35 protein-coding genes and 1 tRNA gene (1 of these 36 only partly in view) are annotated in these 42,410 nt (G+C 43.5%); 26 read left to right on the top strand and 10 right to left on the bottom strand.

The features are described 5' to 3' along the window. Positions 1–668: 668 nt before the first annotated feature. The 3 genes from H7J92_RS02350 to H7J92_RS02340 are packed head-to-tail and all read left to right on the top strand — an operon-like array spanning position 669 to position 4,530. Positions 669–2,144, top strand: a complete 1,476-nt coding sequence (locus H7J92_RS02350; protein WP_078817436.1) for an aldehyde dehydrogenase family protein — start codon at positions 669–671, stop codon at positions 2,142–2,144. 24 nt (positions 2,145–2,168) lie between these two features. Continuing rightward, positions 2,169–3,311, top strand: coding sequence for a saccharopine dehydrogenase family protein (locus H7J92_RS02345; RefSeq protein WP_009766312.1), 1,143 nt, complete (start codon positions 2,169–2,171; stop codon positions 3,309–3,311). A 25-nt stretch (positions 3,312–3,336) separates the two neighbouring features. After that, the gene (locus tag H7J92_RS02340) at positions 3,337–4,530 is read left to right on the top strand and encodes an acyl-CoA dehydrogenase family protein (protein WP_040758566.1); all 1,194 of its coding nucleotides are present in this window, start codon (positions 3,337–3,339) and stop codon (positions 4,528–4,530) included. Between the two features lie 247 nt (positions 4,531–4,777). Here the strand turns inward: H7J92_RS02340 and H7J92_RS02335 are convergent, their stop codons facing one another. After that, the gene (locus tag H7J92_RS02335) at positions 4,778–5,659 is read right to left on the bottom strand and encodes an SDR family oxidoreductase (RefSeq protein ID WP_221835200.1); all 882 of its coding nucleotides are present in this window, start codon (positions 5,657–5,659) and stop codon (positions 4,778–4,780) included. 156 nt (positions 5,660–5,815) lie between these two features. Between H7J92_RS02335 and H7J92_RS02330 the strand changes: the two genes are divergently transcribed. Further along, on the top strand, positions 5,816–7,000 hold the full coding sequence (locus H7J92_RS02330; RefSeq protein ID WP_221835199.1) for an aminotransferase class I/II-fold pyridoxal phosphate-dependent enzyme: 1,185 nt from the start codon (positions 5,816–5,818) through the stop codon (positions 6,998–7,000). 275 nt (positions 7,001–7,275) lie between these two features. On the opposite strand, the gene H7J92_RS02325 is transcribed toward H7J92_RS02330, so the two are convergent. The 3 genes from H7J92_RS02325 to H7J92_RS02315 all read right to left on the bottom strand — a co-directional run bounded on the left by H7J92_RS02325 (position 7,276) and on the right by H7J92_RS02315 (position 9,728). Further along, the gene (locus tag H7J92_RS02325; RefSeq protein WP_078817433.1) at positions 7,276–8,001 is read right to left on the bottom strand and encodes a dihydropteridine reductase; all 726 of its coding nucleotides are present in this window, start codon (positions 7,999–8,001) and stop codon (positions 7,276–7,278) included. A 1,052-nt stretch (positions 8,002–9,053) separates the two neighbouring features. Continuing rightward, on the bottom strand, positions 9,054–9,533 hold the full coding sequence (locus tag H7J92_RS02320) for a hypothetical protein (protein WP_078817431.1): 480 nt from the start codon (positions 9,531–9,533) through the stop codon (positions 9,054–9,056). Continuing rightward, positions 9,534–9,728, bottom strand: a complete 195-nt coding sequence (locus H7J92_RS02315) for a helix-turn-helix transcriptional regulator (RefSeq protein WP_078817430.1) — start codon at positions 9,726–9,728, stop codon at positions 9,534–9,536. A gap of 384 nt (positions 9,729–10,112) precedes the next feature. Between H7J92_RS02315 and H7J92_RS02310 the strand changes: the two genes are divergently transcribed. The 10 genes from H7J92_RS02310 to H7J92_RS02265 all read left to right on the top strand — a co-directional run bounded on the left by H7J92_RS02310 (position 10,113) and on the right by H7J92_RS02265 (position 24,022). After that, entirely contained in the window at positions 10,113–10,607 is a 495-nt protein-coding gene (locus H7J92_RS02310; protein WP_221835198.1) for an RNA polymerase sigma factor, read from the top strand. Then, positions 10,604–11,149 (top strand): zf-HC2 domain-containing protein, encoded by a 546-nt coding sequence (locus H7J92_RS02305; RefSeq protein WP_221835196.1) that lies wholly within the window; start codon positions 10,604–10,606, stop codon positions 11,147–11,149. Before H7J92_RS02310 ends, H7J92_RS02305 begins: the two co-directional genes overlap by 4 nt. 2 nt (positions 11,150–11,151) lie before the next feature. Further along, on the top strand, positions 11,152–11,838 hold the full coding sequence (locus H7J92_RS02300; protein WP_221835195.1) for a YfjL-like protein: 687 nt from the start codon (positions 11,152–11,154) through the stop codon (positions 11,836–11,838). A gap of 902 nt (positions 11,839–12,740) precedes the next feature. Beyond that, positions 12,741–13,271, top strand: coding sequence for a sigma-70 family RNA polymerase sigma factor (locus H7J92_RS02295; protein WP_078817426.1), 531 nt, complete (start codon positions 12,741–12,743; stop codon positions 13,269–13,271). After that, entirely contained in the window at positions 13,264–13,899 is a 636-nt protein-coding gene (locus tag H7J92_RS02290) for a hypothetical protein (RefSeq protein ID WP_078817425.1), read from the top strand. Before H7J92_RS02295 ends, H7J92_RS02290 begins: the two co-directional genes overlap by 8 nt. 271 nt (positions 13,900–14,170) lie before the next feature. After that, complete coding sequence (locus tag H7J92_RS02285) at positions 14,171–14,740, top strand: TetR/AcrR family transcriptional regulator (protein ID WP_078817424.1); 570 nt, start codon at positions 14,171–14,173, stop codon at positions 14,738–14,740. Positions 14,741–14,816: 76 nt separating this feature from the next. Beyond that, the gene (locus H7J92_RS02280; RefSeq protein ID WP_246602418.1) at positions 14,817–17,027 is read left to right on the top strand and encodes a YhgE/Pip domain-containing protein; all 2,211 of its coding nucleotides are present in this window, start codon (positions 14,817–14,819) and stop codon (positions 17,025–17,027) included. A 460-nt stretch (positions 17,028–17,487) separates the two neighbouring features. Further along, positions 17,488–17,781: a hypothetical protein gene (locus tag H7J92_RS02275; protein ID WP_221835193.1), complete on the top strand. Its 294-nt coding sequence runs from the start codon at positions 17,488–17,490 to the stop codon at positions 17,779–17,781. Positions 17,782–18,259: 478 nt separating this feature from the next. Continuing rightward, complete coding sequence (locus tag H7J92_RS02270; RefSeq protein WP_221835191.1) at positions 18,260–21,262, top strand: DPP IV N-terminal domain-containing protein; 3,003 nt, start codon at positions 18,260–18,262, stop codon at positions 21,260–21,262. A 657-nt stretch (positions 21,263–21,919) separates the two neighbouring features. Next, positions 21,920–24,022 carry a beta-propeller domain-containing protein gene (locus H7J92_RS02265; protein ID WP_221835189.1) on the top strand — a complete coding sequence of 701 codons (2,103 nt, stop codon included), beginning with the start codon at positions 21,920–21,922 and terminating at the stop codon, positions 24,020–24,022. Positions 24,023–24,144: 122 nt separating this feature from the next. Here the strand turns inward: H7J92_RS02265 and H7J92_RS02260 are convergent, their stop codons facing one another. Then, positions 24,145–25,797 (bottom strand): sensor domain-containing protein, encoded by a 1,653-nt coding sequence (locus H7J92_RS02260; RefSeq protein WP_078817420.1) that lies wholly within the window; start codon positions 25,795–25,797, stop codon positions 24,145–24,147. 134 nt (positions 25,798–25,931) lie between these two features. Between H7J92_RS02260 and H7J92_RS02255 the strand changes: the two genes are divergently transcribed. From H7J92_RS02255 to H7J92_RS02245, 3 genes are all read left to right on the top strand, one after another. Then, entirely contained in the window at positions 25,932–26,879 is a 948-nt protein-coding gene (locus H7J92_RS02255; protein ID WP_009766297.1) for a DMT family transporter, read from the top strand. An 81-nt stretch (positions 26,880–26,960) separates the two neighbouring features. Continuing rightward, positions 26,961–28,679 carry an ABC transporter ATP-binding protein gene (locus H7J92_RS02250; RefSeq protein WP_221835188.1) on the top strand — a complete coding sequence of 573 codons (1,719 nt, stop codon included), beginning with the start codon at positions 26,961–26,963 and terminating at the stop codon, positions 28,677–28,679. After that, positions 28,676–30,493 (top strand): ABC transporter ATP-binding protein, encoded by a 1,818-nt coding sequence (locus tag H7J92_RS02245; RefSeq protein WP_078817418.1) that lies wholly within the window; start codon positions 28,676–28,678, stop codon positions 30,491–30,493. The genes H7J92_RS02250 and H7J92_RS02245 overlap by 4 nt, the downstream gene beginning before the upstream one ends. 659 nt (positions 30,494–31,152) lie before the next feature. Here the strand turns inward: H7J92_RS02245 and H7J92_RS02240 are convergent. Together H7J92_RS02240 and H7J92_RS02235 are read right to left on the bottom strand one after the other, a co-directional pair. Further along, positions 31,153–31,611 carry a YusW family protein gene (locus H7J92_RS02240; RefSeq protein ID WP_221835187.1) on the bottom strand — a complete coding sequence of 153 codons (459 nt, stop codon included), beginning with the start codon at positions 31,609–31,611 and terminating at the stop codon, positions 31,153–31,155. A gap of 109 nt (positions 31,612–31,720) precedes the next feature. After that, entirely contained in the window at positions 31,721–32,737 is a 1,017-nt protein-coding gene (locus H7J92_RS02235; protein ID WP_078817416.1) for a DUF2804 domain-containing protein, read from the bottom strand. Between the two features lie 73 nt (positions 32,738–32,810). Between H7J92_RS02235 and H7J92_RS02230 the strand changes: the two genes are divergently transcribed. The 6 genes from H7J92_RS02230 (at position 32,811) to H7J92_RS02205 (ending at position 36,693) form a co-directional block, all read left to right on the top strand. Further along, positions 32,811–32,883, top strand: a tRNA-Ala gene (locus tag H7J92_RS02230). A gap of 329 nt (positions 32,884–33,212) precedes the next feature. Beyond that, entirely contained in the window at positions 33,213–34,037 is an 825-nt protein-coding gene (locus H7J92_RS02225) for a transporter substrate-binding domain-containing protein (protein ID WP_221835186.1), read from the top strand. 1 nt (position 34,038) lies between these two features. Beyond that, on the top strand, positions 34,039–34,704 hold the full coding sequence (locus H7J92_RS02220) for an amino acid ABC transporter permease (protein ID WP_221835185.1): 666 nt from the start codon (positions 34,039–34,041) through the stop codon (positions 34,702–34,704). A 28-nt stretch (positions 34,705–34,732) separates the two neighbouring features. Continuing rightward, entirely contained in the window at positions 34,733–35,461 is a 729-nt protein-coding gene (locus H7J92_RS02215) for an amino acid ABC transporter ATP-binding protein (protein WP_221835184.1), read from the top strand. A gap of 45 nt (positions 35,462–35,506) precedes the next feature. After that, positions 35,507–35,992, top strand: coding sequence for an amidase domain-containing protein (locus H7J92_RS02210; protein ID WP_078817412.1), 486 nt, complete (start codon positions 35,507–35,509; stop codon positions 35,990–35,992). 107 nt (positions 35,993–36,099) lie between these two features. Then, a complete protein-coding gene (locus tag H7J92_RS02205) occupies positions 36,100–36,693 on the top strand; it encodes a nitroreductase family protein (RefSeq protein WP_078817411.1) in 594 nt (197 codons plus the stop codon). Between the two features lie 208 nt (positions 36,694–36,901). On the opposite strand, the gene H7J92_RS02200 is transcribed toward H7J92_RS02205, so the two are convergent. Next, positions 36,902–38,284, bottom strand: a complete 1,383-nt coding sequence (locus H7J92_RS02200) for a dipeptidase (protein WP_221835183.1) — start codon at positions 38,282–38,284, stop codon at positions 36,902–36,904. Positions 38,285–38,525: 241 nt separating this feature from the next. On the opposite strand from H7J92_RS02200, the gene H7J92_RS02195 reads away from it, so the two are divergent. Both H7J92_RS02195 and H7J92_RS02190 read left to right on the top strand, forming a co-directional pair. After that, entirely contained in the window at positions 38,526–39,785 is a 1,260-nt protein-coding gene (locus tag H7J92_RS02195) for a hemolysin family protein (protein WP_246602416.1), read from the top strand. A 111-nt stretch (positions 39,786–39,896) separates the two neighbouring features. Further along, positions 39,897–40,442, top strand: coding sequence for an RNA polymerase sigma factor (locus H7J92_RS02190; protein WP_040758544.1), 546 nt, complete (start codon positions 39,897–39,899; stop codon positions 40,440–40,442). Positions 40,443–40,667: 225 nt separating this feature from the next. Here H7J92_RS02190 and H7J92_RS02185 read toward each other — a convergent pair whose 3' ends face one another. Beyond that, positions 40,668–40,856, bottom strand: a complete 189-nt coding sequence (locus H7J92_RS02185; RefSeq protein WP_009766281.1) for an SE1832 family protein — start codon at positions 40,854–40,856, stop codon at positions 40,668–40,670. A gap of 11 nt (positions 40,857–40,867) precedes the next feature. Next, on the bottom strand, positions 40,868–41,926 hold the full coding sequence (locus H7J92_RS02180; RefSeq protein WP_009766280.1) for a CMP-N-acetylneuraminic acid synthetase: 1,059 nt from the start codon (positions 41,924–41,926) through the stop codon (positions 40,868–40,870). Between the two features lie 109 nt (positions 41,927–42,035). On the opposite strand from H7J92_RS02180, the gene H7J92_RS02175 reads away from it, so the two are divergent. Continuing rightward, positions 42,036–42,410, top strand: partial view of a cation:proton antiporter gene (locus H7J92_RS02175; RefSeq protein ID WP_078817409.1) — the start only. It continues 1,563 nt past the right edge of the window; the window shows 375 of its 1,938 coding nt (coding positions 1–375); its start codon is at positions 42,036–42,038; the stop codon falls past the right edge of the window.

The following is a 42,410-nucleotide window of genomic DNA, read 5'->3' as shown; positions in this document are numbered from 1 at the left end:
TAGCTTGCGTAGGGAATGAGCTCCTTTGCTTCCACTCGCTAAACGAAGTCGCCTTACAAGCGGTAGGCGGAGCGATGAGACAGACAGGCGATCTTCCTGACTGGCTCATGGCATCGGCCGACCCCGCAGTTGCGGCTACGCTGGTGTGGTCAACGTAATCGATGTGGTGTTTAAAGTAGAAATATCTAGTATGCATTTTCTGTCAAAGCTAGCTTGCGTAGGGAATGAGCTCCTTTGCTTCCACTCGCTAAACGAAGGCGCCTTACAAGCGGTAGGCGGAGCAATGAGACAGACAGGTGATCTTCCTGACTGGCTCATTGCGGGAGCCATCCGCCAGCGCCGAAGTGAGTTCAGTGACGTCACTCTATTTCTTGATTCGATGCCCAAGCTACTATCTTATATAGTAATCCAAACTAGCTTTTGCAAAGAAAGATAGCCTATTGGCCGCGCTCACTAAACGAAGCCGCCAGCGCCGAAGTGAGTTCAATGACTACACCCAAGCTATCCCAAGCAAGGATTCGGAACAGAAAACAACATGCCACCCCAGATTATTAAGAGGACAAAAGCTCGGAATACCCTACACATTAAAGGAATAGGATAGTATATTGTCGAACAATTCATATAAGGACAATAACGAAAATCACGCAAATTAGAAAGGAGCAAGACGAATGAAACTGACAAACTATGTGGACGGTGTGTGGCAAAAGGAAGCCGCTAACTACACCGCTGTACTGAACCCAGCAAACGGAGAAGAACTCGCACAAGTCCCGTTATCCTCAGCGCGAGACGTGGAAAAAGCCGTAGCGGCTGCTAAGGAAGCACAAAAGAAATGGGCGCTCGTCCCGGCACCGAAACGTGCAGACTACCTCTATGAAATCGGTCGAATCATGAAAGAGAAAAAAGAACATCTCGCACAAGTGCTGACAAAAGAAATGGGCAAAGTGATCGAGGAAGCGCGTGGCGAAGTCCAAGAAGGAATCGACATGGCCTATTATATGGCAGGCGAGGGACGCAGACTCTTCGGGGAAACAGTCCCGTCCGAACTGCAGGATAAATTCGCCATGAGCGTCCGCGCACCGATCGGTGTAGTCGGATTAATCACGCCTTGGAATTTCCCGATCGCCATCGCCACATGGAAGTCCTTTCCGGCAATCGTCGCCGGCAATGCATTCATTTGGAAGCCTGCAACCGAGACGCCTTTGATGGCATATGAGATGGCATTGATTTTTCAAGAAGTCGGTTTGCCGCATGGTGTAGCGAATATCGTTTTCGGATCCGGAGCTGATGTCGGAACGGCGATGATCGAACATCCTGATGTGCGGGTTATTTCCTTCACGGGTTCAACGGAAACCGGTCGTCATGTCGCGGAACTCGGCGGTCGCCATCTGAAGAAGGTTTCATTGGAAATGGGCGGCAAGAATGCGGTCATTGTCATGGATGATGCGGATCTGGATCTGGCTGTCGAAGGGATTTTATGGAGTGCATTCGGAACAGCAGGCCAGCGCTGTACTGCATGCAGCCGTGTCATCGTACATGAAGACGTCAAAGAAGAACTGCAGCAACGCCTCGCTGAAAGCATGCAGGGGTTGACAATGGGAGATGGACTGGATGAATCGGTGAAGGTCGGCCCAGTCATCAATGTGAAAGCGCTGGAGAAAATCGAGAGTTACATCGAAATCGGCAAGCAGGAAGGTGCAAAATTAGTGGCGGGCGGAAAAGTTTTAAATGAAGGCGAATATGCCAAAGGACATTATTTCGAACCGACGTTATTTTCAGATGTTGCGTGGGATAGCCTTTTGGCACAAGAAGAGATTTTCGGTCCGGTCGTTTCTCTTATCGCAGTCAGTAGCTTGGATGAAGCAATTGAAGTGAATAATAGCGTTGCGTACGGATTATCAAGCTCAATTTTCTCTCAGGACGTCAATAAAGTGTTTCAAGCACAACGAGATCTAGATACGGGAATTGTTTACATTAACGCAGGAACGACAGGCGCGGAGATTCATTTGCCGTTCGGCGGGACGAAAGGGACAGGAAACGGCCATCGTGATTCAGGCGTAGCGGCGCTTGACGTCTTTACGGAGTGGAAGAGTATTTACATCGACTACAGCGGCAAGCTGCAGCGTGCTCAAATCGACACGGAATGAACTACAGAGAGAAGGGATGAGCAGATGAAAGTTGTCGTATTAGGTGCAGGATTGATGGGTAAAGAAGTCGTACGAGATTTAGTAAAGCAGGACGAAGTGAAGAAAGTCTATTTGGCGGACCGGGCAATTCGGCAGGCAGAGGACTTTGCGGAGCAACTGATGTCCGACAAACTCGATATTTTATTACTTGATGCACGTAATGATGTTCAGCTGAGCGATGTCATCGGGCTCGGAGACATTGTGGTCAATGCATTATTTTACACATTCAATGAAAAAGTGGCCCGCTGTGCAGTGGAACGTGACGTGCATGTCGTCGATCTTGGCGGACATATCGGCGGTGCGACGGAGAAGGTGCTGGCCCTTCATGAGCAAGCGGCCGCTAAAGGCGTGACGCTCATTCCAGATCTTGGCGTGGCGCCGGGAATGATTAATATATTAACAGGATACGGCGCTTCGAAACTTGATGAAACGGAAACGATTAAACTTTATGTAGGCGGTGTGCCTGTGAATCCGAAACCGCCGCTGGATTACAATGTCGTATTTTCATTGGAAGGGTTATTCGACCATTATACCGATCCGTCCCGTGTCATCCGGCAAGGCAGTATTAAGGAATTACCTTCTTTATCAGAAGTGGAAGCACTGGAATTCGATCGCTATGGCATGATGGAAGCGTTCCATACGTCTGGCGGTACATCCACTTTACTAGAGTCATTTCCTGCCGTGCAGACGCTCGAATACAAGACAATCCGCTATCCGGGACATGCGGAAAAGGCCAGGTTGCTCGTGGATCTTGGATTACTATCAAGAGAATCCACGATCCAAGTGGACGGCAGACCGCTGCGTGTGCGTGATGTCATGATGGCGCATCTGACCCCGCAATTGCGTCTTGGAGATAAGTCGGACGCCGTACTGTTGCGTGTGCACGTGAGCGGAACGAAGGATGGCCAACCAAAAACAATTACGTTCAATATGATCACAGAAAAAGATTCATCAACAAATGAAACCGCAATGGCTCGTGCGACTGCCAACACAATTTCCGTAGTGGCGCAGATGATCGGAAACGGCATCATCACGAAAAGGGGTGCCCTTCCGCCAGAGCAGATTGTGCCGGGAGCATTATACATTGAAGAAATGAAAAAGCGCGGAGTAGTCATCGAGGAAAACTAGATTCATTGTAAAGGAGGACATGAAGATGGACTTTACATTTACAGATGAACAGAAAATGCTAAGGCAGACAGCGAGGCAGTTCGTGGATGCTGAAATTATGCCGAATATCGCAAAATGGGATGCACAGGGTGGGTTTGATCCGACGATTTGGAAACGTCTTGCCGACCTAGGATTTATGGGTGTTTGTGTTCCCGAAAAATATGGCGGCAGCGGGATGGACTATAATTCCTTGGCGATTTTATGTGAGGAACTGGAACGCGGTGATACGGCTTTTCGTACAGCTGTTTCCGTGCATATCGGTTTAAATTCTATGACACTTATGCAATGGGGAACGGAAGAACAGAAACAAAAATATTTAGTTCCACAGGCGGAAGGTGAGAAAATCGGCGCGTTCGGATTAACGGAACCAGGTGCTGGATCAGATGTGGCGGCGATTCAGACAACTGCGGTTCGTGATGGAGACGACTATGTATTGAATGGACAGAAAACGTGGATTTCGCTCTGTGATTCGGCAGACCATTTCCTCGTTTTTGCCTATACTGATAAGTCTAAAAAACACCATGGCATCAGCGCTTTCATTGTCGAGCGGACAATGCCGGGATTTTCATCGAAAGCAATTAAAGGGAAATACGGAATCCGTGCAGGAAATACGGGCGAACTATTTTTTGAAGATGTTCGAATTCCTGCAATGAATTTGGTAGGTGAAGAAGGAGAAGGTTTCAAGATTGCGATGGCCGCTCTTGATAATGGCCGATTCACTGTAGCAGCAGGGGCTGTCGGCTTATTGAGTGCTTGTCTCGAAGCAAGCATCAAGTACTCGAAGACCCGCGTAACATTCGGCAAGAAAATCGGTGATCATCAACTCGTCCAGCAGATGCTTGCGAAGATGGAGGCCGGCTACCAAATGAGCCGTCTTCTCGTCTATCGTGCAGGCGAATTGAAGAACAAAGGAATCCGAAACACGCGCGAAACATCCCTCGCAAAATGGCAAGCATGTGATTTTGCCAATCAAGCCGCAGATGACGCAGTCCAAATCCACGGTGCGTATGGCTATTCGGATGAATATCCGGTCGCTCGCTATTTGCGGAATTCGAAAGCGCCGGTTATTTATGAAGGCACTCGGGAAATTCATACAATCATGCAGGCGGAATATGTCCTTGGCGAACGCAGCGATAAAAAATTAAATCGCATGTTGCCAAAGTGGCCATTTGAGGGATAATAGCAAAAAGGCTGCCCGGAAAGTCATGGGGAAAAGACTTTCCGGGCAGTCCCTGTTCATGCTATTACTATATTTGTGCAGTCCGCGCTCATAAAACCACTAGATGCGCTCATATTCTACTTCAGTGCGATCATACTAGCATGGATCTCGATCATACAGATACTCCGCTCGCTCATAACAGCCTCAAATGAGCTCATAAAGTACTATTTCATTTCCAGATACCTTGAATGAACTGCACCAAAAGCCATTAAGAACCAACAAAATCTCCACCATCAACATGAATCGTCTGGCCGGTCATATAGCTGGAATCCTGCGATGCCAAAAATACATAGGCGGGCGCATTTTCAGCGGGCTGACCGCGTCGTTTCATAGGCGTGTCCGCTCCGTGTTCCGCCACTTTCTTCGCATCGAACGTCGCCGGGATGAGCGGCGTCCAAATCGGCCCGGGTGCCACGGCGTTGACTCGAATACCTTGCTCTGACAAGCTGAGTGCCAATGAACGCGTAAAGCTTGTAATGGCACCTTTTGTTGCGGAGTAATCGATCAAACCAGGCGATCCATTATAAGCTGTGATTGAAGATGTATTGATGATGCAATCGCCTTTCTCCATATGCCCGACCGCGATTTTTGATAGATAAAACAGACCGAAGAAATTCGTTTCGAATGTCTCTTTCAGCTGATCACTCGAAATGTCTTCAATGGAGTTTTGAGGAAACTGTTTTCCTGCATTGTTGACCAAGACATTCAATTTGCCGAAGTCCTTGATAACTTGCTGAATCAGCTGCTGGCAATTCTCTTCTTTGCTTATGTCAATCTGATATTTCTTCGCCTTACCTCCATAGTGCTCAATCAATTCGACGGTTTTATCCGCATCCTCATCTTCCTGATCGGCTAAGTAGGCAATTGCCACGTCCGCACCTTCTTTTGCGAATGCAACTGCCACGGCACGTCCGATCCCGCTATCCCCGCCAGTGACCAGGGCCGTTTTTCCTTTCAATTTATCGGCACCTTTGAAGTTCGGATCATCATAAATCGGAGCAGGGTGCATCTCTTCTTCTACACCAGGCTGCTCGGATTGGGTCTGTCCAGGTACTTGTTCGTCTATTTTTTCGTATTTATCTTTCGCCATATTGCATCCTCCTCAATAGAATTTCACTACCAGTAGTATTCCCGAATTGTAATCGGACAAACATGCCGTACTGGCAATAAAATTTTTCCAAGCAACAACTCTGCATGGTACAATGAGGAAATCAACTATTCTATAACAGCTAAGGAGTGCGTCTTTATGAATTTTAAAACTTCCAAAAAAATGTCGATTTTCCCGCCTACGATTTTCGGTGAACTGAAGGCAGCGGCGGCAGCGAAGAAAGCGACGGGAGAGAATGTCATCGATCTGAGCCTAGGCAGTCCTGACCTTCCACCGGACGAGCGCGTACGCCGAGCGCTGTCCGAGCAGAGCGCCTTGGTATCGTCGTACGGCTATACACTTGGAGGAACAAAGAGATTCCATGAAGCTGTCGCAAATTACTATAAACGAAGAACGGGAGTCCTTATCGATCCTGAAACAGAAATACTGCAGACAATGGGCTCACAGGAAGGTCTCGTTCATCTGCCGCTTGCATTTTGTGATGAAGGGGACTATGTCTTGACAACGAACCCTGCGTACGTTGCCTATGACGCAGGCATCAAATTAGCGGGGGCCGTGCCCTATTACATGCCGTTACTAGCAGAAAACGACTTCTTGCCTGATTTGAATGAAATCCCGGAAGAAGTCGCGAAAAAAGCAAAACTCCTCATCCTGAACTTACCAGGTAATCCGGTACCCGCAATGCCGAGTGAAGAGTTCTTCAAAGAAGTCGTAGCGTTCGCGAAGAAACATGAAATTATCGTCTTGCATGATGCAGCGTATTCGGAATACTATTTCACGGGTGAACGGCCTGCAAGCTTCCTGACTACACCAGGCGCAAAAGAAGTAGGAATGGAAATCAACTCTCTATCGAAAAGCTTCAGTCTGGCAGGTGCACGGATTGCATATTTCATCGGGAATGCAGAGATGATTAAAGTCCTACGAGAACTGAAGTCGAATCTCGACTATGGTACGTTTGGACCGATCCAAGAAGCCGCGGCCGTCGCACTCGACCACGGCGAAGAAATCACCGATCGTTTGCGCGCGGAATTCTCCAAACGCCATCACACCTTAATGGAAGGCCTTGCGAAACTCGGCTGGGAAACTACTCCATCTGCCGGCGGTATGTTCGTCTGGGCGAAATACCCGTTTGAAATGGATGATAAGCAATTCGTTTTCGAAGCCATCAAACAAGCAGGAGTCGTCATGGTGCCAGGAAGTATTTTTGGCACGGCGGGGGAAGGCTATGTACGAATTGCGCTAGTGCAGAAAGTGGAATTGATTGAGCAGGCAATTGAACAGCTCGCGAAAATGGTGACTGTTGAAAGCGTAAAAGTAGATTAAATACCACGTTACAAACGGAGAACTAGCCTTAGTTATCTCTAGGCATAACTATGAGGATTTATTTATAGAAGACATTATTCATAAACGAAAAACGCCAATCCGACTAGGAAAGGCGTTTTCAAACTTTAATTTATTCACCAGCAGATACGTGTCCTGAAATCCAGTGTCAACCGATAATGCTTCTGCCTAAGAGAAGCAGCAACCTTTCCTAAAATCCTTTATCAAAAGTGTTGCCCGTTAATGGTACATCTATTTAGTACTTACCGAGAATATGTTTATCTCGCTTTAATTGGCAAATCAAATGATAAAAAATCGGGCAGTTGTTGTTCACGCTTGTCGAGCATAATCTGTTCCGGCTTGATGCCTTGTTCACGCAGTACTTCGATGTTCTGCAAGAGGAATTCATCGCTGCCGACTACATAGAAGAGTCCATCCTTGTCGGCGGCAAGATTTTTCACTTCTTCATAGTAGTCTTTACGATTATCGACGAACTGTGATGTGAACTTCTTGTCAGGTGCAGATTCAAAAATAGTAGTGAATAAGAAATCTTTTGATGAATCGATGTTCAAGGAATGCATTAGATTGACGTGTTGAGCACTATTGAAATACTCAAGTACAAGCGGTCTGAAAGTTGCCAGTCCAACACCTGATGACAGCAGGTAAACATTTTTGTCTTCTCTTTTAAGCGGTACATTCGAATGTGTTTTAAATATTGCAACCTCATCACCGACTCCAAGATTTCTTAAAGTCATTTTAAACTCAGAGCACTTTTCTCTGATGCGTGTGGTGATACCGATTGAATTTTCGTTCGGTAAAGTAGAGATTGACATGTGTCGAATCAGGCTGCGGTTTGGTTTATCTCCGGCATTAAAACCTTCCAATGCGAAGTGGGTGTGGGAACCTTCTTCCCATGTAAAGCCTTCCGGGCAGTCGAGCAAGTACGTTTTAACCTCAGGCGTTTCTTCAATGATCCGGTTTATTTTAGTCCAGTATATTTGCATTAGATAGTCTCCTTATTCAATTATATATGTTGTTAACATCCAATATACCATAAGTGATAATGATTCTCAATTAAACGGATTGTTATTTCAGTTAATCAGTTGCAGGTAACTATTATGTTTGTTCAAACTTCATGATAGTTTAAACAACCATAAAAGTATTAATATTCGTGTTTGTTTGATGTGCAGGCACGGCGCGAAATATTCGCCTGGTTCAAGAAGCGCCGGTCATTGCACTCGATTACGGAGAAGAATGCATCAATTATCTATGCGCTGTGCTTTCCAAAAAAATCCTACTTTAATGGAGGCCTCGTGAAATTTGGCTAAGAAACTACGCCGACTGCTGGCGGCATGTTTTTCTGGGTAAATTATCCATTGGCGATAAGCGACAAACAATTCTTTTTGAAGCAAAAAAACAAGCAGGCGTTGTCATGGTTTCAGGAAGTATTTTTTGTACGGCGGGGGAAGGAAGAATGGAAGGGTACTCTGTAATATTAAAGATAAGTAATGGTATATGGTGACTTATCTCATCATGGCTTGTTTATAATGTTACACACATTATAAAAATGCGTATTACTAAAAGTAAATTTTAGTAATACGCATTTTTATTTTGGCTAACATTTCCGTATAGTTTTATTAAAAGGTTAAACATTTTACACTTACGAAGAAAAGCATTAGATTAGAACCAACGTTCTATATTGTAGGGGTTAATAATTGTATTGGTATGAGTATTGTCCGAAACATGTTGAAAGTAAATATCCGCTATTAGTATTTAAAGATGACCAGCCCTTTCTGCCTTTGACAGATTATGACCAAGATTGTTTAGGGCGAGTTGATAAGAGTTTTGCAACATCTTATTTAAAGTGCATATTAGAAAGAGGAATTGGTGAATAGGTTAATTGCAGTTGAAAAATCCGTTATAGAAAACCAAGAGCGATGGGTAACTAATCAATTTGATCAGTTCAAGTAGATGAGTAATGAGTTGAAAAATAGCCTCGTTAAATTATTTAACAAGGCTATTTTAACTATCTTGTTCTACAATCGCGCCCGATTGCTTAATCCTCTAATTCATTATTTTTCTTAGCAGAACGCTTTAAAGAAACCAAATCGAAAAGGAAATATAAAAGAGTGAAAACTATTGGAAGAGCAATCATGTCTATTCTTTCATAGTAGTTAGTTGGAATCCCTTTAACGATTACGAAAATAATGAAAAATAGAACACCGACTAACAAAGCACGCTTGCCAGCAACACGACGTTCCTCCTTATAGCCTCGCTTGTTCGATACTTCTGTATGTTCTATTCCTGAAAATATATAACGAAAATACGTATATCCTACCATAAGCATTGGAAACATCATAAGAATAAAAGTTACTTCTGTTGAGTCCAAATTCCACTTTAACCAGTAATTGTTTAAAGCAGATCCCAACATCAATAGCCCACCCATTAGGAATGCTGCTTCGGCCATAAAATATAAAACCCTTAATCGTTTGTATTCATCTTCTGGTAAAAATACATTTAAAAATGAAAGTATCACTTAATCACCTTCCCAAAATAAATCATCTAATGTTTTATTTAATGCTTTGGAAATTGCGATACACAAGTTCAAACTGGGATTGTACTCTCCTTTTTCAATCAATCCAATTGTTTGCCTTGTTGCATTTACTTGTTTCGCAAGTTGCGCCTGGGTTAAACCTGTTTCTACTCTTGCCAATTTCATTTTACTTACCATATGCTCACCTACATAATGAAATATATATCTAACATTCTGTTAAGTTTACCTTACATTAATTTTTGCTGAAATGCAAGATAAATATTGCGTGAAATTAAAAAAGCCGACTTCTTATAAAAGAAATCGTCCCCTACCTTTGTGAATAACCACCCTACAATAATTTAACCCAGATCACAAAATGGCCCAATTGTTGAAAGGGCGCAAATCCTTCTTCAAGAATTGCGCCTGATTGTTTGTGATGGGTTTTCTGTGTCCCCAAACCTTTAAAACGCCAGTTAAGAGAAGTCTATGGAATGATAGATAAAAGATAAATTTAAAAAAATTTGTAACGAAATAGTTGGTTGAGGTATTAATACTATGAACAACAAGAAAGTGAGGGCAGTTATGAATAAGCTAGAGGAAGAATATGAAGAGATCCATCCGAAAATCTATGCGTTTTTTTATTCCAAAACAGGAAATCGGATGACTGCTGAAGATCTTTGCCACGATACCTTTTATGAATCATGTAAAAATATTGTCTCTTATAATGGACATTCCACCTTGTCGACTTGGGTGTTCTCGATTGCGATTAATTTATTAAAAAAGTATTACCGAAAAAACAAGTATCAGCAAAGCTTAATGCAAAAACTTGCAACTCTTCCAGAGATTGAAGTTCATTCACTGGAAGAGTTGGCAGAAATTAATGAAGACACAAAAATACTCTTACATCATATCTCGAAACTGGATGACGCCTCAAGGGAAATCATATTGCTGCGCATTTACGGAGAACTGAGTTTTGCAGAAATTAGCGTCTTGGTCGGCAAATCAGAGAACTATACACGTGTGACTTTTCATCGGTTGAAATTAAAGATCCAAAAATTAATGGAGGTGACTTTATGAACAAAGAATGTACAATTGTGCAAGACCTTTTGCCGTTACACGAAGAAGAATTATTGCAAGCGGAGACAAAACAATTTATCGAGGAGCATTTGAAAAGTTGCCAAGAATGCCGCCATATCGCAGAGCAATCACAAATTCCCCTGCCTGCGGAAGTAAATCCCGGCGGTGCTTCTAAAAAAATGATTCGGAATATAACCGTGAAATTGACGACAATACAGATTTTCTTTGTAGCAATTGCCTTTATATTGGCGATGAGCACGGCCATTATGAATAATAGTGGCTTTATCCTAACCTATACCACTTTGGGTGCGGTATCGTTTCTGTTTTACCGATCGGTCCTCATTACGGTCCTGCTTGCGGGGGTACCGAATTTCATATGGAATTGCTTGTTATATATGACGGATTGGTTCGGCGAATTTTATGCTGAAAGTTTTTCGGAAGCTCTTCAAATAGCACTGACCAGCTTAATTGTCCACCTGCTATTTACTTTTATCGGAATCATTATCGGCTTTAGCATTCTTAAAACAAGAGAGGAAATTTAATTATGAAAAAGAAAATAATATACAGTGTAATTGCAATTACATTAATTGCGGTCATAGTGTTCGCTTACATGCAATTCAGCGGAAATACAATTGACAAACACAAGGCAAAGGAGAGTCTGGAAAAGTTTTTAGAACAAACTTATCCGGACTTGGACTACGAAATCAAGCGGTCCGTAGGGTATGGATGGACTGATGGTACTTATCGTTTTAAAGTAGTGGAAAAGGAAACAGCAGGAGTTGAAACCACTTATACGTTCTATGTCTCTGCTTTCGAACCGTATGAAGTTTTTAGTGATACGATCCATGAATCCAACATAGACAAAGAGGCATCCGAAAAGCTAAGCGCAGAGGCAGAGAAGTATCTTCTAACGCTCCTCCGGAAAAAAGTTCCGCAAATCGATTCGGTAGACACGGATGTAGAAGTATACGACAAAGCTGTTATGGAATGGACGCCGAAGTTGAAAACACCCAAGCCGATTCTTATCATGTTGGAAATTGAAAAAGGCGATTTGACGAAAGAACAAATGCTACAACAGAGCAAGAAAATACAGAAGCAATTGAATAGTAAATCCATCGATTATTCTTTAGCTGAGGTAGGGTATATTAGCGTCATCAATGGTGAAAAAACTTATAATTGTTACGTTAGTTTTACACCAGAACAGGAATTAACCATAAAAGATGTAAATTAAACGGTAAGGAATAAAAACATTTAGTCAATAAAAGTTTGAAAACACTATAAGCATGTCCAGTGATCTGATAGAGTTGATCCCATTATCGGCTTTTACAATTTGTCTTAAGAAGAGTAAACGCACAAAGTGAATTTTAACACTATCTTTTGGTTTGTAGTGCTTTTTTTCGGCCATAACTTACCCGACGGATTCCCCAGCTAATTATCAAAAGCTGGGAACTTTATTTAAATATAGTAGGGGGGAATAAACCGGCATCAATAGTTTATACATATCAATTATAAACCGAGGGGCTGTCCAGTCTCTCAAATAAAGCGGACAGAGCTGCATAAGAAGTGAATTTGTAATGTGCTATATTGGAATTGCTTCAACTAAAAGATGAGATCTTTCCGAAATCGAGGAACGATTGCAGAAAATTTTAGGATGAAAATAATCAAACTTTTTCAAGGAGATCTTTACTTCTTCATTCGATTCCTCGACATAACCCTTCAGTTTTAGAAACCCAAAACTGCTTGACCTTTAACGAAATTGTGAGACCATATTTCATTTGAATCAGGAACATTTCGCATCAATAATCTGGCTCGTTTGTTGAAGAGCTATCAATATCATAGTACCATATTTACCCGTTTATTAGGCATCAAAAAAGTGCTACGTGCTAAATGTTTCTACTACACGTTATGGTCCGATACGACATAAAAGAGATCGTCAATGACGATCTCCTGTTGTTCGATTAATCTAGCTTATATAATGTTATATATTATATGAAGGATGCTGATGTATCAAGAGAAACATGTTAACTCTTGACTTTTAATAAAACCGTTTACTGCTCTTCTTTTTTAATTGTAAACAAAGATGGGTCAAACCAATCCCGACAATCGTCTAATGAATGAAGGGGGACAAAATACATGATTAATGATGACGGAGAACTCGACAAAAGAGCGTTGCTGGACTCATTCATCCGTGATTACGGCGATGATCTGAAACGCATAGCCTACCTGTACTTGAACGACTTGGCGGAAAGTGAAGACGTTGTCCAAGAAGTTTTGATCAAAAGCTATCATCAGCTCGATCAATTCCGTCATGACTGTACTTATAAAACATGGCTCATCCGAATGACCATCAACCAATGCAAAGACTTCACCAAACGCTGGAGCTTCCGTAATATCTTCTACCGGCAAGAACTGGATGAAGTCCATGATCAAAACCTAACGGAAAACCTATACATAGAACAGGAATCGTCCTATGAAATGAGTCAGCAACTTGCGAAACTGCCAGCTAAATACAAAGAAGTCCTCATTCTATTTTATTACGAAGAATTGACGATGAAGGAAATTAGTGAAGTACTGCAGATCAACCACAACACCGTAAAATCACGATTGCTAAGAGGAAAAAAAGCCTTGAAAGACAAACTCGAAAGGAGTGATTGGATTGGATGAATTCGACCGTAAAATCTCAAGAGAAATGAAGCAAAGAGTACAAGGGATTTCATTGACGGATCAAGGAAAAGAACAAGTGCAAAGGGAGATTAGGCGTCCGTCCGACAAAACCAGAAAAAGAAGCTACTTCACCTGGACCGTAGCCGTTGCAGCCGCCGCATTGTTTTTGTTTCTGACAATACCGTTGTTGCAGCAATCAATATCAGAACAAGACTCTGGATCACCACTGCCAGACGATTTCTATGATGGGATGGAAAAATTGGAACTCAATGTGCTAGAGGAAAAGAAACTAGATGACGGCACTACTGAATATATGATCGAGGTAAACAATGGTACGAAGCGAAATATCCGACAGGCTGTCGTATCCATCAGCTTCGATATAAAATTAGAAAACGGTATAGCAGGAAATCCGTTTAAGCAATCTTGGGGAATCCCGCAAGACATAGAAGCAGGACAAAAAATTACGATACCGATGATCACGGACGCCGGCATATTTAAAGAAGTTCATGTCAATACCAGCTCCGCCACCCTCGATTTGGTGGGTTACTTGGATGAATTAAAACCAGAAAATATCTTTAGTGCGCACCAATCAAACAGTTCTATTAATGGTGAAGGAAACGTTGAATAAAAGTGATCAAGACTAATGTATTGCGAATGACAGCTTTTTGGAATAATCTCAACGGACAAGTTGCTGCCCTGACACCGGTTCTCATTTTTGCTCTACGCCAGGCTGTTGGAATAGTAAGTCTAGTTTTTAAATCCACTATCTAATCAAAAGGTATTTAACAATGTTACGAAAAATATTCTCAAACCCCTTGCATCTTCCCACAATTCAGTGTAATATAATGACCTAGTGACCATAAACGTTTTACGGTCAATGAGCGAGGCGAGGTGAAGAAGTGGATCGCAGACAGGAAATCTTACTTGCAGCAGAAAAATCATTCTCACTATTCGGCTACAAAGCCACCACCATGGACCAAGTCGCAAAAATTGCCAATGTCGGAAAAGGAACCATCTATACATTCTTCTCGAACAAAGAAGAACTGTTCCAAGCCATCGTCAGGCAAATGGTTGAAGAAATGCGGCGAGTGTCCGAAGAAAGTACAATAGCAGGCGCTTCATTTGAAGTAAATGCCCATGCGCGGCTCATGCAACTGCTAAAATTCAGAGAAACTCATCAGCTGTACGTTAAGCTGATTGAAGAAGAAAAAGAATTGCGGACACCGATGGTCAGCGAAGTACTGGCATCTATAGAGGAAGAAATCATCGAATTCGTCCGACAGAAAATTGAGCGAGGAATTTCAAAAGGAGAGCTCAAGCCGTGTAACAGCGAACTGGTCGCTTACTTGTTATTCAAATCCTATCTGGCACTCGTCGTGGATTGGTCGAAAACCCATGATCGACAGCTGTCAGAAGAAGAAATCGCACAGTTATTAAGCGATACGATTTTTTCAAGTCTCTTAGTTTGAGACTTTTATTTTTACAACGCAATGACCGTTTGAACTTTATAGTCAATTGGTCCACAGTGAAATTGGAGGAAAACTAATGAAGAAAAGTATGACATTTGCTGAATGGAAGCAATTATTGCGCACACGCAAAATGATTGTGCCGATGATTGCAATCTTATTTATTCCTGTATTGTATGCTGGGATGTTCCTATGGGCATTTTGGGATCCGTATGACCACATGGACCAATTGCCGGTTGCGGTCGTCAATTTGGACGAGGGCGCTGAAATGGATGGAGAACAGCTCGAAATAGGGAAGGAACTAACGGATAAGTTAGTGGACAGTAAGGAGTTCAACTTTCAAAGCGTGACAAAAGAACGTGCGGAGAAAGGGTTAAAAGGACAGGATTATTACATTACGATTGAAATCCCTGAAAACTTCTCTGAACACGCAACCACTTTATTAGAAGAAGAACCGCAGAAATTAAATCTACTTTATAAACCGAATGAAGGCTTCAACTTCTTATCTGCCCAAATCGGTGAAACAGCGATGGACCGCATCAAAGCGGAAGTAAATGAGCAAGTAGCTTCGACGTACGCAGAAAAGCTTTTCGATTCCATCAATGAAATGGGCGAAGGTTTTGGCGAAGCAGCAGACGGCGCAGGAGAATTACATGACGGTGCAAAGAAATTGGCAGACGGTACAGACGACCTCAAAGGCTATCTTGAGCAACTCGCGTCAAGCAGTATTGCACTGTCCGATGGTTCGACTAAATTAGCGCAAGGTGCAAATACAGCCGCAAAAGGTGCGAATGATCTTTCAAAAGGTCTGGGCACATTATCAGCGGGGGCGAGTGATCTGCAAACCGGCGCAAACGAAGCGGCAGCAGGCGCTTCGAGCTTAAAAGCGGGTATTGGAGAATATACGGCGGGCGTTGATAAATTGGCTGCCAGCTATTCGCAAATCGGAGCAAAAGAGAAGGAATTTGCAGGCAGTATTGGTACTCTAGCCGATAAATCAGGCAGCCTGAAAAATGCTTCCGATCAGTTAGCGGCAGGTTCTCAAAGTGTTCACGCTGGAATCAATCAGTTATCGGACCAACTAGGACCAATTTTAGCTCAACTGCCGGATGAACAAAAAGCAGCTTTGCAGGCAGCACTAGGTGAGTTAAAGCAAGGAAGTGCTCAAGTTGCGGGTGGAATAGGCGAGTTATCAGCAGGAGCAGCTGGCCTTCAGCAAGGTGCTTCACAATTAAACGGTGCAGCTGGTCAATTACAAGGTGCACATGCGGAAGCACTTGCTGGATTGAAAAAGCTTCAAGGCAATTCTGCGAAGTTAGTGGAAGGTTCAAATGCTCTGGCTAACGGCAACAGTCAATTGGCAGCAGGATCTAAGCAGTTGGTTGGCGGCGTGCAAAGCGCAGCAGCAGGTTCTAAAGAATTAGCCAATGGTTTGAATGAATTGACAACAGGTGCAGGAACGATGCAGCAAGGAACAGGCACGCTCGTCTCCAAATCCAAAGACTTGGCAGAAGGTTCCGGAAAACTCGCTTCAGGTGCTACGGAACTAAACGAAGGAACAGCAACATTACAAGAAAAACTAGCTGAAGCCAATGAAACAGCGGGTGAAGTGAATCCGACAGACAAGACATACAATATGGCGGCTTCACCTGTTGATGTGGAACAGCAAAGCATTAACAAAGTACCAAATTACGGAACAGGTTTCGCACCATACTTCCTTTCATTAGGATTGTTTGTAGGTGCATTGCTTGTGTCGATCGTCTTCCCATTAGTGGAACCAGCGACTCCGCCGACAGGTGCATTAGGTTGGTTTACGAGTAAAGTGTCCGTCTTGGCGATAGTCGGATTGATTCAAGCGTTACTCGCAGTCACTGTCGTTAAATATTGGCTCGGTATGGAAGCGGTCAATACGCCGATGTTCATATTGACTGCAATCATCACAAGTTACACATTCATAGCTCTCGTCCAAGTACTCGTTTCCATCATGTCGGATGCAGGACGTTTCGTAGCGATCTTAATCTTGATTTTGCAATTGACAACGAGCGCTGGAACATTCCCATTAGAATTAATTCCGGAGCCACTAAAAATCTTCAACACATTATTGCCGATGACATATTCTGTCCAGGCATTTAAAGCGACGATCTCCACTGGAGACATGGCGCATTTATGGGCAAACAACGGCGTTCTGATCGGCTTCATGGTCGTGTGCCTAGCATTGACATTTGGCTATTTCGCACTCGTCTTCAAGAAGCGTTATTCAGGAAAAGCAGCAACAACAGTAGAAGCGTAAGAGAGTTTGCATTGTCCTAAAGGGATTGTCCAGGAAGTCATGAAACATGACTTCCTGGGCAGTCCTTTTTTATTTTGCTTCAAATTAAGTTAAGGATGTCCTATTGGAATTACTGTGAAAGGTTCGTTCCTTTATAAGAACTTGAGTAGTTGGATGAATATGATAGTATTGGTGTAATATATTGGTAGATTCGGCAATCGGGCCAGCTTGTTTAACGGCATTTTTAGTATCCCGGATTATACAGGAGGTGGAAAATAGTATTAACTAGTCGAACTATCGGGATATTGATTTCGAGAAATTTAATCTTATAGAGGTGTTCAGAAAACAAAAGAGGTGGCTGGGAGGTAAGCGGGATTTACATGATGTGGAAAGCAAAGAGCCTGAGGTTCCGGTTGATGATGTATGCTAATAATAAATTTAATACTTGATGAAACTTATTAAACATTGAAAGAGGTTAAAGATGATTATTAAAATAATAATGAAATTTATACTTAAGATTATTGGTTTTTTGTTAGTAATTTTGGGACAAGGTTTAATATTACTCACAACAATTTCAGGCTGTTTAATGAATCTTATTACTGGATTTTTATTTCTTATGGCAATCATACTTAGTTTTTCAGATTTGACGGTGGGTCAAAAAATCTTTTTCTGGGTTATAGCTATAATTTCCGGTGCCATTTCAACTAACATTTATACAATACCTGAACGACTGGTAAGTACAGGCACACATTTAATTAATTTTGATTTTAATTAAATGGTCTAAAAGCTAAAAATTACTGGTCAATAAAAATATCTAAAGCGCTTTATAGTTATTTTGGTGACGACAATTTTTTAAACTGAGAATATCTATACATTACAAAATTTAGACATGACTCTGACAATTTAATAATGTACAAAGAGAGCAGTCTTCTGATCGAAAAATCGGTCGGAAGGCTTCTTTTTTGTAAAAAGAGTTTGGCTACCAAGTCTTTACGCAATTCGGAAGCACTTCTGATTTATTTCGAGACCTAGTGCCTACCCTTAAAGTAGTATAACGCTTAAAGATGGCAAGTGAGGGGGGCTCTTAATCCTATGTCACTCGAGTTTTTTATTAAACCAATATGTGGTAAGTAGTGCCTAGATTAAAAAATAGGGAACAATACTTTTTGAAAATTTGTTAAAGTGTACACAATTCGAAAAAGGAGGTTGCTTTAAGTATAGGAAAACCAATAATTAGGAGGGGGTTCTTTTTTATGAGGAAGTGGACAAGATACTTTATTTTATCTGTATTAATTACTGTATTAACATTCAGTCAAATTCACATGGGAGTTGCGGCAGAGGAGACAAATAACTCCAAGAATAAAACAATTAGAGTCAAGGAAGGGACGAATATGAGTGTTGCAGTCTCCCCTGACGGCAAAAGTCTAGTGATCGAATTGCAGGGTGGGTTATGGTCGCTTTCCGGGAAAGGCGGGGAAGCGAAGAGAATATCAGATAACTTTGACGACCCATCTGTACCTGACTGGTCACCGGATGGAAGTAAAATCGCTTATCAATCATATAGAAGCGGCAACTATCACATTTGGACAATGAATCCGGATGGTTCAGAAAAAGAGCAGCTGACGACAGGCATTTATGACCATCGGGAACCAAGCTACTCTCCGGACGGTTCGCGTGTAGCCTTTTCAGCAGACCGTGACGGTAGCTACGATATTTGGGTATTGGATTTAAAAACAGAGGAACTTACTCAATGGACCGATAGCCCGGAGGAAGAATTCTATCCTACGTGGTCACCGGATGGAAAAGAAATTGCCTTTGTTGTCGGCGGAGATAGTAACGGGAAGCGCATTGATGTGGTGAATGAAAATAACGAACGCCGCACGATTACAACAGTGGAAGATGGGAAAGTTTTATCTCCATCTTGGTCGCCAAATGGAAAAGATATAGCTTATGTATTGCAAGTAGACAGTAGAAGTGAACTGATCATTGACGGTGAAAATGTAACTGGAGGGGAGGATGTATTCCCGTTCCCGGTGAAATGGACCTCGGGCGACGAGATGATCTATACAGCGGACGGAAAAATTAAACAGCGCAATTTAAATGAACAAGAAAGCCGATCCATCCCTTTTGAAGCAGAGATTCCAATTGATCAGCCGGAATACAATCATAAAAAGTACGACTTTGATTCTAAGAAGCCGATGCCTGTTACGGGGATTGTTGACCCGGAGTTATCTCCAGATGGAAAGACGATCGCCTTTGTAGCATTAAATGATCTCTGGTTACTCGAAGTTGGCAAGAACAAGCCTAAGCAATTAACTAATGATTCATACTTCGAAGCAAATCCAGCTTGGTCACCAGACGGTACGAAGCTAGCCTATTCTTCTGATAAAGCCGGATCGGAGGATATATACATTTTGGACGTGAAGACCGGTAACGAACAAAGGCTAACATCGGAAGCCGGGGCAGAAGTGGCTGCATCATGGTCACCGGATGGAAAGAAAATCGCGTTCCAAGATCAAGAGGGTGCAACCTATATTATCACTATCGAAACTGGCGAGATTGAACAAATTCTTAAACCTATGTGGGAGCCGGGGCATCCAACGTGGGGACCGGAAGGAAAAACGATTGCGATTGCAGCTTTAAAGCAATTTTCTAATAGATTCAGAGAAGGGCTGAGTCAAATTTTGACGGTAGACCTGGAAACAGGGGAACAGACATATGTAGATCCTGCAAAATCTAAATCGTTGAGTAACCGTTCGAATTCAGGTCCCGTTTGGTCACCGGACGGAAAGCATATGGCCTTTATTATTGAAAGCACGCTTTGGGTCATGCCGGTAGATCAAAAGGGTAATCCAATGGGACAAGCCCGAAAAATAACCGAAGAAGTAGCTGAGTCACCTAGCTGGAGCGGAGATTCGAAAACGTTGTTATACGTGTCGAATGGCGAATTACGGACCATTCAAATGAATGGTGACGCTCCAAAGAAAGTACCGTTCAAAATGACTTGGAAAGCTGACCAGCCGAATGGCATTACAGTGATCCATGCAGGCAAGTTATGGGACGGTGAAAGCAAAGAACTCAAGCACAATATGGACATCATTGTACAAGGAAACCGCATCAAAGAAATTAAACCTCATGAAAAACCTCACCACGGCAACAACTTCATCGATGCAAGTGATCAAACAGTCATTCCAGGGTTATGGGATGCCCATGTCCATCAGGCACTTGAATCGGCCTTTCTAGGATCAAGACAAGGAAGACAATTATTATCCTTTGGTATTACGAGCACCGTCTCAATGGGAGAACCGGCCTATTTAGCACTTGAAGACAGGGAAGCAAGCGCTTCAGGAGCACGTGTCGCTCCACGGTTCTTTGCATCAGGAGAACCAATTGATGGTTCACGTGTTTACTATAATTTTATGAGACCGACTACCAGTGAAGATCAATTAATCAATCTGGAGCTTAAGAGGGCGGAAGAATTGAATTATGATATCCTAAAAACGTATGTGAGAATGCCGTTTAATTATCAAACGATCGCGATTAATTACGGACATGAACTGGGAATTCCTACTTTCTCACATTATTTCTATCCATCCATTGGCTTCGGTCAGGACGGAACATCTCATGTTTCAGCAACGCAACGTTTAGGTTTTTCCCGTTCACAAAGCTTCACGAAACTTTCATATGAAGATGTCACCAAACTGGCTGCGGAATCGGGAATGGCTGTTACTTCAACTCTTTTCTCATCAAAAACGTTACTTGAATTCGATCCAGCTTTACTTTCAGATCCTAGAGTTAAAACATTGTATACACCATATCAATACGAAGCAATCACCAAACATTACAGTAATGCTACAACGACTGACCAGACCGTAACTAGAACCGGATTAGAGAGAGAGGTATCCTTGCTGAAAGACATCATGGATGCTGGAGGAACGATACTGGGCGGAACGGATATGCCGCTAGATAATGTTGCGGTGAGTCTTCATTTAAACATTCGCGCCATGGTTCGTTATGGCATGACTCCTTATGAGGCATTGCGGACAGTAACATACCTCCCTGCGAAGAGGTTCGGAGCGGAAGATGACCTCGGAACGATTGAATCAGGGAAATTAGCAGATTTAGTTTTCGTAGATGGAGACCCTCTTCAAAATATTGATGATGCTGCTAATGTTCAAATGGTCATGAAAAACGGGAAAGTGTATTTGATGGATAACCTTTTGGAGCCGTATAAGAATACAGATGAAACGAATTAATATGTTTTAATTATGATGGACGGCAATTATCCGATTTCAGCGGATAATTGCCGTTTTTGTTAAAACCCAATCCTACACCGAACCCACTTCGGCGCTTGCGGATGACTCCCGCGATGAAGCCAGTCAGGAAGGGCGCCTTTCTGTCTCATCACTCCGCCTACCGCTTGTAAGGCGCCTACGTTTAGTAAGTGAAAGCACTATGAATATCTATTTGCACTTTGGATTCTGACTAATAAGTTGGCTGCTGTAGTATCTTCTATATTTAAACACTACTCTCACTAATTTGTACGTACAAGCGAAGCCGCAACTGCGAGGTCGGCCGAAGCCATGAGTAAGCTAGCGCCCTTTGCTAGTTGGCTCATGGCGGGAGGCAATCCCACAGCGGCGCAGCGGTGATAGTGTACAACCCCGCACCCTTTCTTGGACACACTGAAATTCGAGCAACGTGACAACAAAAGTGTAACGTCATTGAAGTCACTTCGGCATTTGCGAATACCACTTACCACACTTATTTTCTATACCACACTAGCGATGGTGCCGCTACGGCATCCGTGATGAAGAATATTTACAAGGTACTTCACTCCGTCTTATTTCCACTCGATCTGTAACCAAATCAGAAAAATTCAGTCTACTCCAATAACAACAAGTGGAGAGAGGATGAATAAAATGAACAAGAGCAGATGGATTGTGACGCTTATAGCTATCGGAGGAGTAGGCGTGCTCATACTGGCAAGTTTCTTTTTCTGGCCGAAAGTGAACATCACATCCGCCCAATCAGTACTTGCCGACCAGCCGATGACGGTGTATTTCACAGCACCGGTCAAACCAAGTGTAGAGACATCGGAGTTTTACGTGACCGACCGTAATGGGGAAAAAGTGTCCGCTGAGCTGTCTTACGGAAGCGGGAGGACCACTTTGAAAGTGGAAGAGCTGCAGCCTGGAGACTATGAACTGCACGTGCCGAATAACAGTTTCAGAGGCTGGAAAAGAACAATGGACTCCACGTTTTCATTCGCTGTGATCGAGTCCGTCCAGCCTGTCGGATCCATTAAAGAGATTGAAACATTCTTTAGGCAAGCAGAGCAACAAACTAACAATTTTATGCAAAGTGATGACCAAGTGGAGTCTTCTTCGGAAGACAAGGCGTCTAGCCAAGGTAGTGCTGCTTATTCTCAAACGAATCAGCAAGTTGAGGGTGTGGATGAAGCGGATCTTGTGAAAACGGATGGTAAATTCATTTACGATATCACGAACTACGAGCAGTTGATCATTACCGATATCCGTAAACCGAGGAAGCTAGTGAATGCCAGCATCACGGGCTTTGACGGGACATTTTATCCAAGAGAACTATATGTAGACGACAATCTTCTCGTAGTCATCGGCAGCAAGCAGCACGATCAACCTGTTACCGCTGATGAAGCGAAACGGATGATGCCGACACAAGAGTTATCCGTGATTCGGGTGTACGATGTGACGGACCGAAAGCAGCCGAAGCTAATTCGTGAAACAGGAGCGGAAGGCTATATCATAGGGACACGAAAAATTGGCCGGCATGTGTATATGGTGACGAATAATCGTCCGATGTATTGGATTCAGAACGATTTGCCTGAGGGTGAAGAGTTGTTGCCAAAGGTGTTTGACTCCGCGGACGACCATTCGGTGCAGCCAATGAAGATCGATCAAGTCTCCATTTTGCCAGGTGCAATGGAACCGTCGTATTCTGTTATCACAGCACTCGATATTCATTCGGGTGACAAGAGTGGTGTCGAGACGAAGGCCTATCTTGGCAGCGGCGAACAACTCTATATGTCGAAGGATCATGTCTATTTGATAGCCACTCTCTATGGAAACCAAGCTACGCAAGGAAACAGCGAAGTCTTCAAATTTAGGCTGAATGGAACGGCCATCAATTTCTTGCAGGCAGCGCAAATGAGAGGCACCATCTTGAACCAGTTTTCCATGGATGAATATAACGGATACTTTCGAGCGGTCACAACGGAAGGCAATCTCTGGGATGAGAAAAACATCGCGAAAAACCATTTATTCATCTTAGATAACCAAATGAAGCAAGTTGGATCTGTTGAAAATCTTGCGAAAAATGAAAGGATTTATTCGGCACGGTTCATGGGGGATAAAGCCTATATGGTGACATTCCGTGAAACAGATCCTTTATTTGTGATGGACGTTGAAGACCCGCAGAACCCTGAAGTGCTCGGTGAATTAAAGATCCCCGGATTCAGCAACTATTTACATCCATTGGACGAAAGGCATTTGCTTGGGTTCGGTTACGAAACAGTAGCCAAGAAAAATCCTCAAGGTGGCGAGCCGATCATTCAAACACAAGGTATGAAGATTTCATTGTTTGATGTCACGGACTTCGCGAATCCGAAAGAAAAGGCAACTGAAATCATTGGCGGTCAAGGTACGTATTCACCTGTCCAACATGATCATCACGCTTTGTTTTTACATCCGGCAAGGAATTTGTACGGATTTCCGGTTACGATCTATCGGGAAGTCAAAGGTGAAAATTTCTTGAATTCTGAAAAGGCTGGGGCGATGATTTACGAAATATCGGCAGACAAAGGAATTATTGAAAAAGCCGACCTGACGGAAAAATTTTCAAACGATTATGTGGATTGGGAAAAAGAGGTTCAGCGCCTGCTTTACAGCGGAGATACCGTTTACACGATTGCTGCAAATGAAATAAAAAGCTATTCATTGGATGATTTTACGTTGTTAGATGAATTGGAAAAGGAATGAAAAGGTTGTCTTTTCGCAATTCGTCCATTAAGCTTTAAGTAGCAGTACCAATTAAAATTTGCACGAAAAAAATGGAGCCCTTTCTTTATGAAAGGAGCTCCATCTCATTTGGTCAAAAACAGTTATTTGATTTCAATCTGCTCTGCAGGTACCGGCTTTCCTATAAAATGACCTTGGACCGCGTCGATGCCCATTTCTTTCAGCAATTCGAATTGCTGTTCATTGCGCACGCCTTCTGCGATCGTATACAAATTCATTGTCTTAGAGAATTGAATCATACCTTCGATCAATTGTTGTGTTTTCGAATTGCTTAGTAAAGTGTCGATGAACACGCGATCAAATTTAATGCTTGTGATCGGCAAGTGCTGTAAATAGCGTAGAGACGCATAGCCTGAGCCGAAATCATCAAGCGTAAATTGCAGACCGAGGCTTTGGAGTTCCGACATTTGGGTAATCACAGATTGTTCTTCTTCTGCCTTAAGCGCGAACTTCTCCGTGAACTCTAAAGAGACTTTATTTGCCGGACAGCCTGTTTCATTTAAGATAGAGAGTAGACGGTTTTTCCACTGTGGATTTAGGGATTCTCGAATGGAAGAGTTGATCGAGATGTTCATTTCTGTGCCGGCGCGATGCCATTTCGTCGCAAACGTCATCGCTTCTTCTGCCACAAATGCACCAACTTCTTCGATCAAACCATTCTCTTCCGCAATAGGAATTAACTCGTCCGGACTGATGACACCCAGCTCTTCATCTTCCCAACGGATTAACGCTTCATAGCAATTAATGCTGTTGCTTTTGATATCGAGTTGGGGCTGATAGGCGACTTGTAACGTATTACGGTCCAATGCAGTGTACATTTTTCGATCGATTTCTAAACGACGATTCAGAATTTTATGGGATTCAGCAGACAACGAAGCAATTCGTCCTCCGCCTTGGCTGATGACATCATCGGCAGCAGTTATGGCCACTTTGTATAGCTGCATATACGTTTGTTGATCTTCCGGATACCGAACGATACCGCCGCTAACCGAAAGCGTCTGTGCATTGTGACTCAAGTAAATCGGTTGTTGTTTCAAGAAGTCATACAAACCTTGTATGTACCAATCACCGAAAGCGGTCAGCACGACAAAACTATTCGTATCAATGCGTGCCACTGGGCTGTCTTGGAAGTATCGCTTCAGACGGTTGGTGAACTCTTGAATTAGCTCTGTCTCAAATTCTGGGGATTGCTGCTCTTTCATAGAGAAATAATGGTCGATCGTCAAATAAACGAATGAGAAATGCTGGCCTAGTTTAATCGATTCATTCACAACTTGCTCTAGTTTATGCCGGCTCATTAGACCGGTCTCTATATCAATAAACGCGATTTCACTTAATTTTTCTTGCAGACGGATATCTTCTGTAATATCCAGCTCTACGAAGAGGGTGGATTGCAGTTCTCCGTCTTCTGACATGGTAGGGACGGCGAGCGTGTTAACATAAAATGGTTCGCCTCCGCGAGTCATTTTTTCCACTTTTCCGGACCATGACTTTCCGGATAACAGACAATCCCAAATCGAGTTGACGGTTTGTTGGTTCTTCGGATCATCTGAGAACATTTGCCAAATGGATTTCCCAATAATTCGTTTAGGTGTCCAGCCACTGATCGTCAGATAGTTTTGGTTTGCATAGGTTATTAGTCCCTCACTGTCTGTATGAGTGACTAACTGAAATTTATCGAGACTATTGACTAATGAGGTTTGTTCTTTAGTTTCCGGGAAGTTAATTGTATTCATTAGTGAATGCTCCTTTCCGATTCTACTATATAACTATTATAGTATAAAAATCATCTATGTCTATATAGTATGTATGAACTTTATACTATAAATTATGATGGATAGTTGATTTCTTTCATTAGGGGGAATGGTTTATGATGCGATTGAAAGGGATAATGATGATTATTGTCGGTTCCATGTTGTGGGGGGCTACAGGACCCATGATGGAATGGATTTTGCATAATAGTGATATTTCCGTTTCCATGCTGCTGATTCTGCGTTTGATGATTGCCGGCGCTGCTCTCCTCTTCTTATTGAAAGCTAAAGGGGTGCAAGTGGGACGGCCAATGAGGCAAAAGCTTTGGTTACGCAAAATGGTCATGTTCGGTGTCTTTGGCATGCTGGGTGTTCAGTTCGGCTTCGTCCAGACAATTGCGCATAGTGACGCGGTCGTGGCCACGCTTTTTCAATTCGTCGCGCCGGTCTACATCATCATTTTACTCTCCGCTGCACAGAGGTCCTTTCCTCCTGCGGGCCAAGTGATCGGCATGGTTGTAGCTTTATTCGGTTTATATCTACTGCTGACGAATGGCTCGTTTTCCAGTATTACATTGAATACGGAAGCGATTATTTGGGGAGTAGTAGTTGGATTTGCCTTTACGTTCTATACGTTGTATCCAGTCGTTTTAATGGCTGAATGGGGTGTATTGCTGGTCGTGGGCTGGGGGATGTTCATCGGCGGGGTAGTGTTGTTTATCATCAATCTCCCGTCCTTTTTAATGAATCTTTCCTTGCTGTTAGATGGTCCGATGATGGGAATGTTGTTACTTGTCACCATCATGGGAACGCTCGCCTTCATCCTGTTTTTACAAAGCATGACGTTCATCACTCCTGTAGAGACAAGTGTACTGTCTTGTTTCGAACCGCTCACAGCAATGGTAGTCTCGGTCCTTTGGCTTGGCCAAATGATGGGAGGGTGGCAAATAAGCGGCGCCATAATCATGTTGCTCGGTGTAGTTTGGTTATCCATAGGCGGTGACAGTAAGAAAAAAACTGTGCCGCCGCCAGAGCCGGTAGTGCCGTATGAGCCGTATGATATGTAGCGTCTTCATCTGTACACCCCGCGATTGAATATGACATAATAAAATAAATGAAATACAGTTGGGGAGTAAGAGGTGGAACAGATGAAGACGGTTTTTCGTTTTGCGTTACCTTATAAATGGCCTATGATGATCGCTATATTCCTAATGCTTTTGGAATTGGCAGTCGAACTGATCCAACCTTTGCTGATCGGTAAAATTATAGATGAAGGCATCATGCAGGAAGACCTCGGCGCTGTCGGACTATGGGGAGCTGTCATGATGGGCCTTGCCTTCGTTGCGCTCTTTTCAGGAGTCGTCAACTCCTATTTCGCTTCACATGCGGCGCAGAGCTTTGGGTTTGACTTGCGTCAGGCGTTATTTAAAAGAGTGCAGACAATGTCGCTCACTGCTTTTTTACGCTTTCCGACATCCAGCCTTATCACCCGACTGACGAGCGATGTGACACTTGTGCAAAATGCATTGTTCATGGGGCTGCGCATCATGGCGAGGGCTCCTCTGATGGTGTTCGGAAGTCTTGCCATGGCGTTCGTTGTCAATCCGAAGTTAGCCATTTTTTTATTGGCAGGAGCGCCATTTTTAGCGATTTTTCTGGTCATCATGGCCCGCAAAGGAGTGCGGCTCTTTGGAATAGTCCAACGTCGTCTTGATTCGGTCAATCGATTGGTACAAGAAAACTTGCAGGCAGTTCGGCTGATTAAGGCCTATTTGCGTGGCGCATTCGAAACGAGTCGTTTTTCAAAAGCTGCTGGAGACTTGAAGAAAGACAGTGTCCATGCAATGCGCTTAATGGAATTGATTTTGCCTGTATTGTTGTTTATTATGAATGCCAGTTTCATGGCGGTGCTTTGGTTCGGAGCGGATGAAGTAGGAAATTCCGGAATGCCTGTAGGAGACGTTGTGGCGATTGTCAACTATGCGATGCGCATGACGAGTGCATTTTCCATGTTCTCCTTTTTGATTGTGATCTTTTCGCGCGCTAAAGCATCTTCTGAGAGAATGGAAGAATTGTTGACGACGGACGATCAGCTGGAGGTGCTTGAAGCCACGGATAATTCATACGATGGTGCTTCCGCAGTACGTTTTGAACAGGTTTCATTCCGCTATCCCGATACGAATGAATATGTACTGCAAGATATATCTTTTGAAGTGAGACCAGGTGAAAAGCTTGTGATTATGGGCGCGACAGGTTCCGGTAAATCTACACTGTTGCAGTTGATACCGCGGATGTTCCAGGCGACAAATGGTACTATTTTGGTCGGCGGCAAGAAAATAGGGGAGTGGCAGCTTGATACGTTGCGGAAGATGATTGGCTATGTACCTCAGCAATCTATGTTGTTTACCGGGACAATCATTGACAATCTAGCGTGGGGTAAGCAAGGAGCTAGTCTGGAGGAAGTGGAGGAAGCTGCGAAGAAAGCACAAATCCACCAATCGATCATGCGGTTTACCGATGGTTATCACACACGAGTCGGACAGAAAGGCGTCAATTTATCCGGAGGTCAGAAACAGCGTCTGTCAATTGCTCGTGCGTTGATTCGGAAACCATCGATTTTGATTTTAGACGATAGCACCAGTGCGTTGGATGTGAAAACGGAAGCGGCGTTGTGGGAAGCTCTCGCGGAGGAAAATACGACGATGTTCATTGTTACGCAAAAGATTCAGACCGCACAAATTGCAGATTCGGTGTTATTGCTTTCAGATGGAAAAATCGTCGGTCATGGGACGCATGATGAACTGCTGAATTCTTCCTCTTTCTACCGGAAAATCGTGCAGTCGCAACAGGCGGAAGGGGTGGAATGATGGTGAAGCCTTTTACCAAGCCATTTGGCTATGAACCGATTATCGGTAAGGATGATTTAAGTAAATCCAGTCGTAAAAAAGTTCAGAAGGCAGGCGATTGGAAATCGGTACTCTTGCGTATTTGGCGATTAATCGATCAACAACGCGGTCTGCTCATTGCCGTATTGTTTCTTGTTTTCGCCAGTTCTGCTCTAGCTTTGGTCGGTCCCTTGATGATCGGGAATATTATTGATCGCTACATCATTCCGAAGAAAGTGGATGGTTTGGGAATGCAAATCGGCTGGTTGCTTACTGTTTATGCCAGTTTTTCCGTTGCGACGTACTTGCAGAACTACTGGATGGTCGGTATTGCTCAACAAACGGTTTATCGGATGCGGACTCACTTATTCGGTCAGCTGCAGAAGTTGCCCATTCGCTTTTTCGATAAACGACAGCATGGCGAATTGATGAGTCGTATGACCAATGACATTGAAAGTGTCAGTCAGACCTTGAACTCTTCGCTTATCCAAGTGTTTTCGAGTGTATTGACATTGGTCGGTACGGTGTCCATTATGCTCTATTTAAGTCCGTTATTGACGTTGCTGACGATGATTATTGTGCCGTTGATGTTTCTTGCGATGCGCTGGATCACAAGAAGGACAGGTATTTTATTCAAAGAGCAGCAGCGGGCGATTGGTGAGTTGAATGGAATGATCGAAGAAACTGTATCAGGTCAACGTGTAGTCAAAGCATTTTCTCGAGAGCAGAATGTCATTGACGAATTCGCTGAAAAAAGTGAGCGTTTAAAATTGGCTGGGTTTTGGGCTCAGACGTATTCGGGATTCATTCCGAAAGTGATGAACACGCTGAATAATATGTCGTTTGCCATCGTGGCCGGTGTGGGCGGCTTGCTTGCGGTGACAGGGTACGGCGGTGTAACGGTAGGGACAATTGTTATTTTCAGCGAATACGCGAGACAGTTCACAAGACCTCTCAATGATTTAGCCAATCAATTCAATACCGTGTTATCTGCAGTCGCAGGAGCGGAACGTGTCTTTGCAATTATGGACGAGCCAGTAGAGAAGGATGAGGTCGCTGAACAAACTTACACGCTTCAAGGAGATGTTGAGTTCCGCGACGTAACATTTGGCTACGATGAGGAAGTGATTCTCAATTCGATTAACTTTCACGTCAAACCAGGCGAAACGGCCGCTTTTGTCGGAGCAACCGGAGCTGGCAAGACGACGATCATGCAGTTGCTTTCTCGATTTTATGAAGTGGATGGCGGACAGATCTTGCTGGATGGCGTGCCGATCGATCAGCTGCCGCGGCAATCTGTGCGCAGTCAGATGGCATTCGTTTTACAAGATCCATTTTTATTCGAAGCAACTGTGCGGGAGAATATTCGCTATGGACAGTTGGATGCAACCGATGAAGAAGTGGAAGAAGCCGCAAAGCAGGCGAATGCGCATGCGTTCATCAGCAATTTGCCTAAAGGCTATGATACGGTGTTGACTGCAGGAGGAGAAGAAATTTCCCAAGGTCAGAAACAACTGCTTTCCATTGCCCGCGCGTTGGTGGCAGATCCAAAGTTATTACTATTGGATGAAGCCACCAGCAGTATCGATACTGTGACAGAACTAGCGATACAAGAGGCGCTGGAACGCTTGACTACAGGCCGGACTAGCTTCATCATCGCTCATCGCTTGAACACGATCCGTAAAGCAGACAGGATCTATGTGCTGGCGGACGGAGAAATCATGGAATCAGGCAGCCATGCGGAGTTACTCGAACGCAAAGGAATGTTCTACGACATGCTGGAAAATATAGATTGAATGCAAAAAAGCCATCTGTTCGCTGTTATATCAGGGATAAATGATGTGAGTTCTTATCCAAAAGTTGTGAAGGGTAAAGGCACCGTTGATCTATGTTCCAGGCGGACGCTTTCCGCGGGGCGCGCGGTGAGCCTCCTCGTCGCTACCGCTCCTGCGGGGTCTCACCTGTCGCGCTAATCCCGCAGGAGTCGCCGCCTTCCACTACGATCAACTAGCGTATTTCCCTGAAGTTAGTGAGTCGATTGCTTAATATGAATAGTTGTAAATACATGAACCAACGTCCAAGTATATGCACAGATTTTTTCAATCCAAAGAAACGAAAACTCATACTACATACAGTGAGTTCGCTATGTATAACAGTTCACATTATAGGGATTGAAGCGAAAGACGGGCGAAAAGCAAGGATTTTGCTCCCAACGCTTTGCTTATGCTCGCAAAAGCCGTTCTTCGTGACGGCTTTTCCTGAGGGATTTAGCTCGAATGATGAGACCCCGGACTGAGCGAAGCGAAGGAAGCGGCTTATCCACGTCCCACGGAAAGCGTCTCGTCTGTAGCGTAAGCCAATGTACTACTCATGGTTTTTGGATTCCAACTTATTATTTTGATGTTTATCCATAAATTAAGCCATCGATCCAATGAAGGATCGATGGCTTTTTGTGTTATTTCTTCTCTTCAATGTCTAGCGATTTATTATCTGTATACTTCACGTCTAGTTCGAACTCATCATAATCATCAAGTCCGTACCATTTCAAAATTCTCTCGATTGCTTCTTCTTTTGTCGTATCACTGTCTAGCAGAACTTCCATAAACATCTTGTGCATACTATCAATTGCATCGTTGCCTTCTTTGTTCACTTCTTGAAACTCATTGATGTATTCTGCATCGGAAGGTTTGACGTCTTCATAATCGACTTCAATCTTCTTGCCGTCTTTCTTGATCGACAAATCGAAGCCTGTGAAACCGTAACCGTCCCCTGTGTTAATGGAACTGCCTTTATCTTCATCTTCGTAACCGATTGTCGGATCGTCATTATTAGGTGCCTCTTTTTTCGAAGAACAGCCTCCCAAAATTAAAACTGAAGAAAAACCCACAATTGATACCATTCGTAAAAATGACATGAGCGCCACCCTTTCAAAGTTCATAGTACTTATATTATGACCTGAAAAGGCTGGAGCTAAACCACAAATTCAAGGTATGAAGAGAATGGAGTATGCCTAAATACCTGGATTATCGATCTGTGCGCTGTAGAATGGAACCGAGCATTTGTCTGATCGGCAATATTTGATCATTCGGCAGACGAATCTTTCCGTGATAATAACCAACCATTTGATTCACTGACATCTTGCGAATACAATAACGATCAAGTGTATGTTGCTGGAAGAATGGTTTGAATGTTAAGTTGACATCATTTGAAAATTTTGATTGAATACGCCAAGGATTTAAGGGGTTTTCAATATTTCTTTCAAATAATACATCTTCGTGGATCTTATACATTGTCCCTTCCACAAACACTGCATTTTCAGTTAAGCCTGTGCCGTCTGTCCAGCCTCCGCCTAGATTCAAGCCCACTCGTTTTCCGCCTGTCCGTTGGGATGCCATCGCCCAGCTCCAATCCGTCATACTGCTCCAAACACCTCGGCCATAATCATGGACCGCGAAGCTGTAATAGGGATTGAAATCGTATCGTCGATCGCCAATTTTTACAAAGCCACCGGTAGGTAAAATGGCGTGTTTGGAAGTGAAATGGAAAATGTCGCGACTTTTTGGAATGACGACATTCAATGATTCATCTTTTTCAGGATGGATGATGTGCAGATCTGCATGCAACGTTTCGTTGTCGAAGTCAGGAATAGTGACAGACAGATGCGTTTCACCTTGCATGTGGACGAACTGAACAGTAAGTTGGTCATGAATGAACTTGATGCTGTTCAAAGGTTCTTCGGGCATTTTGACACGTCTACCCAGTGGCAAGGTCAGATACTTTTCATAGAATCGCTGGGTTTCGTAATCTAGTATGTAAATTTGACAAATAGCTTTATGGTCCAGATGAACAATTGACGTAGAAAATAATAAATCTTCTCCATAAATACACCAATAATTCCACCTTTTCTTTTTCATAAACTGCCCTTTGAGATTACTGATTACTAAAGGACTTCGGGCAAATCCAATTGACTCAGGATTGAGAAGACCCTTTGAATCGCATAATACCACGGATTCGGTCAGTTCTCTTTCTGCATGCTGCATCTGTCCTACCACCTTTCTTGCCTATTGTCTTTTCATCGAACACTTGCTATACTCTATATTGTATCAGAAACGAGGGGCATTAGCTCAGCTGGGAGAGCGTTGCGCTGGCAGTGCAAAGGTCAGGGGTTCGAGCCCCCTATGCTCCATATATAGAATAGCAGATGGCAGTTCTTGAAGAATTTCTTCGGGAACTGCCATTTTTTAATGATAAATAAATTCTGTTCTTACCCGATAAATCCTCAAAAATTAGAGAATTTATGATTATTTTATAATAGCTATTGTATATTTATTCACCGTGTTGTATATTAAGTATACCAAAAGACATCGGTAGCAGGCTATAGCCAATTGAGTTAAAAAAATATTCATTGCACTATGAATATACTATTCAAACAGCTGTAGACAGCTCTCTGCCAATAACTTATAATTATTTTAATTTAGAAGATTGACATCACTTTAAAGAAAGAAGGGGAAACGAATGAAAAAGATAGTTTCGGCACTTTTACTCATTCTCGTATTAATTATTGCAGGCTGTAGTAATAATGACGGGGGTGGAGCAGGCACAACAGAGAAATCCACCTTAAAAAACATCCAGGACAAGAAGAAACTGGTGGTCGGGATTGCACCGGGTTATTTCCCTTTTGAGATGAAGAGCACAGAAGGCGGTTATGTAGGGTATGACATCGACTTGGCAAATGCAGTTGGTGAATGGTTGAAAGTTGATGTGGAGTTTAAACAATTCGTATTTGACGGCTTAGTACCAGCGCTCCAAACCGGAGAAGTAGATATGGTCATCGCAGGGATGACGATTCGAGGAGACCGTGCACTGGCGGTCGGTATGTCGGATCCTTACTACAAAACAGGTCAGGCGATCATGGTTCCAGCTGCCAATAAAGATGTTAAGTCTTGGGAAGAGCTGGACGTAAAAGGAAAGAAAATTGCAGTGGGCGTAGGAACAACAGGTGCGTTACTGGCGAAATCTCAATTCAAAAATGCTGAAGTCGTGGACTTTGAAGATTTCCCTTTAGCTGCTACAGCAATGGGTTCAGGACAAGCTGACGCAGTCGTTTACGATGAGCCGGCTATCGCGGTATGGCGCTTGGAGCATGAAGGACAAGTACATCAGGTAGAAGGTTTGCTTTCTGCTGAAAATCTGGGGATTGCTGTGAAGAAAAATGATTTTGAAACATTGCAATGGTTGAATTCATTTTTGCATGGCTACATCGATAGCCCGGAAGAATTGGAATCCAGAACGCGCTGGTTTGAAGAAAGTGACTGGCTGACGAAGGTTACGGAAGATTAATATGGGAAGCTATGATTATGACTTCAGTGTCATCTCTCAAAACAAGGATATTTTTATTGAAGGGACATTAAAGACGCTTGAAATTTCAGCGATTGCTTTACTCCTTGCTATTCCGATCGGTATTATATTCGGAATGGGCAGGATCTCCAGAAATAAATTTATCCGTCTAATTTCTTCAGCTTATGTAGAAGTCATGCGTGGCGTGCCGCTGTTAGTTTTACTGATTTGGATTTTCTTTGTATTAGGCCAATTTTTGAAGTTAGGCTCCTACTGGGGGGCCATCATCGGTTTGGCAATTTTTACAGGAGCCTTCATTGCGGAAATCGTTCGTTCCGGAATTCAAGGTGTGCCGAAAGGTCAAATGGAAGCGGCCCGTTCTTCGGGTATGAGTTATTGGCAGGCTATGCGGCTCATCGTTTTGCCACAGGCATTCCGTCGAGTTCTTCCACCGCTTGCTTCACAATTTATCATGCTCATTAAAGACTCTTCACTAATTTCTGTAATTGGTGCAACGGAATTGACGTTGAATGCGAAAAACCTGGTCTCTACCACATTCCGTTCAATCGAAGTATGGACATTCGTTGGTTTTGTCTATTTTGCTATGACATTTACACTGTCCATGATTATCCGTGTTATTGAAAAACGACTTTTGTCGAGGGAAAATTGATGATTGCCGATGTGAAGGAGTGCCGTAAATGATTGCTGTAAAAAATGTCAATAAAACATTTGGTACGAATCAAGTGCTGACTGATGTTACGTTGGAAGTGCCTAAATCCCATGTAGTGGCGATTATCGGTCCGAGTGGTGCAGGCAAATCCACGTTGATTCGTACAATTAATGCGTTAGAACCAATCGATAATGGAGAAATCATAGTAGATGGGATCTCCATCCATGATAAAAAAGTAGATATTAATAAAGCGCGATCGGAAATTGGGTTTGTGTTTCAAAGCTTTAATCTCTATCCATTCCTGACTGCACTTCAAAATGTGACGTTAGCTCCAATAAATGTCAAGGGGCTGAGTAAAGGAGAGGCAGAGGAAAGAGGAAAAGAACTCCTGACTTCTTTAGGCTTGGGTGACAAATTTGATGCGTACCCAAATAGACTGTCTGGCGGGCAGCAACAGCGGGTAGCGATTGCTCGAGCGTTAGCGATGGAACCTCGGGTGATGCTGTTTGATGAACCGACATCTGCACTGGATCCTGAAATGGTTACGGAAGTGCTGGATGCAATTCGTAAGCTGGCAGAAGATGGGATGACGATGGTGGTGGTGACCCATGAAATGGGATTCGCGAAAGAGATCTGTGATGAAATCATTTTCATGGCAGAAGGAAAAGTCGTGGAACAAGCATCCCCTGCCAAGTTTTTCTCAAACCCTGACACAGAGCGTGCCCGGAACTTTTTGTCTAAAGTATTAAATCATTAATGAGCTGCCCTTTCTTGTCATATAGTTTGGCAAGGAGGGGTTTTTTTGTATGATCGATTAGCGGCTGTCCGATATGCAGATAAATGGTGGAATAGCAGAAATCCTGCTTTTCCGATCGTGGAGGATGATTGCACGAATTATATATCGCAGTGTTTATTGGCAGGCGGTGCACCGATGCATGGCTATCCGAACCGTGAAAAAGGATGGTGGATGCGCAATGGGACGTGGAGTTTCAGTTTCACCGTCGCCCATTCATTGCGCTGGTATTTAGCCACTTCTAAAAAAGGATTGACAGCTACGCAAGTCGGTTCGGCGGAAGAGCTCGGACTCGGTGACGTCATCGCCTATGACTTCCAGGGCGATGGGCGATTTGATCATTCGACCATCGTCACAGCTAAAGATGGCAGGATACCGCTTGTCAATGCCCATACTTATAATGCATATCACCGAACGTGGGATTATAAAGATTCTTATGCCTATTCGCCCAATGCCACGTATATTTTCTTCAAAATTAACGACAACTTTTCTTGAGTCACGGTCGTTGAATCGAAGTGTTTTCGCTTAGCCTCTAGTAACAACCTATATAGTTGGGGTATACTTGTAGCTAAATACTTTACTTACAAAGGAGAAGGTTGAGTTTGAATGAACAAGCATTATCGGTAAGAGAAGCCATTATCTCAAGGCGTTCGATCAAAAGCTTTAACGGACAGCCAATCGAACCTGAAATTATACCAGAAATTATAGAAGATGCCGTTTGGGCACCGAACCATGGAAACCGGAATCCTTGGCGCTTAGTTGTAGCAGCAGGCGAGCAATATGAGCAAATTCTGGACGTGTTGAAAGAATTCGGCGTGGCGAACTGGAAGCAACTTTCGGATGAAGACTTAGAAAAGCAAATGAAAAAGTTTACGTCTGCCAGTGCAGCCGTTTTTGTTATCGTGCCTGAAGACGCTCGTCAAAAAGAGCGTCTAGAGGATTACGCGGCAGCTAGCATGTTGATTCAAAACATTCAATTGCTGGCATGGGATAAGGGAATCGGGACATGCTGGAAGACACCAGGCTTCCTGGACAACCCGAAATTCCGTGAACGCTTAGGTATACACCCCGGTGAACGAATCATCAGCATGCTCCAATTCGGCTATTTCGACGCAGCTCCCAAAGCCAACCCGCGCAAGCCTGTCGAAGAAATCATCACGTATTTCGGCGACAGTGAAGAAGGTTCAGTGGAATAAACAAAAACAGGCTGCCCTCGTATTGTTGAGGACAGCCTGTTTTGACTTGTAGGCAAAATACAGAAATAGTTGGTCTGGATAGTGCCAGAGGGAAAAATAAAGCAAAATAATATAGGCTGATTGTCCGGGGATTTACGCTCCAGATGGAACGCAGATCAACGATGCTTTTACCGCTTACCGCTTCCTTTAATTACAGCTCGCTATTACTTCAAAGCCCAAGCTTTTCAACTTCTCCATAATAAGTGCTGATCACGCGCAAGCCCTTGTCGAAGTTTTCCAAATGAAAATGTTCATTCGGTGCATGGAAGTTTTCTGTATCGAGACCGAAGCCCATCAAAACGACAGGCAAGTTAAGAATTTCATCAAAAGCAGCTACGATCGGAATGGAACCGCCGCCACGGGCATAAACAGTCGGTACGCCATACACTTGTTCATAAGCTCTTCCTGCTGCTTGAATTACCTCGTGGTCATAAGGCGTCAAATAAGGTTTTCCTTTATCGAAATCGGTCACCGTCACCGTACAACCGACAGGCTCATGTTTTTTGATATGCGCGCGCAACTTAGCGACAATATCATCAGGATCTTGATCGGGTACTAATCGGCAAGTGATTTTTGCCCCTGCCTCCGACGGCAGAACCGTTTTGATTCCTTCTCCTGAAAATCCACCGAATACGCCATTGACTTCTAATGTAGGACGAGCCCACGTACGTTCCGTATAAGAATAGCCGGGTTCGCCGGTAAGCTCCTTCACGCCGACTTCCTTTTTAATCGCTTCCTTATCGAAGTCTAAAGCTGCCCATGCAGAACGCTCTTCGTCTGTCAGATCTCGAACTTGATCATAAAAACCATCAATCGCAATCGTACCTTCTTTGTCTCGGAACGAAGCCAAGATTTCAACTAAGGCGTGAATTGGATTTTGTACACCTCCGCCGTACAATCCTGAATGAAGATCTCCTTTAGGACCTTTCACATCGACTTGTACGCCGGCTAAGCCGCGCAGTCCGTAGCAAATGGCAGGTTGTCCGGGCCCGTACATACCTGTGTCGGAAATGACGATCAAATCAGCAGCCAGCTTGTTCTGATTTTCCCGAATATACGCTTCGAGGCTAGGGCTTCCGATTTCTTCTTCGCCTTCAATGATGAGCTTAACGTTAACAGGAAGCTTTCCATCTAATTTCATCAGGGCCTCGATCGCTTTCACATGCATAAACACTTGCCCTTTGTCATCACTCGCACCGCGTGCATACAATTTATTATCACGGATGGATGGCTCAAACGGTGGTGTTTCCCATAAATGAAGGGGATCGACAGGTTGTACATCATAGTGGCCATAGATCAGAATAGTTGGCTGATTTTCCGCATGCAGCCAGTCGGCATAGACGACAGGCTGCCCGGCTGTTTCCTCAATTGACACATTCTCAAGACCTGTGTCTTTAAAAGCGCTTGCCAACCATTCAGCAGCCCTTTGCATATCCGGTTGATGTTCCGATAAAGCACTGATGCTTGGAATTTCCAAAAATGCTTTCAGTTCTTCCATGTGACGCTCACGGTTTTCTGTGAAATAGTGATCCAATGTTTGTAATGTGCTCATGTGAAGCCCTCATTTCTGTACGTATTTTATATTCCACAGTATAGCAGAATTTCATGAACGATAAGGTTTAGACGCTTAGTAAGAAGGGAAACGATGTGTAAAAGTGGGTGTGCAGGTCTGTTTCGAATTAACGGATCGTTTTGACTTTGTGCTATACTATTGAAATAAGAAGTTGAGAAATTTAGGGAATATCATATTTTATTAACTAAGCTTAATGAAGAAGATGCTGGGGGAGACGCAATTGTTTATTGCATTAGGACTTTGTTTGTTTTTGTCCTTCTTTTTATCAGGAAGTGAAACCGCTTTGACTGCTGTGAATCGCATGAAGATTCAGCTGCGTGCAGATCAAGGGGATAAGAAATCAATTAAATTACGGCAATTAATTTCAAAGCCGGATCGGATGATTACGGCCATATTAATCGGCAATAATATCGCGAACATTTTGATGCCCACAATCGTAACGATGATCGCAATTGATAAAGGCTTGAGTGTTGGGATCATGACGGGAATACTGACGGTGGTTCTGATTATATTCGGTGAAGTGCTGCCGAAAACGATCGCTGCTACTTTCGCGGATCGAATCGCTTATGTCGTTGCACCGCCCATTACATTTCTCGTTAAATTACTCATTCCATTGACTGCAATACTGGCCCTGTTTACCAATTTCTTCGTTCGACTGATTTCTAAAGGGGCTGTAACAGAAGCGACGCTTACGAAGGAAGACGTACGTTCTATGGTAGATATCGCATCTACTGAAGGAACGTTCGGTCAGGATGAATCGATTCGTTTGAAAGGTGTTCTGGACTTTCGTGAAAAAGATGTGATGGATGTGATGGAAACCCATCGGACGGATGTCATTTCTTTATCGATGGATTCCACATATGAAGACGTTCGAGATGTTGTACTGCAGTATTTTTATACACGCTATCCGGTATATGAGGAAAGTATCGACAAGGTTGTCGGTATTTTTTATTCGAAAATGTTGATTGAATGGTCGATGTATCCCGAGAAGAAGTTCTCAGAAATGATTGACCATGAACCTTTATTTGTCGTGCAGACAGCGAGTGTGGAATTGGTATTCAAACGCATGCTGACACAGAAAAAGCATATGGCCATCGTGCTGGATGAATACGGCGGAACACTGGGGATCGTCACGCAGGAAGATATTATTGAAGAGATGATTGGACAGGATATAGAAGACGAAACGGACGTTGAAGAAGAGTCAATGGTCTTTGAAAAGGATGAAAACTGTCTGGTGTGCCAAGGACGTCTCGGGATTGAAGATGTGATCGAGTTGCTTGATGTCGAGTTGCCGACCGACCATGAAACGATTGGTGGTTTTGTATTTTCGGAAATTGGACATATCCCCGAAAAAGGCGAGCAGTTCACTTTCGACTCTTTAGTATTTGAGATTGAAGAGATGGACAGGACGCGTATTCTGCGTTTGCGGATCACGAAACGCGAGGAACCAAAAGAACAAGAAGGGTTAATCGGAATTTAAACGTTATAAAGCAACCTTACAGAAATGTAAGGTTGCTGAAAGAGAAAGCAATAGTTAGTAATGTAGATGTCTGACATAATAAAGGTACCAGTTCAAACGGAGGTACTTATTATGAATACTGACTTAAACGCATTATATGAAGAATATGGCCGATACTTATATCATTTATGTCTTAAATTGACTCGAAATAAAGAAGAAGCAGAAGATCTCATGCAAGATGTTTGGGTGAAAGTGGTTCGATACAGTGGTGAAATGAACGAAGTCAATCGCATGAAAGCTTGGTTGACAACGATTTGTATGAATACATTCCGAGATCGCTACCGAAAAAATGTACGACACAGCCAGTACGTGATGAACCAGCCTGATACATTAGACGTTCCGCTTCTAGATTTGGTTCCCAGTGATGCAAAAACTCCTGTGGAATTGATTGAACAAAATGATATTCAAATGTTGGTTCAGCAGAAGATCGGACAGCTGGACGGTATCTACCGTAAGACTATCGAGTATTTCTACGTCAATCAATATTCATTAGTCGAAATTGCCGGTATCATGAAAGTGTCCATCGGCACGGTGAAGTCACGTTTGTTCCGTGCAAAGAAGTATTTGAAGGAACTATTAGTGCAGGACCAAGCAGCAACGGAATATGTTATGGCTTAAAGCTCACTTTTTGTGGGCTTTTTTTAGCTGAAAAAGTACGTGTATGAGCGCGCGCAGTGGTTTTATGAGCGAGTTCCGTGCTGTTATGATTGCTTGAAGAGGGAGTATGAGCGCAAGGAGGTTGGTTATGAGCGGCTGACTAGAGTTTATGATCGCAAATGGGTTATTCATGATTGTCGGCAACGAAAAAGGCTGTTCAGAAAGTTTGAACAGCCCCTTGGTGTTTTACTCTGTTGCTTCAGCCAGCTGCTTGTTCAACTCAGCTAAGCGGTCTTCCATGCCGGCTAGTCGGCGTTCCGCGTTTTCGATCATCTTGCTGTGACCTGTGGATTCTAGTTTTTCGATATCGCCTTGCAAACCGATGTAGTCCATTTTGAGTTGTGCAATCTCTTGTTCGATTTGGTTTTTAGTCATTGGGAAAACTCCTATCTGCCATTTTCCCTTAGTGTAACATATCCTGATCTTGTCCGTTTTGGAAACTCCAATAAATAGCGGATCGCCTCCACGATTTTCTCCTCGCCATTGCCTACATTCAACTGAAGTTGCCGCTTCACAGCTCGTTCTCTCCGTGCCTCATGCAATAACGGCTCCATGATGGCATTCAGCAAATTTGACTGTGTCACCTTACGACCGAGCCCGAGATGGATGAAGCCGTGGCTCTCTGTAGGGAAGCCCAGGTTTGATTCGAACTCGTTTTGGGCAAGGACAATACAAGGTACACCGATTGTTGCGACTTCATAAGGGGTATAGCAGGCATCGCATAAAATCATATCTGCCTGCGAATAAATTTCTGCCCGATTGTCAGGTGACCGAAGAACTTTCGTATTTCTGCGGCTGAGAGCCATCATTTGAATTTCACTGACGTCATGAGTATAATTTGAGCCAATTAAAACAGAGACGTGCAGAGGGATTTGTAATTGCTTAATATGTCTCAACGCGCGATAGGTCAGGTTACCAGGATCCTCGTCTCCAAATGAAATGACGAGATGCGGTGAAGAGGCGAAAGGCTTTTCCTTCAATCCCGCCTGGTGGTGCGGCTTGAGTGAAGCGTCTGCTGCAAACATTTCATGGCCGACGATGTAATGGTCTGGGAGCGGCTCATGTGTTTCTGCATATAATGTTTGGATGACTAAATCCGCAAGATGTCCTCCTTCGCCAAAATCGTCGAAGTGCAGCAGACTAGGGACTAAATCTTGAAGCTTGGACACTTCTTCTTTATGGCTAACACCGCTGTCTCGAATTAAAAGGTCGGGTTGCAGATGGGTTATAAGCTGAATGAGGGAAGAAGGCCCTTCCACTGGATAACAAGCAAAATCACCTTCAGGAACTGCTGTTTCTCGATCATGCAGAAAGAAGACTTCTGCTTCAGTTTTCAAGATGCTTGCCAACGAGGCTGCACGTCGGAGAGGATAACTTCCTTTTCCGTCTGTTATAGAGAGATACATCGCAATTTTTTTTTTGACTTGTTGTTCGATTGGAACCACCCTTTCTGAACCTGCTACGTTCCTCTTAGCCTATGAAAATGGAAAAGAGTTTATTACAATGGGGAACGGTGGAATTTACTTGCTAGATAAGGAAGGAGGAGACCCTTGCATGTTTAATTCATTGTTGATGGATTTAATGTTTGTCGTATTGATTGGTGTAGGGTCCCAGTGGGTGGCATGGCGTACAAGGATGCCTGCAATTGTAGTTATGGCGATTGCCGGTTTGCTGGTCGGACCGATTTTCGGATGGATCAATCCCCAGCAATCGATGGGTGACTTGTACGGACCGATCATTACATTTGCAGTTGCTATTATTTTATTTGAAGGCAGTTTGAATCTGGACTTTAAGGAAATTAAAGGGTTTGGGCGGCCGGTTGCGCGAATCGTAACGATTGGCGCATTCATTGCCTGGATTGCAGGCTCATTGGCAGCGCATTATATCGCGGGACTTTCGTGGGAAGTGGCCTTCATTATCGGTGGTTTG

Origin of the sequence: Sporosarcina aquimarina, from assembly GCF_019748715.1 — a bacterium.
GTDB classification, from domain to species: domain Bacteria; phylum Bacillota; class Bacilli; order Bacillales_A; family Planococcaceae; genus Sporosarcina; species Sporosarcina newyorkensis.
This window is presented reverse-complemented; position numbering and strand designations above follow the sequence as displayed.

Bases quoted from the DNA above. Each gene is read 5' to 3' on its own strand.
- H7J92_RS02215 (WP_221835184.1), top strand. From the start codon at position 34,733: ATGATTGCTGTAAAAAATGTCAATAAAACATTTGGTACGAATCAAGTG.
- H7J92_RS02250 (WP_221835188.1), top strand. From the start codon at position 26,961: ATGAAGACGGTTTTTCGTTTTGCGTTACCTTATAAATGGCCTATGATG.
- H7J92_RS02295 (WP_078817426.1), top strand. From the start codon at position 12,741: ATGATTAATGATGACGGAGAACTCGACAAAAGAGCGTTGCTGGACTCA.
- H7J92_RS02265 (WP_221835189.1), top strand. From the start codon at position 21,920: ATGAATAAAATGAACAAGAGCAGATGGATTGTGACGCTTATAGCTATC.
- H7J92_RS02330 (WP_221835199.1), top strand. From the start codon at position 5,816: ATGAATTTTAAAACTTCCAAAAAAATGTCGATTTTCCCGCCTACGATT.
- H7J92_RS02340 (WP_040758566.1), top strand. From the start codon at position 3,337: ATGGACTTTACATTTACAGATGAACAGAAAATGCTAAGGCAGACAGCG.
- H7J92_RS02220 (WP_221835185.1), top strand. From the start codon at position 34,039: ATGGGAAGCTATGATTATGACTTCAGTGTCATCTCTCAAAACAAGGAT.
- H7J92_RS02245 (WP_078817418.1), top strand. From the start codon at position 28,676: ATGATGGTGAAGCCTTTTACCAAGCCATTTGGCTATGAACCGATTATC.
- H7J92_RS02315 (WP_078817430.1), bottom strand. From the start codon at position 9,728: ATGGTAAGTAAAATGAAATTGGCAAGAGTAGAAACAGGTTTAACCCAG.
- H7J92_RS02185 (WP_009766281.1), bottom strand. From the start codon at position 40,856: ATGACTAAAAACCAAATCGAACAAGAGATTGCACAACTCAAAATGGAC.
- H7J92_RS02345 (WP_009766312.1), top strand. From the start codon at position 2,169: ATGAAAGTTGTCGTATTAGGTGCAGGATTGATGGGTAAAGAAGTCGTA.
- H7J92_RS02305 (WP_221835196.1), top strand. From the start codon at position 10,604: ATGAACAAAGAATGTACAATTGTGCAAGACCTTTTGCCGTTACACGAA.
- H7J92_RS02260 (WP_078817420.1), bottom strand. From the start codon at position 25,797: ATGAATACAATTAACTTCCCGGAAACTAAAGAACAAACCTCATTAGTC.
- H7J92_RS02350 (WP_078817436.1), top strand. From the start codon at position 669: ATGAAACTGACAAACTATGTGGACGGTGTGTGGCAAAAGGAAGCCGCT.
- H7J92_RS02310 (WP_221835198.1), top strand. From the start codon at position 10,113: ATGAATAAGCTAGAGGAAGAATATGAAGAGATCCATCCGAAAATCTAT.
- H7J92_RS02280 (WP_246602418.1), top strand. From the start codon at position 14,817: ATGAAGAAAAGTATGACATTTGCTGAATGGAAGCAATTATTGCGCACA.
- H7J92_RS02240 (WP_221835187.1), bottom strand. From the start codon at position 31,611: ATGTCATTTTTACGAATGGTATCAATTGTGGGTTTTTCTTCAGTTTTA.
- H7J92_RS02200 (WP_221835183.1), bottom strand. From the start codon at position 38,284: ATGAGCACATTACAAACATTGGATCACTATTTCACAGAAAACCGTGAG.
- H7J92_RS02225 (WP_221835186.1), top strand. From the start codon at position 33,213: ATGAAAAAGATAGTTTCGGCACTTTTACTCATTCTCGTATTAATTATT.
- H7J92_RS02255 (WP_009766297.1), top strand. From the start codon at position 25,932: ATGATGCGATTGAAAGGGATAATGATGATTATTGTCGGTTCCATGTTG.
- H7J92_RS02325 (WP_078817433.1), bottom strand. From the start codon at position 8,001: ATGCAAATATACTGGACTAAAATAAACCGGATCATTGAAGAAACGCCT.
- H7J92_RS02270 (WP_221835191.1), top strand. From the start codon at position 18,260: ATGAGGAAGTGGACAAGATACTTTATTTTATCTGTATTAATTACTGTA.
- H7J92_RS02300 (WP_221835195.1), top strand. From the start codon at position 11,152: ATGAAAAAGAAAATAATATACAGTGTAATTGCAATTACATTAATTGCG.
- H7J92_RS02335 (WP_221835200.1), bottom strand. From the start codon at position 5,659: ATGGCGAAAGATAAATACGAAAAAATAGACGAACAAGTACCTGGACAG.
- H7J92_RS02235 (WP_078817416.1), bottom strand. From the start codon at position 32,737: ATGCAGCATGCAGAAAGAGAACTGACCGAATCCGTGGTATTATGCGAT.
- H7J92_RS02190 (WP_040758544.1), top strand. From the start codon at position 39,897: ATGAATACTGACTTAAACGCATTATATGAAGAATATGGCCGATACTTA.
- H7J92_RS02275 (WP_221835193.1), top strand. From the start codon at position 17,488: ATGATTATTAAAATAATAATGAAATTTATACTTAAGATTATTGGTTTT.